Below are 55,329 nucleotides of genomic sequence, written 5' to 3'. Positions count from 1 at the left end.
GCCACGCAGACAACCACCGGCAGCACCAGCCACCAGGCCTTCTGGTTTACGGGTTTTATTGCGCTCACGGCACGAGCTCCTCGTTCTGATAGAAACAGGCATGGGTGCCCAGCACCTGCAGCCAGACGGTCTCGCCCAGCCGCGGCAGCGTGGCTTCCGGGTTCAATCGCGCCTTGAGGGCCCACTCGCCGCATTGGGCGGTCAACAGCGCATGAGTGCCGATGTCGAGCACCTGCGTCGCCGTCGCCGGCAGTGCTCCCGGGGCATCCGCCGACGCCAGCGCGACATATTCCGGGCGGATGCCAAGCTTGTACTCGCCCTCGGACAAGGCGAGCTCGGACGACAAAGGCAGCACGCGGCCTGCGACCTCCAGCGTTCGCCCCTGCACGCGCGCCGGCAGAAAGTTCATTCCCGGCGAGCCGATGAAGTGGCCGACGAAAGTGTGCTGCGGCCGCTCGAACAAGGCATCGGCGCTGCCCACCTGCACTGCCCGGCCGCGTGTCATCACCATCACCTGGTCGGCGAAGGTCAGCGCCTCCACCTGATCGTGGGTGACGTAGATCAGAGTCAGCTTCAGCTCGTGATGAATCTGCTTCAGCTTGCGCCGCAACTGCCATTTCAGATGCGGATCGATCACGGTCAATGGTTCGTCGAACAGCACCGCCGACACATCGGGTCGCACCAGGCCGCGACCGAGCGATATCTTCTGCTTGGCGTCGGCCGCGAGATCCGCGGCGCGCTGGTCGAGCTGGCCGCTCAACTCCAGCATCTCGGCGATTTCGCCGACGCGTTTCCTGACCTGGTCTTCCGGCATTTTGCGATTGCGCAAGGGAAAGGCCAGGTTGTCGGCCACGCTCATGGTGTCGTAGATCACCGGGAACTGGAACACCTGCGCGATGTTGCGTTCCTGGGGACTGAGGCGCGTCACGTCGCGATCGTCGAACCTGACGCTGCCGGTGGACGGCATCAGCAGGCCCGACATGATGTTGAGCATGGTCGTCTTGCCGCAGCCCGACGGCCCGAGCAAGGCATAGGCGCCGCCATCGGCGAAGCTCATTTTCAGCGGCAGCAGCGCGTAGTCGGAATCCTGCTTCGGATTGGGCCCATAGGCATGGGCCAGATCGAGATCGATGCGCGCCATCTCAGCCCCCTCCCTGTCGTTGCGGCGCCACCAACAGCGCGCCTTCCGCGTCGAAGACATAGACCTGCGCCGGACTGAGATGCAGCGTGAGCGATGCGCCCAGATCGAAGTAATGCACGCCGGTGAGCTGCGCCACCACTTCGCCCACGGCAGTGGACAGGTGCACATAGGTGTCGGAGCCGGAGATTTCGGCGAGTTCCACTACGCCGGGCAGGGCCACGTCGCCGTCGCGCGCTTGCAGACGCAGGGCGCTGGCACGCACGCCAACGGTCAACTCCGTCGCCGGGCTGGTCGCAGCCGCAGCCGGCAGCGGAATGACAAGTGCCGGGCCGGCATTCAGTTGCACCCCCAGCGTCATCGCAGCGGCAGCGATCAGGTTCATCGGCGGATCGCTGAAGGCGCGAGCCACGCGCAGCGACTTCGGCTCGCGGAACACCTCGGCGGTGGGACCGTACTGCAGCAGTTCACCGGCGTCCATCACTGCGGTGTAACCGCCCAGCAGCAAGGCTTCGCCGGGTTCGGTGGTGGCGTAGATCACGGTCGATTCGCCGGCGGCGAACAGTTGCGTCAGTTCCTCGCGCAGTTCCTCGCGCAGCTTGTAGTCGAGGTTGACCAGGGGTTCGTCGAGCAGCATCAGCGGCGCGCCCTTGGCCAGCGCTCGCGCCAGCGCCACGCGCTGTTGCTGGCCGCCCGAAAGTTCTGCCGGATAGCGGTCGAGGAACATCTCGATGTGCAGCTTGGCCGCGAGCGAGCGCACTCGCTCGGAGATGTTTTTTTCGCCGCGCAGCTTCAGCGGCGAGGCGATGTTGTCGGCGACCCGCAGCGAAGGGTAGTTGATGAACTGCTGATAGACCATTGCTATATTGCGTTCGCGCACCGGAACGCCGGTGACGTCCTTGCCATCGACCCGAACGGCACCCCGGGTGGGAGTGTCGAGGCCGGCCATGATGCGCATCAAGCTGGTTTTCCCGGCCTGGGTGGCGCCCAGCAGCACAGTCACCGCGTTGAGCCTCGGCGCAAGGCTTATGTCGTACAGCCACGACTGTGCCCCGACTTTTTTGCTGATTCCTTCCAGCGCTAATTCCATCGGAATTTTCTCCGGAATCCCAAGTTGCTCCGAAATCTGCACTTCATCAGGCGGCCTTTCTCCGTTCATCCACCGCATTCATCCAATCCGCGACTCTTTGACGCTCGGCTTCGGTCAAGTGCAGGCCCAGCCGAGTGCGGCGCCACAGCACGTCCTCGGCCGTGCACGCCCACTCCTCGCGCCGCAGGTAGCGTAGTTCCGCCTCGAACAGACCGGGAGCCACTTCCTCGCCAAGATCGGTGCGGCAGCCGGCGTCAATCAGCACGCGGTCGATGCGGCTGCCGTAGGCACGCGCAAAACGCCGCGCCAGTGACGCGTCGAGCCAGGGATAGCGCGCCCGCACCGCAATGACAAAGCGCTCGAAGTCGGTATCGGGCCGGCGCAGCGCGCCGATCCAGTCGCGGAGGTCGCCGCCGGGCAGACTGGCTCCCTTGGTCCACGCCTTGCGCGATGCAGGCTCTCCGAGCATGCGTCCTATCTCGTCGGCGGCTTCCTCGGCCAGCTTGCGGAAAGTGGTGATCTTGCCGCCCCACACGCTCAACAGCGGTGCTGCCTCGGTGTTGCTCTCCAACATGTAGTCGCGAGTGACGGCCGAGAGGTCGCCCGACGCATCGTCGAGCAGTGGACGCACGCCGGCATAGCTCCATACCACGTCGCTTGGCTTCACCGGACGGGTGAAATAGCGGCTCACCTGCCGGCAAAGATAAGCCACTTCGTCGTCGCCGATGCTGGTGTCCCCTGGATCGCCATGAAGCTCTACTTCGGTGGTTCCGATCAGCGTGAATTGCTCTTCATACGGGATGGCGAAAATAATGCGCCGGTCCGGGTTCTGGAAAATGTAGGCGTGGTCGTGCTCGAAGCAGCGCGGTACGACGATGTGGCTGCCTTTGACCAGCCGCAGGGTTTTGGTCACCAGCGCTTCGCCGTGGGCGGCTTTGGCTGCGTCGAGCAGAAATGATTCCGCCCACGGCCCGGCGGCATTGACCAGCGCTCGGGCGCAGATCGTGCGTTCGGGATCCCCCGGCGACTGCAGGGTGGCCATCCACTCCTGCCCGTTGCGCTGCGCGGCGGCGCAGCGGGTGCGGGTGATAATCTGCGCACCGCGGGCTTGCGCGTCCAGCGCATTGAGGACCACCAGACGCGCATCGTCCACCCATCCGTCGGAATACACAAAGCCGCGCGTGTATCGCTCCTGCAACGGCGCGCCGAGTGGATCGGTGCGCAGGTCCACCCCGGCGGAACCGGGCAGCACTTCGCGCCGCGCCAGGTGGTCATAGAGAAAAAGACCCAGCCGGATCATCCAGGCCGGCCGCATCGACGGGTCGTGCGGCATGACGAAGCGCAGTGGCCGAATGATGTGCGGCGCACTTCTGAGCAGCACTTCGCGTTCCAGCAACGACTTGCGCACCAGCGAAAACTCGTAGTACTCCAGATAGCGCAAGCCGCCGTGGATCAGCTTGGTCGAGGATGACGATGTATGGGCGCCCAAATCGTCTTGCTCGGCCAGTATCACCCGCATGCCGCGGCCGGCCAGGTCGCGCGCAATGCCGACACCGTTGATGCCGCCGCCAACCACAAGTACGTCGCAGGATTGCGCATTGGAAGCGTCAATGCTGCTCACCTGACCACCGGGGTGGGGCTCGGCCATGCGGTCTCCTCGTTCGATGCGCGCCGCATCCCGGTACAACCGGGAGGGCGTTTTGGATTATCTTCGCTAAAGTTCGTTATAGCGCGTTTATGTTCTTTTTACATAAGTTTTAAACAAATTGCAAGTTCCAATATGAGCTAATTGTTGTGTTGTGTTTCGTAAGCAGTTTGATTATTCTTACGGCGTTTCCCTTTTCGAGCCCCAGGCATGACCCCCAACCCGAGACAACTCAAGTTGCTGGAACAGGTTCAAGCGCGCGGTTCCGTATCGGTTGAAGAATTGGCGGCTTTGTTCGGCGTGACCCTGCAAACCGTGCGGCGCGACGTGAAACTCCTGTCGGATGCCGGCCTGCTGGCGCGTTTTCACGGAGGAGTGCGGGAGCCGAGTTCGACCACCGAGAACATCGCCTACCGGCAGCGCCAACTGCTAAACGAAGCAGCCAAGCAGCGCATCGCACGTGCAGTCGCCAAGGCGGTTCCGGACGGTTGTTCGCTGATCATCAACATCGGCACCACGACCGAAGCCATCGCGCGCGAACTGTTGCGCCACAAGGGCTTGCGCGTGATCACCAACAACCTGAACGTCGCCGCCATCCTCTCCGACAACACCGACTGCGAAGTCATCGTCACCGGCGGCGTCGTGCGTTCGCGCGACCGCGGCATAGTTGGCGAAGCCACGGTCGACTTCATCCGCCAGTTCAAGGCCGATATCGGACTGATCGGCATCTCAGGCATCGAGGCCGACGGCAGCCTGCGCGATTTCGACTACCGGGAGGTGAAAGTTGCGCAGACCATCATCCAGCAGTCGCGCGAAGTATGGCTGGCAGCCGACTGCAGCAAGTTCAATCGTCCCGCGATGGTCGAGGTGGCACGTTTGAATCAGGTCGACATCCTGTACACCGACGCGACTCCACCCAGTCCCTTCCCGGCCTTGATGTCCGATGCGGGCGTGACCTGCCTGGTGGCAGACTGACAGATCGGGCCGCGAACTTTCCCCGTCAAGCGAAACCAGTCCTCCGGAGAAACCGCCGATGAACCGCCCCCGCTTCCTTCTTGCGCTCGACCAGGGCACCTCCAGTTCGCGCAGCATCGTGTTCGATGTGCGGGGACAGATCGTTGCCAAGGCGCAACGCGAGTTCCGCCAGATCTACCCACAGCCCGGCTGGGTGGAACACGACCCGCATGAGATTTGGGCCAGCCAGATAGCCACCGCGCAGGAGGCGCTGGCCCAGGCGGGGATCGGTGCCGCCGACATTGCCTCGATCGGCATCACCAACCAGCGCGAAACCACCGTAGTATGGAACCGCGCCAGCGGCGAGCCGCTGTGCAATGCCATCGTCTGGCAGGACCGGCGTACCGAACCGATCTGCGCGAAGCTGCGCAAGGACGGCCTGGAAGCCGCCGTCCGGGAGAAGACGGGCCTGCTCATCGACCCCTATTTTTCAGCGACCAAGCTGAAATGGATTTTCGACACCGTTCCCGGCGCCCGCGCCGCCGCAGGCAAGGGCGAGTTGGCCTTCGGCACCGTCGACACCTGGCTACTGTGGCGCCTGACCGGCGGCGCGGTACATGCCACCGACGTCAGCAACGCGTCGCGGACGATGCTGTTCAATGTGCATGGCAACCGCTGGGATGACGATTTGCTGAAGGTGTTCGACATTCCCCGCGAAGTGCTGCCTGCCGTCCACCCGTCCAGCCATGTGTACGGGCACGCGCAGGCCGGGCTGCTCGGCGCTCCCGTCGCCATCGGCGGCATCGCCGGCGACCAGCAGAGCGCGCTGTTCGGACAGGCCTGCTTTCGTTCCGGCATGGCGAAGAACACCTACGGCACCGGCTGCTTCATGCTGATGCATACCGGGCCGCACTTCCATGCCAGCGCCAACGGACTCATCACCACCAGCGCCGCGCAACCCACCGCGACGCCGGAATTCGCGCTGGAGGGCAGCGTGTTCATCGGCGGTGCCGTGGTGCAGTGGCTGCGCGACGGCCTGCAGGCGATCAAGCAAAGCGACGCCGTCGAGAAACTTGCCGAAAGCGTGCCGGACAGCGGCGGCGTGATATTCGTGCCGGCCTTCACCGGCCTCGGAGCCCCCTACTGGAAGCCCGACGCGCGCGGTGCCATCGTCGGTCTGACCCGCGGCACGACAGTGGGGCACATCGCGCGCGCAGCGCTGGAAAGCATCGCGTTCCAGAATGCCGCGCTGCTGCAGGCCATGGGCCGTGATGCAGCGGCCACGGCCGCCGCGCCGGGCGACAGGCTGCCGCCGCTGGGCGGCGTCGAGGAGCTGCGCGTCGATGGCGGCGCCTGTGTCAATGACTTGCTGATGCAGTTTCAGGCCGACCTGCTCGGCATCCCTGTGGTGCGACCGAAGGTGATCGAAACCACCGCGCTCGGCGCCGCCTATCTGGCCGGCCTGTCCTGCGGCGTCTACCGCAACCTCGATGAACTCGCCGCGCAATGGCAGGTGGACCGGACTTTTCATCCGACCATGTCGCGGGCGCGGGCCGGTGAATTGATGCAGAACTGGGAACACGCGGTCGCCCAGACTACCCTCTGATTCGCAGCGTGGCGCCTAGCAGCCTGTTGAAACCGATGGATGTAGGAGCGAGCTTGCTCGCGACAACGGCTTATCGCGAGCAAGCTCGCTCCTACAGGGAATGCGCCTTTTCCTTGTCGACTGACTACTAGAGCCTAGCTGCCAGCACCCCGACAAGCTCCTCGTCGGTGAGCACGATCGGGTTGGTCTTCATGCTGCTGCCGCGGCAATTCGCCACGATGCGCGGAAAGTCGGCGCTGGCGACACGCCAATGCGACAGACGGGGCAAGGCCAGCGTCTGCTCCCACTGCCGCAAGGTGCTGACGAGGAAGCTGCGCGCGTCGCGCCCGTTCAAGCCTTTCTGCATGGCGAAACGACGGCCTATCTCGGCGTATTTCGGCAGCGCAGGATTGTCGGGTTCGCGCCTTTCCAGCGCCTCGATGTTGGCGGCCGTCGCCGTTGCCACCAGCGTGCCACAGGCGGCGCCGTGGGGAATGGGGAAGAAGGCGCCGAGCGGCGCAGCAAGGCCATGCACCGAACCGAGGCCGGTCTGCGCCAGGCAGATGCCCGACAGCAGCGATGCGTAAGCCATCTTCTCGCGCGCCGCTGCGGACTGCGCCGCATACAGCGACAGCAGCCCGTCCTTGACGGCCATGATGCCGGAACGCGCCAGCGCATCGGTCATCGGATTGCTGCGCGTCGATACGAAGGATTCGAGCAACTGCGTGAAGGCATCCATGCCATCGGCGGCGACCAGCTGCGGTGGACAACCGGAGATCAGTTCGGGATCGACGATGGCCCATTCGGCCACCAGCTTTTCGTCGCGGAAGGATTTCTTGAATCGCCCTTCGATCGACAGCACCGCGTTCCTGGTGGCTTCCGAGCCTGTCCCGGCGGTGGTCGGAACGGCAATGAAGGGTGTCGCCGGACCGGCATAGGGCAGCTCGGGGCCGACACCTTCCAGGTGATCCATCACCGAATTGCCGGGTTTCAGCAATGCGGCGATGGCTTTCGCCGCATCGAGCGCGCTGCCGCCGCCGATGCCGATCACCGCGTCGAATGCTTCGACGCGCATCGCCGCGACGGTGGCGTCGATGAAAGTCGGCGCCGGCTCGACGGTGATCTTGACGATTTCCCAACTGCAACCGCGCTGGCGCAAGGCATCGAACAGCCGCACGGCATTGGCCGAGGCGAGAAAGCTGCGTGCGCCGGTGACCAGCAGCAGTCGTTTGCCATAGCCGGCGGCGATGTCGGGCAAGCGTTCCAGGGAACCCTGGCCGAACTCGATCCGCGGCAGGCGGGAAATGGAAAAGGGAGCAAAGCCCATGGGTGGAGCTTCGCTCAGGAAATCAGCAGCCTTTCCACTCCGGCTTGCGTTTCTGCATGAAGGCGTCGATGCCTTCCGCCGCGTCGTCGGCCATCATGTTGCAGGCCATGGTTTCCGAGGCGAGCTGGTAGGCGCCGTCGAGGCCCATTTCGAGTTGCTTGTAGAACATCTGCTTGCCCATGCCGACGGCCACGGCCGACTTGGCGCAGATCGAATCGGTCAGCTTTTTCACTTCGGCATCGAGCTGGTCGAGCGGCACCACGCGGTTGATCAGGCCGCGCCGCTGCGCCTCCGCGGCGTCGATGAAATCCCCGGTCAGCAGCATTTCCATGGCCTGCTTGCGGCCCATGGCGCGCCCCAGCGCGACCGAGGGCGTCGAGCAGAAGAGGCCGACGTTGATGCCGGATACGGCGAACTTCGCGCCTTCGGCGGCCACCGCCAGATCGCACATGGCCACCAGTTGGCAGCCTGCCGCCGTGGCGATGCCGTGGATGCGCGCGATCACCGGCTGCGGCATTTCGGTGATGGACATCATGACCTTGCCGCATTGCTTGAACAGCTTCTGCATGTAGGCCTTGCTGTGATTGGCGCGCATCTGCTTGAGGTCGTGGCCGGCGCAGAAGGCCTTGCCGGCGCCGGCAATCACCACGGCGCGCACCGAGACGTCCTTGGCGATGGCATCGAGCGCCGCCTGCAGCTCGGCCAGCATTTCCTCCGACAGCGAGTTGAACTGGGTCGGCCGGTTCAGCGTCAGGGTCGCGACGCCATCCTTGTCTTCGCGCATCAGGATGGGCAATGTGGATTGTTCGGGTGCATTCATGGTGCGGCCTCCTTGGTGTTCTTCGGTAAAGGATTCATTTTGCCGCAGGGCGGCCCTGCAGCACCAGTTTCTTGCCGCCGCCGCCCCACAGCGGCAGATCGCGCACCGCCTGCCAGGGTTCGAGCAGACGCCTGAAATCGGGCGAGAGCACCAGGCCGGACTGTCCGCTCGAATGCATCACGCCGGAGTTCGTGGGGTTGCCCAGGTCATAGATGGCGCGCAGGCTGGCGGCATGCTCGTTGAGATAGGGTTCGTCGCCTTTGAGGTGATAGCGGCCGACATTCACCGTGTAGTTGTCGCCGCCGGTGGCGACGCGCAGTTCGAACCACGGCGCCAGCGCCCTGACCTTGGAGAACGGCCGGTGCTCGGCGCGTGCCAGATGCACCACGCCCCAGTGCCAGCGCGCCATGTCCGGCCCCAGGCGTTGCTGCAACTCGTCGAGGGCGCGGTCGAGCGAACGGTTGACCAGCGCGGCGCAGGTTTCCGCGGCCGGCGTCGATTTGTCGTCGCACCACCAGGCATCGTCGCGGTCAAGCACGCCTTCCAGCGCGGCACGGAAATCGGCGCGGCCGACCTGGCGCAAATACATCTCGTCGCCGCCCATTTCGTCGGCGAACACCGCGCGCGTCAGCTCGCGCGCCCAGGCGGCGAAGATGGTCGGCGCGACGTCGAGCGCGCGCATTTCGCCCTCGAAGCCGGCCAGGCGCTGCGTCGCGGCCGCTCCCAGCGCATGCGTCGGCTGCGCCTTCTTCAGCCAGGGCAGCAGGCGCTGCGCCGCTGGTGAAAGGACATCGGCCTGGATGCGGCGCAGGCTTTCTTTGTCGTGTTTCGGCTGCGCTGCGAGCAGGGTCTCGATACGCTGCTGGCGGTAGGGCAAGGCCCATTCGCTGGTGATGTAATGCGGATAGTTGGCGCTGGCGACACGGTGATTGGCGGTGGCGATCCAGCCGCGCGGCGGGTCGATCTCGCGCGGCGTCTGGCCCGGATCGACGAAGCCGATCCAGTCGTAGCGCGCCTCCCAGCCCGGCGCCGGCGCCTGGCCTTGCAGATCGTTGTCGGCGCCGCGCAGCGGCACGCGCCCGGCGGCGATGAAGCCGATGCTGCCGGCGACGTCCGCCACCACCATGTTCTGCATCGGCGCCTTGTACTTCTCCGCCGCCGCGACGAACTCGGCCACCGATCCGGCAGCGCCGATCGCCAGCCCGCCATCGATGCTGGCGGCATCGGCATCCAGCGCCGTCCAGCGCAGGGCCAGGGCATAGCCCGGGCCGCCCGGCTTTCCCGTGAGGCCGGCGACGACCGGCGTGCCGGCATCCGAAATCACCGGCCCGTGGCGTGTCGCCCGCGTGACCAGGGTGACGTCGGCCCCGCCCTTGACGCGGATGGTCTCGGTGTAGGACTGGAACGCTGCCCAGCCGTCGGGCGTGCGATAGCGCGTCGCATCGTCGGGCTTGATCTGTTCGAGGTAGACGTCCTGGACGTCGGGATTGGTGTTGGTGAAGCCCCAGGCGATGCGTTCGTTCTGGCCCAGCACCAGCAGCGGCAGGCCGGGCATGGTGGCGCCCGCCATCTTGAGGCCGGGCGCTTCGAGGCGCGCGAAATACCACAGGGCCGGCGTCGTCAGCTTGAGATGCGGATCGTTGGCCAGCAGTGGCTTGCCCGATGCACTGCGCGAACCGGCCACCACCCAGTTGTTCGAACCGACGCCTTCGACGCCGGATTCGGGTGCGTCGAGCAGGGCCTGCTGGCCGAGATCGCCGCTGAGTTTCAGCTCGCGATACAGCGCCGCATAGTCGCGCACGGGCAGCGGCTTCTGGCCGGGATAGGGCGGCAACAACTGGTCGATGCGCGCCACCGGCAGGCTCAGGGCGAGGCGCATGCGCAGCAGTTCATTGGTCCAGTTGGCGCCGAGATCCCAGGCCATCATGATGCCCCAGGCCAGCGTGTCCTCCGGCGTCCAGGGTTCCGGCTGCAGGCCGAGGATCAGGAATTCCGGCGGACGGGCGCGCAAATGATCGGCGATGTAGGCGTTGATGCCGGCGGTATAGGCCAGAACCGCGGCGCGCGCGTCGGCGCCCAGCGCGACCCATTGTGCGGTCGCGGCATGCCGCACGCCGAGGGCGCGCAGAAACCTGTCGTTGTCCAGCGCGGCCGGGCCGAAGGCTTCCGCCAGCCGCCCGGAGCCGATGCGGCGATGCGTTTCGAGCTGCCACAGGCGATCCTGCGCATGGACGAAGCCGAGGCCGAACAGCACGGCATCGCGACTGGCGCCGCGCAGCGTCGGAATGCCGTTGTCGTCGCGCTCGATGCTGACTTCACCCGCGAGTCCGGCGACCTCCAGCCGCCCTTCGCTGACCGGCGTCACGCGCTGCCACCAGATCACGGCGAGCGCGACGGCGGTGACGAACAGCGCCAGCAGCGCGGCGCCCAGGCGCGGCAGCCAGATCACTTATTCGATCGCGGCGGCCGACTTGGCCTTCTCGCGCAGCACGTACTTCTGGATCTTGCCGGTCGAGGTCTTGGGCAGCGCCTCGAAGATGAACTTCTTCGGCACCTTGAAGCGCGCCATGCGCTCGCGGCAGAACTCGGTCAGTTCCTCGGCCGTGACGGTCGAACCTTCGCGCAGTTCGATGAAGGCGCAGGGCACCTCGCCCCACTTCTCGTCGGGGGTGGCGACCACGGCGGCGCCCATCACCGCCGGATGGCGATACAGCGTGTCCTCGACCTCGATCGAGGAGATGTTCTCGCCGCCCGAAATGATTACGTCCTTGCTGCGGTCCTTGATCTTGACGTAGCCGTCGGGCTGCATCACGGCCAGGTCGCCGGTGTGATACCAGCCGCCGCGGAAGGCCTCTTCGGTGGCCTTCGGATTCTTCAGGTAGCCCTTCATCACGATGTTGCCGCGGAACATGATCTCGCCCATGGTCTGGTCGTCCCAGGGCACCGGCAGCATGGTTTCCGGGTCCATCACCGTGATGCCTTCCTGGCAGTGGTAGCGCACGCCCTGGCGGCCGTTCAGGCGCACCTGTTCGTCGAGCGGCAGTTCCAGCCATTCCTCGTGCTTGGCGCAGACCGCGGCCGGGCCATAGGTTTCGGTGAGGCCATAGACATGGGTGATGTTGAAGCCGATCGTGTTCATGCCTTCGATCACCGCGGCCGGCGGCGGCGCGGCGGCGACCAGCGCCGAAACCTTGTGCTCGATGCCCTCGCGCCAGGCCGCCGGGGCGCTGATCAGCATCGAATGCACGATCGGCGCGCCGCAATAATGGCTGACCTTGTGCTCGCGGATGGCATCGAGAATCAGCTTGGGATCGACGCGGCGCAGGCAGACATTGGTGCCGGAATTGGCCGCCACGGTCCAGGGGAAGCACCAGCCGTTGCAATGGAACATCGGCAGGGTCCACAGGTAGATCGACTGCGGCGGCATGCCCCAGGAGACGATGTTGGACAGCGCGTTGAGATAAGCGCCGCGGTGGTGATAGACCACGCCCTTGGGGTTGCCGGTGGTGCCCGAGGTGTAGTTGAGCGAGATCGCTTCCCACTCGTCGGCCGGCGTCTTCCAGGCGTAGGCGGGATTGCCGGTGGCGAGGAAGCTCTCATAGTCGAGCGTGCCCAGGCGCTCGCCGGGGCCGGTGTATTCGGGATCGTCGACATCGACGACGAGGATGCTGCGCCCCAGTTCGGCCAGGGCCTTTCTGACCATCGTCGAATACTCGCGGTCGGTGATCAGCACCTTGGCCTCGCCGTGGTTGAGCATGAAGGCGATCGATTCGGCGTCGAGGCGCGTGTTCAGGGTATTCAGCACGGCGCCGCACATCGGCACGCCGAAATGGCATTCGAACATCTCGGGCGTGTTGTTGAGCATCGCCGCCACCGTGTCGCCAGCGCCAACTCCTTGCGCCGCCAGCGCCGAGGCCAGGCGCCGGCTGCGCTCGTAGGCCTGGGCCCAGGTGTAGCGGCGCGCGCCGTGGATGCTCGCCACGCGCTCGGAATAGATGTAGGCGGAACGTTCGATGAAGGTCAGCGGCGTCAGCGGCACATAATTGGCCGGATTCTTCTCCAGGCCGGCGGCGTAGGGATTGCTCATCGGATTCACCTTTCTAGCTTCGACAACGTTCGACAATCGCCGGTTTCTCGCGGGCCAGCTGCCCCAGCCAGTTGCCAAGATCGGCCGCCAGTGCCTGTACGGCCGCACGCGCGGCGGCGGCACCGGCGCCGGCATCGGCCGTGGCCGCCGGCTGCGTGATGAGGAACACCCGCCGGGAGAGTATCTCCGATCCGTGCAGCGGTGTCAGCACGGCACGCGCTTCGAGCACCAAACGGCTTCTTTGCGGATCGTCGAAGCGCTGCTCCAGTTCGTCCAGCACCAGTTGCAGACGGCAGCCGGTGCCGCTGGAACCGGACGGGGTCAGCGCCAGGCGCCGCTTGAGGAACACCTCCAGCAGCTCGGCCGGCGGCGCCGCCCAGCGGCTCTCGCCATAGCTCTGGCGCCGCAGGGGTTCGGCATAGGCGAGCCGGAAATGCATGGCCGTACCGGCGAGCCACGACGCCGTCCGCACCTCGATCGCCGCCAGCGGCAGCGGCGCAGCCGCCTCGGCGATCGACGCGCCCGAACTGCCGAAGTCGTATCGCACCGGCTCGGCCGTGCGCACATTGCCGCCGCATGCCGCCAGCAGGCTTCCTGCAAGAATCATGGCCAGCCACTTGCTCATCGCACCTCTCCCTGTTTGGCCGGGGCGGAAAAGCCCGCTTCTCCGGGGCCGGAACCTGTCTTGCCGCGACCGAACAACAGCATCTGCGGATTGTTTTCGAGGCTGTCGAGCACGCGCGAAAGCTGCCGCGAACTGGTCGCCAGTTCCTGCATCAGGGCGTTGGCGCGCGGCAGGGTGTTGGTCGTCAGCTCGTTTCCGGCACCGGCTGCCAGTTGCTCGAAGCGCTGCGACAGGACGCCCATCGACTTCACCAGCTCGCGCATTTCAGCCGTCAGCGGTGCCGTCTCGCCCGCCGTCTTTTCGACATGCACCAGGATCTGCCGCAGGCTGCGCAAATTGCTTTCCGACAGCGCCTCGCGCACTGCGGCGAGAATTTTCGGCATCTCGCGCAGGCCGTCGGAAGCCTCGGCCAGATTCTCCAGCGTGCGCGCGAGGTTCTGCGCATTCTTCTCGTCGAGCAGCTTGCCCAGGCGCAGCGATACGACGCTGATCTGCTCGACGATGTCGCCGGCCTTGTCGCCCAGCGTCTCGAACAGGGTCGGCTTCAGCGCAATGCGCGGCACCGCGCCGTCCGGCCCGACCAGCGGCTCGATCGACGATCCGTCATCCTCGATCTGCACATAGGCCAGGCCGGTGACCCCCTGATAGCCAAGCGAGGCCGTGCTGCCGCGGGTCAGCTTGAAGCGGTTGTCGACATTGATGCGCACCAGGATCACGCGCGGGTCCGCCTCGTCGGGCTCGATGGCCTCCACCTTGCCGGCGCGAATGCCACGATAGCGGACCTGGGCCTGGACGTTGAGCCCGGTCACGTTGCGCCGCGTTTCCAGCAGGTAGGTCGTGGTCGATTCGTCGCTCTGCCCCAGCCACCAGATGGCAATTGCCGAGGCAATGCCCAGCAGCAGGGTGAAAATGCCGGCAGCCAGCGCGTGAGATCGATTTTCCATGGTCTTTTAACGTGAAATACGTCGCCAAGCGCGCTGTGTAAGGTTCGAGCGCAGCGAGCCGATCAATAGCCTCCCCGTGAGGGGAGGATGGGAGGGGCGGGCCCATTTGCCAGCTTGGGGCCCATCGAAGGTGCGAGATTTCATATTGCAGGGTGGTCCATCGAAGCCATGAGCGTTAGTGTGGCGCCGCCAGCCCGGAATTCTGCAGGGCCCGCACGCTGCGCTCGGAAAGGAAAAAGTTGCGGATGAAGGGATGATCGACTTGAATGATTTCGTCCGTCGTGCCGTAGGCGAGGATGCGCTGCTCGCCGAGTACCGCAACGCGCGTGGAAAGCGCAGCCAGCGTGTCGAGGTCGTGCGTGACCAGCATGACCGTGAGCCCGAGTTCTTCGCCGAGCATGCGGATCAGGCGCACAAAACTGTCGGAGCGGTCGGGGTCGAGCCCGGCGGTCGGCTCGTCGAGCAGCAGCAGCTCGGGTTCCAGCGCCAAAGCGCGCGCCAGCGCGACGCGCTTGACCATGCCGCCGGAAAGCTCGGACGGCATCAGCCGGCCATGGCGCGGCAGCAGTTCCACCATCGACAGCTTGAGCATGACCAGGTCGTGAATCGCATCCTCGTCGTAGCGCTTCAGTTCGCGCAGGGGAAAGGCGATATTGTCGAACACGTTGAAGGCTGAAAACAGCGCCCCGTGCTGGAACAGCACGCCGAAACGCTGGCGCAGCGCTCGCTCGCGCGCCACGCCGCCGCCGAACAGCGGCTCGCCGAAGAGTTCGATGCTGCCCTTGGTCGGCAGCAGCAAGCCGACCACCATGCGCAGCAGCGTGGTCTTGCCGCTGCCGGAACCGCCCACCAGCGAAACCAGCTCGCCGCGCTCGATGTCGAGGTTCAGACCCTGGTGGATCCAGACCTCGCCGAAGCGGGTGGACAAGTCGCGAATGCGGATCACCGGGGCGGTCATGGGCTCAGCCGGGCAGTCCGATGCTGCGCGTGGCGATGGCAAACGCGGCATCGATGATGATGACGATGGTGATCGCCGACACCACCGAGGCCGTCGTGTTGGCCGACAGGCTCTCGGTGTTGGGACGCACGCGCAGGCCGAAGTGGCAGGCCACCAGGGCGACGAACATGCCGAACACCGCCCCCTTGGCCAGGCCGATCCACAGATTGGCCGCCGGCACGACGCGCGGCAGGGTCTGAAAGAAGAAGCCGTAGGAGATATCGAGTTGCAACTGGGCCGAAACCATGCCGCCGATCATCGCGATCGAGGTGCTCCACAGCACCAGCAGGGGCATGGCGATGGTCAGCGCCACCACCTTGGGAAAGATCAGGCGCTGCCCGCGCGGCACGCCCATCGTCGACAGGGCATCGATTTCCTCGGTGACCCGCATCACGCCGAGTTGCGCGGTCATCGCCGAGCCGGAGCGCCCGGCCACCAGAATCGCCACCAGCACCGGCCCGAGTTCCCGCACCAGTCCGAGGCCGATGATATTGACGATGAAGATGTCGGCGCCGAACTGCTTGAGCTGCAAGGCCGACAGGTAGGAAAGCACCACGCCGATCAGGAAGCCCACCAGCGCCGTGACCGGCATCGCGCGCACCCCGCTCTTGTACAGGTTGGCCGAAATCTCGCGGCGCGGCAGGTCGGCGGGATTGCGCAGCACATGCACCAGGTCCAGTCCGAACTGACCGATCAGGGCCACGAAGTCCACCAGATGGCGGCCGATGCCGATCACCGCGGTGCCGACCACCATCGCGCCATGCAGGGGCGACAGCGGTACCTCGGCCGCCCGCGGCTCCTGATCGGCGGCGTCGATGCGTTCGAACACCCGCCGATGTTCGGGCTTGATCAACAGCAGCAGCGGCCAGGCGCGGCCCCAGGCGCGCCACAGCATCATCGCGCCGGCGCTGTCGATCGCCTCAAGGCCCAGGCAGTCCCAACTGCTGTCGGGATCGGCGGCAGCGCCCAGCTCTGCCGACAAAGCGACTGCGCGCAAAGAAGTCGTCGCCAGCGTCCAGCGTCCGGAAAGCCTGACAACGCGTTCGCCATCGCGAACGATTACTTCAATGCGCGCGACGGACATCAGTCAGATGCTTGCGTTGGCAGGTTGATGGAGCCTTGATTATAGTCACGCCTGATTCCGACGACATCAGGGATCGCGCTCGATGCGCAGCTCGCCGCCGATCCCGGTCCATTGCTGCGCCTCGTCGGCCAGGGCCGCCGAGGTCAGCGGCAGGACATTCAGCCCTTCGGCGCCGAGCCGCAGCTGGAAGCCGTTGCGCGTGAATCCCGCGGCGCGCCGCGGCAGCGGTTGATCGTCGCGCGAGCGATGCAGCAGCACCGCGATGCGCAGGCAGAAGATCAGCGTCCATTCCGAGGCCTCGCCGCGCAAGGGCTGGGCGCGCTCCAGCTTGCCGCGGTGCGCCAGCACCAGGCGCGACAGGCGCGCCTGGTCGCGTCGGGAGAATCCCGGCATGTCGGCATTGCCGAGGATATAGGCGCTGTGCTTGTGGTAGCTCGAATGCGCCACGGATATCCCCACCTCATGCAGGCGGGCGGCCCAGACCATGAATTGCGCATCGGGATGCCCGGCCTCCCGGCTCGCGGGAACCAGTTGGTTGAGCAGATCGACGGCGGTATGCGCGACCCGCGCCGCCTGCCGCCGGTCCACCTCGTAGCGCTGCATGAAGCGATTCACCGTCGCTTCGCGCAAATCGTCATGGTGGTAGCGGCCGAGTTGGTCGTAGAGCACGCCGAGCCGCAGCGCACCCTCGGAAAAAGCCATGCGCTCCAGGCCGAACTCCTTGAAGATGGCCGACATGATCGCCAGCCCGCCGGGCAGCACCGGCATCCGGTCGGCCCGCAAGCCCTGCAGGCGCAGGCGCGAAACCTCGCCGGCACGCAGCAGTTCGCCGCGCAGCAGCTCCAGTCCGTCGCGCGTCAGGCCGTGATCGGAAAAGCCGTTCATTTCCAGCAGATCGACAATCGCCTTGGCCGTACCCGAGGAACCGATGGCTTCGTCCCACCCCGTCTCGCGGAAGGCATGGACGATGGTCTGCAGTTCGCGCCGCGCCGCGAGCTCAGCTTCCTTGAAGGAGCGCTTGTCGACCCGCCCTTCCGGAAAAAACCGCAGGCTGAAGACGACGCAGCCCATGTAAAGAGATTCCAGCCGGATCGGATCGATGTTCTGGCCGATGATGAATTCGGTCGAGCCGCCGCCGATATCGACCACCAGTTGGCGCGTCTTCGGATTGGCGAGGGTGTGTGCAACGCCGAGATAGATCAGGCGCGCCTCTTCGCGGCCGGCGATCACCTCGATCGGGAATCCCAGCGCCGCCTCGGCCTTTTCCAGGAAAGCTTCGGCGTTCTTCGCCACCCGCAAGGTGTTGGTGGCCACCGCGCGCACGGCCCCCGGGGCGAAATCGCGCAGGCGCTCGGCGAAGCGCGACAACGCCTCGATGCCACGCTGCTGGGACGTCGTGTCGAGTCGCTTGTCGGCCGTCAGGCCCGCCGCGAGCCGAACCGACTCCTTGAGCCCATCGAGGGGATAAATCTGGCTGGCCACGACTCGCCCCACTTGCAGCCGAAAGCTGTTGGAGCCGAGATCCACCGCGGCGATCAGTTCGTAGGCCATGCCGCGATTCTACCTCGCGCCAAAAGTTTGGCTCCTGTCATCCTGCGGTCACAAAACTGACACATAATTATCCGCTTCGAATTATCCGGAAGCCCCCATGCCGACCCCGCGTCGATTTCCCGCAGAGCAGTTCCTCAACCGCGAACTGTCCCTGCTCGCCTTCAACCAACGCGTGATCGCCCAGGCGGCCGACAACCGGGTGCCCCTGCTGGAGCGGCTGCGATTTCTGTGCATCGTCTCGTCGAATCTCGACGAATTTTTCGAAATCCGCGTCGCCGGCCTCAAGGAACAGCTCAAGCTCGGCAGCCATGCCGCGGGCGCCGACGGCATGCCCCCGCTCGAGGTCTTCCGCCGCGTCACGGAACAGGCGCATCAACTGATCGGCGAACAGTACGCGCTGCTCAATGACGAGATACTTCCCGCGCTGGAAAAAGAAGGCATTGCGTTTTTCCGCCGCAGCCTGTGGACCAACGAACAGCGCGCCTGGATCCGCGATTACTTCCACAAGGAAGTCATGCCGGTGCTGACCCCGATCGGGCTCGATCCCTCGCATCCCTTCCCGCGCGTGCTGAACAAGAGCCTCAACTTCGCCGTCGAACTGGAGGGCACCGACGCCTTCGGCCGCAGTTCGGGCGCTGCCATCGTCCAGGCGCCGCGAGCCTTGCCGCGGGTAATCCGGCTGCCGAAGGAACTTTGCGGCGTCGATTACGGTTTTGTGTTCCTTTCCTCGGTGCTCCATGAATATGTCGATGAGTTGTTCACCGGCATGCACGTGCTCGGCTGCTACCAGTTTCGCGTCACGCGCAATTCCGACCTGTTCGTCGACGACGAGGAAGTCAAGAACCTGCGCATCGCGTTGCAGGGCGAACTGCCGCAGCGTCACTTCGGCGATGCGGTGCGCCTCGAAGTGGCCGACAACTGTTCGGAGATCATGACCGACTTTCTGCTGCAGCAGTTCGGCCTGGAACGCAGCGACCTGTATCGCGTGCCGGGCATCGTCAATCTGGTGCGGCTGATGTCTATACCCGACCGGGTGGATCGCCCCGACCTGATGTATGCGCCCTTCCAGCCGGGCCTGCCCAAGGTGCTGACCAAGCGCTACGACATTTTCGCCAGCATCCGCAAGCATGACATCCTGATGCATCACCCGTTCCAGTCCTTCACCCCGGTGATCCAGCTGCTGCAGCAGGCTGCGGACGACCCGCTGGTGGTGGCGATCAAGATGACCGTGTATCGCACCGGCACCGACTCGGTGCTGATGGAGCATCTGCTGCGCGCCGCGGAAAAGGGCAAGGAAGTGACGGTGGTGGTGGAGCTGATGGCGCGTTTCGACGAGGAGGCGAATCTGTCGATCGCCGCCCGCCTGGAGGAAGTCGGCGCCCATGTGGTGTACGGCGTGGTCGGCTACAAGACCCACGCCAAGATGCTGATGGTCTTGCGCCGCGAGGATCACGGCTATCGCCGCTACATCCATCTCGGCACCGGCAACTACCACCCGCGCACCACGCGCTTCTACACGGATTTCGGCCTGCTCACGTCCAATCCGGAAATCGGCGAGGATGTCAATGAGGTGTTCAAGCAGCTAACCGGCCTGGGCAAGGCCGGCGCACTGAAGCACTTGTGGCAGGCCCCTTTCTCGCTCCACTCGAAAATGCTGGGCGCGATTCAGGCCGAGATCGAGGCCGCCCGCGCCGGCAAGTCGGCGCGCATCATCGCCAAGATGAACTCCCTGCTTGAACCGGAAATCATTACGGCCCTGTACGAAGCCGGCCAGGCCGGCGTCAAGGTCGATCTGATCGTGCGCGGCGTCTGTTCGCTGCGTCCCGGCGTCAAAGGCCTGTCCGAGAACATCCGTGTGCGTTCGGTGATCGGGCGTTTCCTCGAACATCACCGGATTTTCTATTTCCACGCTGGCGGCCAGCAGAATATCTACCTGTCCAGCGCCGACTGGATGGAGCGAAATTTCTTTCGCCGCATCGAGATCTGTTTTCCGGTGCTGGAGCCCAAGCTCAAGCAGCGCGTGCTCAAGGAAGGGCTCAAGCCCTACCTGGCCGACAACTGTCAGGCCTGGGAAATGGACAGCAGCGGCGAATACCGCATCAAGCCGACCAAACGCCCCCGCATGAGCGCCCAGGAACGCCTGTTGAAGGACATGGGGGTCAGTGCCGTCAGCGTAACGTGACGCGCGTCATCACGTTCGCCATGCCCTCGGCCATGTCGGCGCCGAACTGCTTGGCGAATTTCTCGGCGAAGTTCTGCTTGACGCTGAAATCGCGTATTTCGCTGGCCTTGAACACATCGCGTGCAACGCTGTCGACCGTGCCGTAACCATCGGCCAGCCCGAGTTCGATGCTCTTGGCGCCGCTCCACATGAGGCCGGAGAACATCTCGGGGGTTTCCTTGAGGCGCTTGCCGCGGCCTTTTCTGACCACATCGATGAACTGCTGGTGAATTTCACCCAGCATCTGCTTGGCATGATCCTTGTGACTTTCGTTTTGCGGCGAGAAAGGATCGAGAAAACCCTTGCTCTCGCCGGCGGTCAGCAGGCGGCGCTCGACACCGAGCTTTTCCATGGTGCCGGTAAAACCGAAGCCATCCATCAGCACACCGATCGAGCCGACGATGCTGGCCTTGTCCACGAAGATCTTGTCGGCCGCCGCCGCCACGTAGTAGCCGCCTGAGGCGCAGACGTCCTCGACCACGACATGCAGGGGAATCTCCGGATGCGCGGCACGCAGGCGGCGCATTTCGTCGTTGATGATCCCGGACTGGACCGGGCTGCCGCCCGGGCTGTTGATGCGCAGGATCACGCCGACAGTATGCTTGTCGTCGAAAGCCGCCTGCAGGGCGGTGATGATATTCTCGGCGTTGGCATCGCCCTTGGCCTTGATGACCCCGTTCAGATCGACCAGTGCCGTGAACTTGGCGCCATCGGCGAACTTCTCGGTTTGTCCCCATTCCAGTGCCAGACCAAGAATGACCACCAGGTAGCCAAAGCCGAGCAATTTGAAAAAGATACCCCAACGGCGACCGCGACGCTGCTCGGCGAGCGCCTCCATGGCCAGTTTTTCCAGCACCTTGCGTTCCCACTGCTGATCATTGCTATCCGACACTTTGCCTGCCTTCCTCAATCAAGAATATTTGCCCCCCGTCCTCAAGCACCGACAAGGCGACCAGCCCTTTGCCATTGCAGCGTCCGCCCATGCAATGCCCGGAATCCGGGGCGTAGAGCGCGCCATGCGTGGCGCAAATCAAGTATAAGCCTGAATGATCGAAGAACTCTCCTTGCTGCCAGTCCAGTTCGACCGGAATATGGCCGCAACGGTTCAGAAATGCGTGGACCTGCCCGCGATAGCGCACGGCGAAAGCCGGCTCCGCAATCCCCGATCGATCGACCGTGAAGCGCAGGCCATGGCCGCCGTCGACCAGTGCATCGCTGTCGCAGATCAGGCGCCGGTTCAGGCCTGCTGTCGCAGCCACGCCGCCAGTTCGGCCACATTGGCCGCACAGTAAAGTGGGGTTTCCGCCTCCAGGCTTTCACGCGGATGCGCACCATAGGCCACGCCGAGCGCCGCAACCCCCGCATTCCTCGCCATCAGCAGATCGTGCGTGGTGTCGCCGATCATCAGGGTGGCCTCCGGCTCGACGCCGAATTCGGCCATCAATTCCTCCAGCATCTGCGGATGCGGCTTCGAATGGCATTCGTCGGCGCAGCGCGAGGCCTGGAAACGCGGACCCAGCCCGCTGACCTCGAAAGCCCGATCCAGCCCCTTGCGCGTCTTGCCCGTGGCAACCGCAAGCATGTGTCCTGCCGCGGTCAGTTCGTCGATCAGCTCCACTGCGCCATCGAACAGCAGCAGATCCTGATCCTGCGCCAGATAGTGATGCCGATAACGCTCCGCGACCGCCTGGTAGCGTTCCGTCGGCAAATCCGGCAGGGCGTGGCGCAAGGCGTCGATCAGTCCCAGCCCGATGATGTGGCTGGCGCGTTCGTCGCTGGGCGGAGGAATGTCGAGATCCCGCGCCGCAGCCTGGATGCTGGCAACGATGGCGCCGGTGGAATCCATCAGGGTACCGTCCCAGTCGAAGACGATCAGTTCAAAACGTTTGGCCATAAGTCCTGGTTTCGTTCTTGTCGAGTTTTTCGGTGAAGCTGCGCAATTCGTCCGGCAGGGGCGCTGCGAGTTCCACCGGCGCACCCGAAAGTGGATGCGGCAGTGCCAACTTGGCGGCATGCAGGAACATGCGGCCGAGCCCGGTTTTCTGCAAGGTCTTGTTCAGGGAAAAATCGCCGTATTTGTCGTCGCCGGCGATCGGAAAGCCCAGATGCGCGAGGTGCACCCGGATCTGGTGGGTACGCCCGGTCTTGAGTTCGACCTCGACCAGACTGAAGTTCTCCCAGCGGGCGACCAGCCGCATGATCGAATGCGCGGCCTTGCCCTCGGGATTCACGCTGACCCGCCGCTCGCCCTCGGCCGTCAGATACTTGAGCAAAGGCAGGCGCACATGCTGCAGTTCGTTGCGCCAGCGCCCCTTGACCAGGGCCAGATAGCGTTTGGCTATTGCACCGTCGCGGAACATGTCATGCAGCCTGGTCAGCGCGGCGCGCTTCTTGGCCACCACCAGCAGGCCCGAAGTGTCGCGGTCGAGCCGGTGGGCCAGTTCGAGAAACTTCGCCTGCGGCCGGGCCCGGCGCAGCTGTTCGATCACACCGAAGGACACGCCGCTGCCGCCATGGACCGCGACGCCGGCCGGCTTGTCGATCACGATGAGCGCCTCATCCTCGTAGGCAATTTCAAAATCGCGTGCCGGAACAGCGGCTTGCGACGGCCGCTCGGCGGTTCGCATGGGCGGCACGCGCAAGCGGTCGCCGATCTTGAGCCGGTATTCCGCCGGCACCCTGCCCTTGTTCACCCGTACTTCGCCGCTGTGCACGATGCGATAGATATGGCTCTTCGGTACGCCTTTGGCGATACGCAGCAGAAAATTGTCGATACGCTGGCCTTCGGCCTCCTCGCCGACCTCAAGCCACGTAACCGAATCTTTGCTTAAGTCCTTCATTTGCAATATACTGCTCGCTTGGTTAGCCGTCCCGTGACGGTGTGCCCGGCGGCCCGAAGTGGCGTCGGTGGCACGGCTCCCGGGGGGTTGTTGCCGTCAGTGCAGCGTCGCTTGTCAGCGATCAAGTGCATAGCGGCGACAAGGGCGCGAAAGCAACAGGAAACAACCGCCGGAACTCACAACTCCGACCGGTAACGCGACCAGCTGACCTCAGGGTGTTTCGCTCGCCCGAAAGAGCGATACTACTAGATTGCGCGCTACACACGCACAGATTTGGGCACAGATTGCCGGACGCTGACTGCTAGTCAGCGCCCGCCTTACCGAAGACAAGTCATCAACCCCGTTTGCCACGCTAAACCTTAGGCACCATGAAACTGCCAAACCAACCGCAAACCCGAGTCACACCGCCCGCATCCTGACGCCCGCGGTGTGCGACTTGTCGTGCCCTCCTGCAGTGAATGCGCGCGGGAGCACACATGAAACGCATGCTTTTCAATGCGACGCAGGCTGAGGAACTCCGCGTCGCGATCGTCGATGGTCAGAAGCTGATTGACCTCGACATCGAATCAGCCAACAAAGAGCAGCGCAAGAGCAACATCTACAAGGCCGTCATCACGCGCATCGAGCCCAGCCTCGAAGCCGCCTTCGTGGACTATGGCGCCGAACGTCACGGCTTCCTGCCGTTCAAGGAAATTTCCCGCACCTATTTCAAGCCCGGCGTCGACGCCGGCAAGGCGCGCATCCAGGACGTGCTCAGCAACGGCCAGGAACTCATCGTCCAGGTCGAAAAGGACGAGCGCGGCAACAAGGGCGCGGCGCTGACCACCTATGTCTCGCTGGCCGGCCGCTACCTGGTGCTGATGCCGAACAATCCCCGTGGCGGCGGCGTTTCGCGCCGTGTCGAGGGCGACGACCGCCAGGAATTGCGCGAAATCATGGACCAGCTCGTGGTTCCCAGCGGCACCAGCCTGATCGCCCGCACCGCCGGCATCGGCCGCAGCCTCGAAGAACTGCAGTGGGACTTGAACTACCTGCTGCAACTGTGGACCGCCATCGACGGCGCGGCCAAGGCCCAGAGCGGCGCCTTCCTGATCTACCAGGAATCCAGCCTGGTGATCCGCGCCATCCGCGACTACTTCCACTCCGAAATCGGCGAGATCCTGATCGACACCGACGACATCTTCGAACAGGCGCAGCAGTTCATGGCGCACGTGATGCCGGGCACCGTGAATCGCGTCAAGCGCTACCACGACGACGTGCCGCTGTTCTCGCGCTTCCAGATCGAACATCAGATCGAATCGGCCTACTCGCGCCAGGTCACGCTGCCTTCGGGCGGCGCCATCGTCATCGACCATACCGAAGCCCTGGTCTCGGTCGACGTCAACTCGGGCCGCGCCACCAAAGGCAGCGACATCGAGGAAACGGCGCTGCGCACCAACTGCGAAGCCGCCGACGAAATCGCCCGCCAGTTGCGCCTGCGCGACCTCGGCGGCCTGATCGTGATCGACTTCATCGACATGGAATCGACCAAGAACCAGCGTGAAGTCGAGAACCGCCTGCGCGACGCCCTGCACTTCGACCGCGCCCGGGTCCAGACCGGCAAGATCAGCCGCTTCGGCCTGCTCGAACTGTCGCGCCAGCGCCTGCGTCCGGCGCTTGCCGAAACCAGCTACATCACCTGCCCGCGCTGCACCGGCACCGGCCACATCCGCAGCACCGAATCGGCCGCGCTGCACATCCTGCGCATCCTCGAAGAGGAATCGATGAAGGAAAACACCGGCGCCCTGCATTGCCAGGTCCCGGTGGATGTCGCCACCTTCCTGCTCAACGAAAAGCGCGTCGACATCTCGCGCATCGAGATGCGCCACCGCGTCAATCTGGTGATCGTGCCCAACCGCCACCTGGAGACGCCGGCCCATGAAATCGTCCGCCTGCGCCACGATCAGCTGAATGCCGAGGGCGTCGTCCTCGCCAGCTACCAGATGGCGGAAAAGCCGATCGAGGAAGCCTATCAGCCGCCCTCGGCCAACGCCGAAGCCAAGCCGGTCAAGATCGAAGCCGCGGTCAAGGGCATCACGCCCGACCAGCCGGCGCCGATCGTCGAGCCGAAGGCCGTTGCGCCCGTCGCCCAGCCCGTGGCGGCCCGCGAAGCCGGTTTCTTCAGCAAGCTGGTGTCCTTCTTCACCGGCGGCGCGACGCCCGCGGCACCGGCACCTGCCGAAGCCAAGGCCGACCGGCCGCCGCGCCGTGAAGGCTCGCGCGACCGCAATCGCGATGGCAATCGCGAAGGTGGCCGTGGCGGCCGCGATCGCAATGGTCGTCGCGACGGTCGCGACAACCGCGAAGGCGGCGAGCGCAAGGAACGCGGCGAGCAGACTCCGCGCCCGCAAGGCAAGCGCGACGAGACCCAAGGCGAAACGGGCAACCGCAAACCGCGCGAGCCGCGTGAGCCACGCGAGCCGAGGGAACCCAAGGAGGCCCGCGAACCCAGGGAAGCCCGGGAGCCGAAGGAAGTCCGCGAACCGCGTCCGCCACGCGAGCCGCGCGAACCGCGTCCGCCGCGTGGCGAGGCCGCCCAGAATGGCGTGTCGCCAGCGCCAACTCCCGGCAACGAAGGCGCCGGCCAGGAAGGCGAAGCCCGCAGCGGACGCCGCAGTCGCGGCCGCGGTCGTGGCCGTGGGCGCAGCGAGGAAGGCAGCACGACGGAAGCCGCAGCTGAAGGATTCGTTGCCGTTCAGGCCACCGCGCCCGTCACCGACGAAGCCGGCATCGCCGTGGCTATGCCTGCGGCAGCAATCGAGCCGGTAAGGGCTCCGATAGCCGAAGCGGTCCCCACAGCAGTCCAGGAGCAGGTCGCGACGCCAGTTGTTGCAGCCGAAGTCCCGGCCGAAGCCGCGGCGCCTGCCGCGCCTGAAGTCGAGATGTCGGTGGCTGCCGTCGTGGCGGAGCCTGTCGCACCGGTGGCACCTGTCACCGCGCCGGCACCTGTGGCGCCAGCGCCGCAGCCCATCGTGGAAGCCGCACCGCAAGCCGCGGCGGCCCCTGAGCCCGTGGCGGCTGCCGATCCGATCATCGTGCCGCCGGCACCGCAGCCCGCCCCGGTCGATGTCAAGGAATCCCTGCAGCAGGTCGGCCTGGTGATGATCGAAACCAGCCATGCGGCACCGGTCGCGAACACCTTCGCCCCGACACAGCCTCTTGGCCGCAAGCCGAAGGCGGCGCCGGTGATCCCCAACGAGCCGCTGCAACTGGTGGAAACCAAGCACGACTGAGGCGTTTTCAAGGTGGGGTGTGGGCTGGAGGGCGGACCGGGCGGGCTGTAGGGCGGACTTCAGTCCGCCATCCACCCTGGCCGGTTGAAACCGGCCCTACACCGCCATCCACCGCTGGCCGACTGAAGTCGGCCCTACAACGCCATCCGCCCCTGGCCGACTGAAGTCGGCCCTACAAGGCCTGTTCAACGGGCGCCCTCGGGCGCCCGTTGTTGCGTTCACCTGGCGGCGAACTGGCGGATCAATTGGCTTGCCGCATCCTCCACCAGGTCGAGCACATGCTCGAAGCCCTCGGCGCCGCCGTAGTAGGGATCGGGCACCTCGGTCAGGTCGAAGCGTTCGCTGAAATCGAGCATCAGTCCCAGCTTGTTCCGGTGCTGCGGCGGACAGGCGCGCAGCAACGCTGCCAGATGGTCGGGGCCCATTGCCAGCACGCGGTCGAAGCGAATGAAATCGAACTCCGTCACACGGCGTGCGCGCAGAGACGCCAGATCGTAGCCGCGACGCCGCGCCGCGGCGATGCTGCGCGGATCGGGCGGCTCGCCGACATGGTAGCCATGGGTGCCGGCCGAATCGAATTCGAACAGCTGCGCCACACCCTGTTCTACCGCCAGGCCGCGCGCCACGCCTTCCGCGGTCGGCGAACGACAGATATTGCCGGTGCAGACGAACAGTATCTTGTGCAGCATCAGGCGGCGTCTCCGGGCGCATCGTGCGCCTCGCCGCCGAAGGCCAGGCGCTGGATACGGAACAATTCGTCGCGCGCCGCCGCGGCTTCCTCGAATTCCAGGTTCTTCGCGTGTTCCTGCATGGCCTTCTCCAGTCTGCGGATCTCGCGCGCCAGATCCTTTTCGCTCATCACCTCGTAGCGCGCCGCCTCCTGCGCCGCCTTGAGATCGCGCACCGCCGTGTCGGCATCGTACACGCCGTCGATCATGTCCTTGATGCGCTTCCTGACACCGACCGGCGTGATGCCCTCGGCCTCGTTGTGCGCCAGTTGCTTGGCCCGGCGCCGTGCGGTTTCGCCCATCGCGCGCTGCATCGAGTCGGTGATCCGATCGGCATAGAGCACCGCGGTGCCGTTGAGGTGGCGCGCGGCGCGGCCCATGGTCTGGATCAGCGAGCGCGTCGAACGCAGGAAGCCTTCCTTGTCGGCATCGAGGATCGCCACCAGCGACACCTCGGGAATGTCCAGGCCCTCACGCAAGAGGTTGATGCCGACCAGCACGTCGAACTCGCCCAGGCGCAGGTCGCGGATGATCTCGACGCGCTCGACGGTGTCGATGTCGGAATGCAGATATCTGACCTTGATCCCGTTGTCACCCATGTACTCGGTGAGTTGCTCGGCCAGGCGCTTGGTCAGCGTCGTCACCAGCACCCGCTCGCCGGCGGCGATGCGCTTCTTGCATTCGCTGAGCAGGTCGTCGACCTGGGTGCTGGCCGGGCGCACCTCGACCACCGGATCGACCAGCCCGGTCGGCCGCACCAGCTGCTCGACCACCTGGCCCTGATGCTTTTCCTCGTAGTCGGCCGGCGTCGCCGAGACGAACACCGTCTGCGGCATCAGGCGCTCGAATTCCTCGAACTTCAGCGGCCGGTTGTCCAGCGCCGACGGCAGGCGAAAGCCGTAGTCGACCAGGTTTTCCTTGCGCGAGCGGTCGCCCTTGTACATGCCGCCGACCTGCGGGACGGTCACATGCGATTCGTCGACGAACATGATCGCGTCATTGGGCAGATAGTCGTAGAGCGTCGGCGGCGGCTCGCCGGCCTGGCGCCCGGAGAGGTGCCGCGAGTAGTTCTCGATGCCCTTGCAAAAGCCCAATTGATCCAGCATTTCGAGGTCGAAGCGGGTGCGCTGTTCGATGCGCTGGCATTCGACCAGTTTCTGGTTGGCCTGGAAGAACTCGATGCGCTGGCGCAGTTCCTCCTTGATCGCCTCGACCGCTTTGAGCACCGTCGCGCGCGGCGTCACGTAATGGCTGGACGGAAAGACCGTGAAGCGGCCCAGCTTCTGCCGCGTGTGGCCGGTCAGCGGATCGAACAGCGTCAGCGATTCCAGCTCGTCGTCGAACAGCGTGATGCGCACTGCGCTCTCGGCGTTCTCCGCCGGAAAGACGTCGATCACGTCGCCGCGCACGCGATACACGCCGCGCTTGAAGTCCATCTCGTTGCGCTCGTACTGCATCTCGGTGAGCCGCCGGATGATCTCGCGCTGGCCGATCTTCTCGCCGACCCGCAGGTGCAGGATCATGCTGTGGTAATCGACCGGATCGCCGATGCCGTAGATCGCCGACACAGTGCACACGATCACCACGTCGCGCCGCTCCAGCAGGCTCTTGGTCGCCGACAAACGCATCTGCTCGATGTGCTCGTTGATCGACGAATCCTTCTCGATAAACAGGTCGCGCGAGGGCACGTAGGCCTCGGGCTGGTAGTAGTCGTAATAGGAAACAAAGTACTCGACCGCGTTCTCCGGAAAGAACTCGCGGAACTCCGAATACAACTGCGCCGCCAGCGTCTTGTTCGGCGCCAGCACCAGTGCCGGCCGGCCCAGCCGGGCGATGACGTTGGCCATGGTGTAGGTCTTGCCCGAACCCGTGACGCCGAGCAGGGTCTGGAAGGACAGGCCGTCGTTGAGGCCCTCGGTCAGCAGGCGGATCGCCTCGGGCTGGTCGCCCGCCGGCGGGAAGGGCTGGTGCAAACGCCAGGGGCTGCCCGGAAACTCGACCACGCGCCCCTTCAACTCATGAATTTCAGCCATAACCTGTTTATTTACTTATGGAAACCCGGGAAAAACCTGATCGAAAGCGCTGCGCCGATCGGGTATTATTGCGCGCTTCGCACGGCAGCAGAAATTCGCCGTAGCGCCAGCGCCAACTTTCCAATTTTCCCGCATCCGGAGCATTCATGAGTTCTATCTTCGCCGCCGTCGAAATGGCCCCCCGCGACCCCATCCTGGGCCTCAACGAAGCCTTCAATGCCGACACCAACCCGAACAAGGTGAACCTCGGCGTCGGCGTCTATTTCGGCGACGACGGCAAGATCCCGCTGCTGGCCGCGGTCAAGACCGCCGAGAAGGCCCGCCTGGAAACCCAGCCGGCACGCGGCTACCAGCCGATCGAGGGCATTCCCGCTTACAACAACGCGGTGCAGGGCCTGCTCTTCGGCAAGGATTCCGCACTGCTCGCCGCCGGCCGCGCCATCACCTGCGAATGCCTCGGCGGTACCGGCGCGCTGAAGGTCGGCGCCGACTACCTGAAGCGCCTGCTGCCCGACGCCAAGGTCTATATCAGCGACCCGAGCTGGGAAAACCACCGCGCGCTGTTCGAATCCGCCGGCTTCACGGTCGAAAACTACGCCTACTACGACGCGGCCACGCGCGGCGTCGATTTTGCCGGCATGAAGGCCGCGCTGGCGGCGATGCCGGCCAAGTCCGTCGTCGTGCTGCACGCCTGCTGCCACAACCCCACAGGCGCCGATCTGAGCGCCTCGCAGTGGGCCGAAGTGGTCGAAGCAGTCAAGGCGCGCGATCTGGTCGCCTTCATCGACATGGCTTATCAGGGCTTCGCCGACGGCATCAAGCCCGACGCCATCGCGCTCGACCTGTTCGCCGCCTCCGGCCTGCAGTTCGTGGTTTCCAGCAGCTTCAGCAAGTCCTTCTCGCTCTACGGCGAGCGCGTCGGCGCGCTGACCATCGTCACCGCCGGCAAGGACGAATCGGCGCGCGTACTCTCGCAGGTCAAGCGCGTGATCCGCACCAACTATTCCAACCCGCCGACCCATGGCGGCGCCGTCGTCGCTGCCGTGCTCTCCAGCCCGGAACTGCGCCAGCAATGGGAAGACGAGCTGGCCGGCATGCGCGAGCGCATCCGTACCATGCGCAACAGTCTAGTGGACAAGCTCAGCGCGGCCGGCGCCACCGGTTTCGAGTTCATCAAGGTGCAGCGCGGCATGTTCAGCTACACCGGACTGACCGCCGAACAGGTCGAAAGGCTGCGCGCCGAATTCGGCATCTACGCCGTCAGCACCGGCCGCATCTGCGTCGCCGCGCTCAACACGCGCAACATCGACTACGTCGCCAAGGCCATCGCCACGGTGCTGAAGAAGTAACAAAGCTATTGCGAGCAAAAACGGGCGCGGCTATAATCCGCGCCTCTTGAATGTTCCTCGATAGCTCAGTTGGTAGAGCGCCGGACTGTTAATCCGTAGGTCCCTGGTTCGAGCCCAGGTCGAGGAGCCATAAATACAAGCACTTAGCCAATCCCTCGGGGTTGGCTTTTTGCTTTACTGAGATACGCTCGCGAAGAGAGGAAGCAAGCCATGAGCACCCTGCCCCAATGTCCGCAATGCAGTTCGGAATTCACCTACGAAGACGGCGAGAACTACGTCTGCCCGGAATGCGCCCACGAATGGCCCAAGCTGGCTGCGGCCGGCGGCGACGAGAAGCGCGTCGTCAAGGACTCCAACGGCAACGTGCTGCAGGACGGCGACACCGTGACCGTGATCAAGGATCTCAAGATCAAGGGCTCGTCGTCGGTGGTCAAGGTCGGCACCAAGGTCAAGAACATCCGCTTGGTCGAAGGCGATCACGACATCGACTGCAAGATCGACGGCATCGGCGCGATGCAGCTGAAATCGGAGTTCGTGAAGAAGGCTTAGCGTTCGAAGCCTGCATCGTTGCAGGACCGCCGTGGCGCCAGCGCCAACTCTTTCCTGCGCGTTTGCGCCGAAGCATCCTCCATCAAACCCTTATCCAAGCTCTCCCAACTTTTTCCTGACACGCTCAACCATGAAAATTTCCGACCCCAGTGCCGAGCTGCTTTGCGACGAGTACGAACTGATCGCCGCCGAACTGCCGCTGGAGCATGCGCAAGTGCTTGAACTCGGTTGCGGCAAGGCCGAGAAGACCCGCGCCATTGCGCAGAAGGTCGCCGCCATCGTGGCACTGGAAGTGGATGCGATACAGCATGCCCTGAACTTGCGCATTACCGACCTGCCGAACGTCAGTTTTCGCCAGGGGGCCGCGGAGGAGATTCCGGCGGCAGATTGCTCGTTCGACATCGTCATGATGTTCAAGTCGCTGCACCATGTGCCGACCAGCAAGATGGATCGCGCGCTCAGCGAGATTCGCAGAGTTCTGAAGCCGGGCGGCCTGGCCTGGATTTCCGAGCCGGTGTATGCCGGAGAATTCAACGAAATCCTGCGCCTGTTCCACGACGAGAAGGAGGTTCGCGAAGCCGCCTTTGGCGCCGTCCGCCGGGCCGTCGACGACGCTCGCTTGATGCTCGTCGGGCAGCGCTTCTTCGCCACCCCGGGCCACTTCGACAGCTTCGCGCAGTTCGAGGAACGGGTCATCCGGGTCACCCATACCGACCACCGGCTCGCGCCGGAACTGCACGCTGCCGTCCGCAGAAAATTCGAGACGCATCTGACGGCCACCGGCGCCGATTTCCGCAACCCGCTGCGCGTCGACATCCTGCGCAAGCCGCCCGATGGCCACGGCTGACCGCGATTCGACGGCCTCTATGCGCTAGCCAATATCCCGACATTGTCACTTTTTCAAACCTTCACATTCGAGACTCTGCCATGCCCTCTACCGAGACCATTTACTGCTATCACTGCACCCGGCATCATCCCCGTGCCGAAATGCGCCAGATCGAAACCAAGGGCGGCAAGAGGTGGCGCTGCATCAAGTCGATCGAGGCCACCAAGAAAAGCAGCAGCCAGCGCGATGAATTCGGCAAGACCGTCACCACCATCAACCGGGCGGAACAGCAGGCGCGCGTCAAGGCCAGGCTGAATGCCGAACGATTGCTGGCCGCGGGATAACGAGTCGCCGATCGGTCCCAAGTACAATACCGGCATCGTCACCTGAACGAGGCTAGCCGATCATGACCAACAGGATTGCCGACCTGCTCGATGGCCTGGAGTTCTTCAAGGAATTCTCCTATCGGGAACTGGAAACCATCAGCCCCCATTTGATGTCCATGAGGTCGAGCAAGGGCGAGGTCATTTTTCATGAAGGCGATCCCGGCAGCTACATGCTCATCCTCGTGCGCGGGCGCATTGCCATCAGCAAGGGTGGCGACGATGCCGGCCGCCTGCTCTGTTACGAAAGAGAGGGCCGCATCATCGGCGAGATGGCCTTGCTCGACCGGGAGCGGCGCTCGGCTACCTGCGTGGCGGAATCGGATTGCGAACTGCTGACCCTCAGTCATGAAGGTCTCGAGCGGATGACGACGGAACACCCCTATCTCGCCTATCGCTTCATGTTCTACCTGGCACGGCTGCTATCGCGCCGGCTGCGGCGGACCTCGGGTGTTCTGGTCGAATATCTGGTCACTTAGCGCGCCGCTTCGCAATTGCTGCGGCCAAGTTTGGGCCGGCTTCGGCCGGGCGAGGCGGTGGATGCCCTTGTAGGGCCGACTTCAGTCGGCCAGAATACGATGGCGGACTGAAGTCCGCCCTACATCCGCCCTACATCCGCCCTACATCCGCCCTACATCCGCCCTACAGTCCGCCCTACCGACACCAGAAGGAACACGCAATGAGTCATGCAAAGTCTCGCGAAGTGGTTCTCGCGATCACCGTCACGGCGGATTTGGTCAGGGGTCTCGACGCCATGCGCGATGCCTGGCGTCAGGATCCGCATTCGGTGCCGCGGGGGCTGACCTGTTCGGAATCGAAGGAAGGCCATTTCGCCATTGTCGCGGCCGAATCGGTGTTCACGGTGATCCCGGGCGCATGCGTGATCAAGGGCATCGGCGCCGTGGAACTGCCGGGATCGGAACCCGTCTTCGAGCCCGGTGCCAGCTCGAAGACCCTGTTGCTGCGCGATACGCCGGAGGGCTGGCGCTTTTCGGTCAAATATGTGCCGCCGATCGTGCGCGAAAGAAACACCCGATGAGCGGCAGTACGAACATGACTTACGAGGAATACCTCGACGAGGTCACCACGCTGATCACCGAGAAATATGCCGTCGCCGACGAAGCCGCGATCGGCATGGTGATGCGCGCCCAGGCGGACGACTTCTTCGTCGGGCACGACGACGATCCATCGATGCGCAACCTGGATCGCGCGCATCAGGACGCAAAGACCGTTTTCGGCAAATACAAGTAGCCGGGCGCCGGCGCGCTCAGGGTTCCCGCAACAGGCGGCGCAGGTCGGCCGCGATCTCCGCGGCGGAGAGCGTGTCCCGCAGCAGCAGGCGCAGCCTGCCGCCCGGGTCGTAGGCATAGCTGAACACGGCATGGTCGATGTAATAGCTGTTCGCCGTGGCGCCTGCCACCTTGCGGTAATAGATGCGGAAGCCGAGCGCCAGCTCGGGAGTGGCCGCGGGCGTGTCGTAGAGACCGAGGAAAGCCGGATCAAAAGCCGTGACGTATTCCCTGAGCGCCGCCGGAACATCGCGCTGCGGGTCGAGGGTGACGAACAGCACCTGCACCCTTGTGGCATCCGCGCCCAGCAAGCGCATGGTTTGCGCCATGCGCTGCAGCGTCAGGGGGCAATAGTTGGGGCATTGCAGGTAGCCGAAGAACAGCACCACGGCCTTGCCGCGAAAATCCGCCAGGCGGCGTGGGCGCCCGTCGTGGTCGGTGAGGCGGAAGTCCTGCGCGTAACTCCGCGTATGGCCGATGTCCACGCCATTGAAACGGCTCGCCGCGGCCGCGCCCAGGGCGGCGAGCAGCACGGCGGCCAGCAGCAGGCGGATCAAGGCGGCGGGAATTCTCATCGGCCGAGCTTAGCCGATGTTTCGCCGCAACAAGCGGTCCCATCCAGCGCCTCGCCGTGCCGCCAGCGCCAACTTTCTGTGGCGCGGCGAATTGCTGGCAAAATGCCGACGAAGCCATCGGGATACGGGGAGAGACAGGAAAGTGATGCGACGATCGATCGGCGGACTGATTCTGGCATCCTGCCTGCTGGCCCTGCCGGCCGCGGCGCAGACGGCGCCCGACCCGGATCAGCAGCGACGGCTCGCGGAGCAGAAGCTCAAGCTGGTCGAAATGCTGGTCGCATCGCCGGCCGCGCAGGCAGCAGCCGCCAGCGGAGATGGCGAGAAGGCGGCGCTGATCGAACGCAGCCGGGGCTTGCTCAAGGAAGCCCGGGAGGCGCTCACGGCACAACGCCACGCCGACGCCGCAAAGGCGCTCGACGAGGCCTTGCGCAACGTCTCCAGGGCCAATAGCCGCAATGCCGGGGGGCTTGCCGACAGCGTGCAGAAGCAGCGCCTGCAGGACATGGGCGAGCAGGTGGCGACCTACCGCGCCTCGCTGGTCGATCTGGGCAACAAGCCGTCCGTCAGCGCGGCCGCGCAGTTGGCACTGCAGCGCGTCGATGCGCTGGCCGACGAAGGGAGCAAGCTGGCCGCGGCCGGGCGATTGGGCGACGCCAACCGGAAGATGGCCGAAGCCTACAAGCTCGAAGTGGAGGAAATCTCGCGCCTGCGCGCCGGCGAGGTGGTGACGATGTCCCTCAAGTTCAATTCGCCGGCCGACGAGTATGTATATGAACAGAAGCGCTTCCAGTCCAACGAAATCCTGGTCGGCATGATGATCGCGGAGGGACGCGCCGCAGGCGACAAGCGCCGCATGGTCGATGACTTCGTTCAGGAAGCCGGCCGCCTCAAGGAGGAAGCCGCCGGCCAGGCACGCACCAACAATCACACGGAAGCCGTGGCGGCCATGGAAAAGGCCTTTGTCCAGCTCAATCGCGCATTGCAGGCGATGGGCGTGCCGGCGTTCTAGGAGAAGCAGACAATGTTGCAAGCCTTACTCCGTCTCTGGCTGATCCTGGCGCTGGGCTGCGCGGCGCAGCTGGCGCAGGCGACCGACGCCGATGCCATCAATCTTGCCGGCCAGCAGCGCATGCTGTCGCAGCGCATCGTCAAATCCTGGTGCCAGATCGGCCTCAACGTGCAGCCGGCGCTGTCCAAGCGCCAGCTCGATGAAGCCATCCGCCGCTTCGAGGACAACCTGAAGGCGCTCGATCCCGTGGCGGCCAGCCCGCCGGCGCGCACCGCGCTGGCCGGCCTGCGCGCCGCCTGGTCGCCGCTGCGCACGACGGCGCTCGGCGTGATCCGCCAGGCCGATGCCGAACTGATCGACGCCCGCGCCGAAGACGTGCTGATGGCGGCGGAACGGCTGACGCGCGCACTGCAGGACCAGAGCAGCGCACCGGTCAGCCGCTGGGTCAATCTGGCCGGCCGCCAGCGCATGCTCTCGCAGCGCCTGGTGAAGACCTACATGCTGCGCCAGTGGGGCGTCGACAATGCCCGCCTGCGCGACGAGATGGAATCGGTGCAGAACGAGTTTTCCGGTGCGCTGACCGCCATGCAGCAACGCGCCGACAACAGTGCCGCGACCCGCGGCGAAATCGAGAACCTCGCGCTGCAATGGGAATGGCTGCGCACGGCGCTGGCCACCGAAGGCGCCGAATCCTTCCGGCTGATCCTGGCCGAAGGCGGCGACGCCGTGCTGGAACTGGCCGACCAGGTGACCCGCCTCTATCAGCAGTCCGCGCCCTGATCCCCAGGAGAACCACCGATGCCATTGCGCCGCCGCCAGTTTCTCCAGACCACCGCCGCCCTCGGCGCCGCGCTGGCGCTGCCGCTGCGCGCGGCCCCGCGCAGCGAGCGCCGCATCGAGCTGATCGCGGCCGAATTCAAGGTGGCGCTCGATCCGGACGGCACCGGCCAGACCCGCGTCTGGAGCTACAACAAACAGTTTCCCGGCCCCTTGCTGCGCTTTCGCCGCGGCGACCATGCCCATCTCGCGCTGAGCAATCAACTGCCCCAGGAAACCACCGTGCATTGGCATGGCGTGCGCGTGCCCAATGCCATGGACGGCGTGCCGAGCGTGACGCAACTGCCCATCCCCGTCGGCGGCCGCTTCGACTACCGTTTCGAGCTGCGCGATTCCGGAACCTACTGGTACCACCCGCACCAGTCCAGCTTCGAGCAGGTGCCGCGCGGCCTGTACGGCGCGCTGATCGTCGAGGAAGAGCGGCCGCCGCAGGTGGACCGCGAGGAGGTCTGGCTGCTCTCCGACATCAAGCTCGACGAACAGCGCCAGCAGGTCGAGGATTACGGCCGGATACTCGACATCGCCAACCAGGGACGGCTCGGCAGCCAGTTGCTGGTCAATGGCCTGGTCGCCGGCGCCGAGCGCAAGATCGAGGTGCGCGCCGGCGAACGCCTGCGCCTGCGCCTGATCAACGGCGCCTCGGCGCGGTTTTTCCGCCTGGCCATCGAAGGCCATGCCGCGCGCATCATCGCCTGGGACGGCCAGGGCGTGACACCGCATCCCGTCCCGGCCGACGGCCTGCCGCTGGGGCCCGGCATGCGCGCCGACCTGATCATCGACTGTATGGAAAAACCCGGCCAGAGCTTCGCCCTGCGCGACCTGGGTCGCCCGCCGGCCGGCGCCACCGTGCTCGGCGCGCTGGCCTATTCGAGCCAGGCGGCGGTGCGCAGCGCGCCGCTGAAGGCGCCGATCGCCCTGGCGCCGAACCGCATCGCCGAGCCGAACCTGGACAAGGCCACGGACCACTACATCGTCTTCCAGGGCGGCATGCGCGGCACGCCGGTGATCGGCATGGTCGACGGCAAGCCGGCGCGCATCCAGGACATCATGGCCAAGCAGGGACTGGCCTGGACCATGAACTACAACGCGCAGCACGAGCACGCGCTGATGCACGAGCCGCTGCTGCATCTGGCCAAGGGCGAGCATGTGATCCTGCACATGATCAACGAAACCGACTTCGCGCACCCGATGCATCTGCATGGCCATTTTTTCCGCGTGCTGGCCATCGACGGCGTCGCGACGCCGCACCGCGAATGGCGCGATACCGTGATCATGGCGCCGCGCCAGGCCGTCGATGTCGCCTTCGTCGCCGACAATCCGGGGGAATGGATGTACCACTGCCATATCCTCGACCATGCCGCCGGCGGCATGATGGGCACCGTGGTGGTCGAGTAGCCGGAAAGTTGCCGCTGGCGCCACGGCGCCGCACTGCCACGAACCCACGCGAAGACGACGTATGCACCAGCCCGATCATGCCGACATTTGAAATCCTCAGCCTGGCGGCCCTCGCTGCCCTGGCCTGGCTCTGGTACGACAGCATCCAGGTGCGCGGCATCGGCATCGCTGCGGCGAAAGCCGCCTGTGCCGCCGAAGGCCTGCAACTGCTCGACGACACCGTCGCCATCGCCAGCCTCAGGCTGGCCCGCGACGACGACGGCCGCCTGCTGCTGCGCCGCGTCTATGGCTTCGATTTCAGCGACACCGGGGACAACCGCCGCAGCGGCAGCGTCGTCATGCTCGGCCAGCATGTGCTGATCGTCAATGTCGGCCTGCGCCTGGTGGCGTCGAACCCGACCTTGCATTGAACCGGCCGCCAGCCTTGAACAACAAGGTTTCCCGGCTGTTGTTCGCTACATGCGGGCGCGGCGCCCGCCTCTACCATCAGCCTCCGCGGGCGTCCGCCCTGCCCTGAAACATTCACCACTGCCCAAGAAGAACCGGAATCATGAACATCGTCCAGCTCACACCCACGCCCCAGCCCGTTTCCGACCCCGATCCCATCGTCGGCGGCCGCGTCGAACTGCAACTGCTGACCACGCTCAAGTGCAACCTCAAATGCACCTATTGTTCGCTGGGCGTCGGCGACATGCTGGGCTCGCAGACCGAACTCAAGTACGACATCGAGCAGCTCGCGGCCTTCGTCGCGCGGCATTTGCAGGGCAAGGAAATCTACGTCACCTTCTATGGCGGCGAGCCGACGCTCAACCTGCCCATGATGCAGGCCGTGATGCGGCGCTTCCCCGAGTTCCGCTACCAGTTGCAGACCAACGGCACGCTGCTCGACAACCTGCCCGACTGGATGCTGGGCCGCTTCTCCAACATCCTGGTATCGATCGACGGCGGCGAGCAGATCACCGACGGCTACCGCGGCCGCGGCATCTGGCGCCAGGTGATCAAGAACCTCAACCACGTCCATCAGCGCGTCGGCGGCAGCATCACGGCGCGCGTGACCTGGGGCAACCCCGACACCGGCTTCGAGGAACTCGACGAGCTGGCCACCGCGGTCGAAGCCATCGACTACCTGTACTGGCAGTTCGTTGCCGACGAGATGTATGCCGGCGATTCGGTCGACCGCCGCAAGCTGGTGCTGGTGCGCCTGATCGACAAATTCTTCGCCAGCAGCGAGACGCTCTACCCGCTGGTGCCGCTGATGGGCATCGTGCGCAACAAGGTGCTGCCGACGCGCGGCCGGGAGCTGTATGCCGGGCGGACGCAATGCCGCGTCTCGACCCACCTGATCAACGTCATGCCCGACGGCAAGATATTTCCCTGTCCCGACATGATGTATGCCCCGGAAATGCAGATGGGCGAGATCCAGGGCAACTGGCTGCGGAAAAGTCCGCTGCAGCCCAGCCCGGAAATGCCCTGCGACAATTGCGAGGCCTTCCCCTGGTGCCGCGGCAACTGCATGAAGAACCTCTACCTGGGCTATGTGAAGAAGGACGAACGCTATCGCCGCAACGTCGTCGAACCGATCTGCGAACTGGTGAGATTCATCGGCCGCGAGATCGACAGGCACGACCCGCATGCCTGGTTCGCCAGGCTGCCATTGCCCCTGCGCAAACGCCTGGTCGATGCCGAAGTCTACGAATACGTCGAGATCATGCCCTAGTACGCAGACATGTTGAAACCGATGGATGTAGGAGCGAGCTTGCTCGCGACAACGGCTTATCGCGAGCAAGCTCGCTCCTACAGGGAATGCGCCATTTCCTTGTTGACTGGCTACTAGGCGGCCGGGCCGCGAAACGGCGTCAGAAGTGCTCGAACATGTTGTGCGGCGCCTGGGTGCCCATCCGGGTATGGATTTCGAGCGCCATCTTGCGATCGGTAAGCAGGATGTGCTGCACCAGCCAGTTGGTCAGGAAGGCCAGCATCTCCTCCGCCACCCATTCGCTGTCTTCGCCGCGGGCCTGCCAGAGTTGATCCAGGCGCGCCACGAAGCCCGCATGCGCGGCCCGGTGCTGGGCGTAATGTTCGGCGTCGATCTGTGCCTCGGCCATCAACTGCTCTTCCAGCCCGAAATGCTCGCGCACGTAGTCGCGCAATTCGGCGAACGCCTGGTCGAGCGCTTCCGGCGAGCACGATTTCGCGGCGTTGAGCCGGTTGATCAGGGCAAACAACTCCTGATGCTGCCGGTCCACCTCGGGCAAGCCGGTGTAATAGTCCAACCCCCATTGAACGGTCTTCATGCGTTTAATCCTCCTCCGCCGAATCGATCCGATCGGCCCGCCGCCGCATTGCGCCGCGGCGGATGGCGACCGGATATCCAACAGCTTGGTATCGTGCTGCGCTCAATCGCAGTCTAATCCGCATTTTATGCCCAATGGCCGTGCGCGCCGCCAGTGGCAAGGTGCGGACCGGCAGTGGCGGGCCGGGTTTGGTAGCATGGGTGATCGCCTTTGCGCGCAAACGCCAAGAGGGAATTCATCGACCATGGATTTTCCCGTCTCCGGAAGTCTTCGCCGTCTGGCCCGCTGCCTGGCCCTGGGCTGCCTGCTGACCCCGCCCGCGGCCCGCTGCGAGAGCCTGCAGGCAACGGTGCTGGAGGTTGCCGAGGGCGACGTCATCATCGTGATGGACAGCCGCAAAACCCGCTACAAGATCCGCCTCGCCGGCATCGACGCGCCGGAACCCAGACAGGCCTTCGGCCGGGAGTCGCGCAAGAATCTGGCAGACCTGTTGCTGGGCAGGAAGGTCAGCGTCGAACGGCGCAAGGAAGACGACTACGGGCGCATCGTCGCGCGCGTCATGGTGCAGCCGCCCGACTGTCCAGGCTGTGCCCGCACGCGCGACGCCGCGCTGGCGCAGTTGGAGGCCGGGCTGGCCTGGTGGTATCGCGAACTCCGCCGCGAGCAGTCGCTGGAAGAACAGGGCTATTACGAGTACGCCGAGTTCGATGCACGCGCCCGGCGCATCGGCCTGTGGCAGGACGTGGCACCGTTTCCGCCATGGGAGTGGCGCAAGCGGGAAAGCAAAGCCTACTTCACGCGGCTGACGCCACACTAGCTTCAGGGTTGATATTGGCCCGGGGCGCGGGTACAAACGCCGTATCGCCATCCGCTACGGCGAGGAGAGCGTAGTTTGCTCGACCGCCTTGTAGCGCAGTTGCTTCATCAGCGCCAACTCCCTGCCGGCATCACTCCCACCTGCCATGAACGACATCCTGCGCAATCTTCCCGGCGTTGCCGCGCCGCTCGACCTCTGCGACCCCTTGCTGGCGAGCCGTTTCGACAACAGCTTCGTCCGCGAGCTGCCTGCCGACCCCTTGCCGCGGGACGTCCCGCGGCCGGTGCGCAAGGCCTGCTACAGCCGGGTCAGCCCGACCCCCGTCGCGGCGCCGCGCCTGCTGGCCTGGAGCGACGACGTCAGCGCCCTGCTCGGCATCGCGCGCCCGCAAGCGCCGGATGGCGCCGCGGCCGAGGTGCTCGCCGGCAATCGCGTGTTGCCGGGAATGCAGCCTTACGCGGCGCGCTATGGCGGCCACCAGTTCGGCCACTGGGCCGGCCAGCTGGGCGACGGCCGGGCGCTGACGCTGGTGGAGATGATCGGTGCCGACGGCCAGCGCCGCGAACTGCAGCTCAAGGGCGCCGGCCGCACGCCCTACTCGCGCCACGCCGACGGTCGCGCGGTGCTGCGCTCCTCGCTGCGCGAGTTCCTCTGCAGCGAAGCCATGCATCATCTCGGCGTGCCGACGACGCGGGCGCTCTCCCTGGTCGCCACCGGCGAGCCGGTCGAGCGCGACATGTTCTACGACGGCAATGCGCAGGACGAACCGGGCGCCGTGGTCTGCCGCGTCGCCTCCTCCTTCGTGCGCTTCGGCAACTTCGAAATCCTCGCCGCACATGAAGAGCTGGACGAACTCCGGCGCCTCGCCGATTACGTGATCGCCACCCACCATCCCGAACTCGGCCCGCCCTCGCCCGCGGTGTATGCAAAATGGTTCGACGAAATCTGCCGCCGCACCGCGCTGATGGTGGCGGAATGGATGCGCGTCGGCTTCGTCCATGGCGTGATGAATACCGACAACATGTCCATCCTCGGCCTCACCATCGATTACGGCCCTTACGGCTGGCTGGAGGGCTACGACCTGGGCTGGACGCCGAACACCACCGACGCGCAGGGCCGCCGCTACTGCTACGGCCGGCAGCCTGAAATCGCGCAGTGGAACCTGCTGCGCCTGGCCACCGCCCTGTCGCCGCTGATCCCCGCGGTCACGGATCTGGAAGCCGGCATCGCCGGCTACGGCCGCACCTTTGCCGCCGCCTCGCGCCGCATCATGGCCGACAAGCTCGGCCTGCTGGCGCTCGACGAGAACGACGCCACGCTGCTGACCGAACTCGACGACTTGCTGCACGCGGTCGAGACCGACATGACCCTGTTCTATCGCCGGCTGGCCGAGGTGCCGATCGGGCTGGCCGCGGCGGAATTGGCCGACGACGAACTGCTCGCCCCGCTGCGGCCTGCCTTCTATGTCGAAGACGGCGACAGCGGCCGCCACCTGCTGCCCTGGCTGCAGCGCTACGTCGACCGCGTGCGCCGCGACCGCCAGGACCCCGCCGCGCGCCGGGCGCGGATGAACCGCTGCAACCCAAAATACGTCGCGCGCAACTATCTGGCGCAGCTGGCGATCGACGCGCTGGAACAGGGCGATGCATCGGTCATCGAGCGCCTGCTGGCGGTGCTGCAACGCCCCTACGACGAGCAGCCCGAGAATGCGGACCTAGCCGCGCGCCGGCCCGAATGGGCGCGGCACAAGGCCGGCTGCTCGGCGCTGTCCTGCAGTTCCTGAACTTGTCGTGGCAATCTGTCGCGCTTATTTGTCGCGCTAATTTATCCCGGTAAACGGCAAAAGGCCCATTGCGGCATTTCACCGGAACGGACCTTTTGCTTGCCTCTTTAGCTGTACTTGTAATGCGCCCGCAAGCTGTTGCACAAATCGGCGCTGCCCATCAGGGCTGGAGCCTGGATGACTCCTGATCACAGGGTGGAACGGTAGGTCGCGGACGTTTTTTCAGCGCTAGATTCCTCCTGAAACTGCCCTCAAGTCGAACGCAAATTCACTGTATGCCTCGTCGCGCGCAAAGTCAAATCGGTGTGCGAATATTCACGGCCGCGCCGGCTACGGCCCGCGCCGTTTGGGAGTACCATCCACAACAGCCCGCCGGCCCCCACCGCAGGATTGCAGATCACCGGCCCGGCAATTCTTCCGCCCGGTCGGTACTGCATACCCGGCCCCACGCAATGCATTATTCATACTTTCAGGAGAATCAAATGGCCAAGGGACAAATGCGCAGCAATCGCGAGCAGAAAAAGCCCAAGCAGGACAAGACCAAACCCGCCACGCCGGCACTGCCTTTCGGCGGCGCCCAGGGCAAGTCGTCGATACCGACCCCGATCAAGAAGTAGCGGCAGGCCCGGCCGGCCGCCGCTAGGGGATCAGCGACCGGCACAGGTCGTGGATGGCGCGGGCGGTGACGAAGTGCTCGTCGCGATAGGGGTTGTATTCGACGATTTCCACTGCCAGCAAGCGCTCATCGCCCTGTGCCAGCGCCAGGGCATCGGTCATGTCGGCCCGCAGCAGGCCGCCGGGAACCGGGGTGCCGACGCCCGGCCCCTCAGCCGGATCGAGCGCATCCAGATCGATGCTGATGCCATAGCCCCGGGTGTGCGCGGCGACCCGGCACAAGGCCTCGGCGAACACCTCGGACAAGCCTCGACGCCGCACCTCGTGCATGAAATAGACGCGCACGCCGAGTTGCCGCAGCAGGATCACCTCCTCCGCTTCGAAGCTGCGCACGCCGATCAGGCAGACATCTTCGGGCAACAGCTTCGCGCCTGCGCCGGCCACTCCGCTCAGGCGCGGATCGCCCTGGCCCAGCAGGCTGGCCAGCGGCATGCCGTGTATATGCCGGGTCGCGCTGGTCGCCATGGTGTGGCTGTCCATGTGGGCGTCGATCCAGATCAGGCCGAGCCGTGCCGACGCGCCCAGTGCGCGCTTGACGCCCGACCAGGTGCCGATGGCGCAGGAATGGTCGCCGCCGATCACCAGCGGGAAATCGCCCTGCTCCAGGTGTTGCCCGACGCGATCCGCGAGCTGGCCGGCAATGTTTTCCACGGCATCCAGCGCGTCGGCAGGACCTGGCAGCGCCAGCCGGATCGGCTCGTCCCAGTACAGCCCGGCGTCGACCGCTTCGAGATCGGACAGGAAGCGCAGCGCGCGGATCACCTCCGATCCGTCCTGGCAAGCCGGATCGCCGGCGCCGTAGCCGCTGGCAACACCGATCACCGCTACCCTGCGTGCCACCATTTTCTTGCCTCCATGCCGACCGTTCTGTAGTTTAATGTGGCGCCGTTTCAGCAGCGCGCCATGGCCCTCAAATCCACCATCTTCAAGGTCGAACTGCAGATCGCCGATCTCGACCGCAACTATTACCAGAACCACACGCTGACCGTCGCCCGCCATCCGTCGGAAACCGACGAAAGGATGATGGTGCGGGTGCTGGCCTTCGCCCTGCACGCCGATCCGGCGCTGGTTTTCGGCAAGGGCCTGTCGTCCGAGGACGAGCCCGACTTGTGGCGCAAGGACCTGACCGGCGCCATCGAACTCTGGATCGACGTCGGCCTGCCCGACGAAAAGCGCGTCCGCCGTGCCTGCGGGCGCTCGCAGCAGGTGGTGGTGCTGACTTACGGCGGGCGCGTCGCCGATATGTGGTGGCAGCAGAACCAGGCCGCCCTGCAACGCCAGGACAAGCTCACGGTGATCAATCTTTCGACCGAGGACAGCCGCGCGCTGGCGGCCCTGGCCGAGCGCGGCATGCAGCTGCAATGCACGCTGCAGGAAGCCGAACTCTGGCTGATCGTCGATGGCGAAAACACCCGCATCGTGCCGGAAATCCGCATGGCGCCGAAGACCCGCTAGTACGCAGACATGTTGAAACCGATGGATGCAGGAGCGAGCTTGCTCGCGACAACGGCTTATCGCTGTAGGGCCGACTTCAGTCGGCCAAGGGTGGATGGCGGGCTGAAGCCCGCCCTACAGCCCGCCCTACGGTTCGCGCTCCACGGTTTCGCGCAGCGTCGCCAGCGCCGCTTCCAGCCCGCCCTGCACCAACTGCACCGGCACCGCCAGCATCAGGTTGAGCGGCAGGCCGAAATTCTCCACGGCCCAGCCGGCGGCATCGCGGTAGTCGCTGTCCGCGCCAACTGCCTGCAGCCGCTCGCGCAGCGGAACCAGCGCATCCAGGTAGCCGATCACCGGCTTGCCCAGCGCCAGCGCATAGCCGATTTCGACGCAGGTGCCGGAATCCGGCTCGGCGCCGCGAAACGGATTGAGGTTGGCCAGCACCGCATCAGCCGCGACTATCTGCCGCAGGTTGCTGCGATAGATGTCGAGCGCCGTGCCACGCGCTTCGTCCAGCGGCACCAGGGCTTCGTGACCTTGCTCGCGGCACAGCGCGCGCACCTGCGCGGCCCAGGCCACTGCGTCAGGCCGGAACACGTCCGGCCCCGCCAGGTAGAGCTTCATGCCGGAGCCTTGCGCTTCAGATCTCCTCCTGGCCGAGCATGATCAACTCGTAGATGACTTTCGGCGTGCCCGGCAGTTGCGCCATGTGGATCGCGGTGAGGCCGTCGAGCCGCGCGATCTCGATATCGGCGCCGACCGCCAGCAGCAATTCGACCGGCGCGGCATGACCATTGAGTATCGCCGTGATCAGCGGCGTGTTGCCGTCCTCGTCCTGGGCATCGACATCACAGCCGGCGCTGACCAGGGTCGCCGCGATGCTCTCGTGGCCGCCGGCCGCCGCCGCGTGCAGCGGGCGCTGCTTGTTCGGACCGAGCACCTCGACGTTGGTGCCGGCCTCGCACATCACTTTCACCGCGGCAAGGCAGCCGAGCTTGGCGGCGACGTAGAGCGGCGGACCGTCGCGCGCCAGCAAGGCCTCGGTGAGGCTGATATTCACCCAGTCGGCGGGTGTCAGTTCGGGTGTCGGCATGGATCAGCCCAGGGCCCCGGCCAGGAAGGCCAGCGTGCGACTCCAGGCCTGGTTGGCGCAGGCCGCGTCGTAGACCTCGCCGCGCCGCTCGTTGAAGAAGGCATGGTCGGCTTCGTAGCGATACAGGTCCGGCATCGCGCCCCTGGCGCGCATCGCGGCCTCCAGCGCACCGACGGCGGCCGGGGTGCACCAGTCGTCCTTGCTGGCGAAATGCCCCTGGAACGGAATGCGGATATCCGCCGCATCGGCGAATTCCTTGGGCGGGATGCCGTAGAAGCACACGGCGGCCGAAACATTCGGCACATGCACGGCCGCCGCGATGGTCAGCGCGCCGCCCATGCAGAAGCCCATCACGGCGACCTTGGCGTTGCCGTCCATGCCGCGCAGATGGTCCACCGCACCGCGGATGTCCTGATGCGTGGCGCCGGGAAAATCCAGGCCGCTCATCAGGTGGCTGGCCTCGTCGGGCTCCTGGGTGACGCGGCCCTTGAACAAGTCGGGCGCCAGCGCGTTGTAACCGGCACGCGCGAAGCGGTCGGCAACGCCGCAGATCTGGTCATTGAGTCCCCACCATTCCTGGATCACCACCACCCCGGGGCGACCCTGGCCGGCGCCGGCCAGGTAGCCGCCGCAGACGCTGCCGTCCGGCCGCTTGAATTCGATCATCTGTCCCATGCTTGTCTCCTCAGGCGCTGCAGAAATGCGAATGTACCGGAAATCTGCCGGCATCGACCAGCCGTCCCGGCCCGTCGCCCGACTATGGGCTCTCGTATAATGCCGTCCTTTCCGTCCCTCCCGCGCCGCTCCGTGAATCCCGATCTCGCCCGCCTGCAGCCCTATCCCTTCGAAAAGCTGCGCCAGCTGTTTGCCGGCGTGTCGCCAGCGCCAACTCTCGGCGAGATCAAGCTGTCGATCGGCGAGCCGCAGCATCCGACGCCGCCTTTCATCCAGCGCGCGCTGGCGGACAACCTCGCCGGGCTCGCCAACTATCCGACTACGCAGGGTTCGGAGGCGCTGCGCCAGGCCATCGCCGGCTGGATCGCACGCCGCTACGGCGTGCCGGCACCCGATGCGGCGACCCAGGTGGTGCCGGTGAATGGCTCGCGCGAAGCGTTGTTTGCCTTCGCCCAGACCGTCATCGACCGCAGCCGCCATCGTGGCAACGGCGGCGCCAAGGTGGTCTGCCCCAATCCCTTCTACCAGATCTACGAAGGCGCCGCGCTGCTCGCCGGCGCCGAGCCCATCTACCTCAACACCTTGCCGCACAATGATTTCGACATGGACTGGGCCTCGCTGCCGCAGAGCACCTGGCGCGAGGTGCAACTGGTCTATGTCTGTTCGCCGGCCAACCCAACCGGCAAGGTGATGGACCTGGCCGCCTGGAAAGCCCTGTTCGAGCTGTCCGACCGTCATGGCTTCGTCATCGCCTCGGACGAGTGCTACTCGGAAATCTATTTCGACGAAAGCCGGCCGCCCCTGGGCAGCCTCACCGCCGCCGCGCAACTGGGCCGCGCCGACTACCGCAACCTCGTCGCCTTCTCCAGCCTTTCCAAGCGTTCCAACGTGCCGGGACTGCGCTCGGGCTTCGTCGCCGGCGATGCCGCCGTGCTCAAGCAGTTCCTGCTCTATCGCACTTACCACGGCGGCGCCATGAACCCGGCGGTCCAGGCCGCCAGCATCGCCGCCTGGGGCGACGAGGCCCACGTGCGCGACAACCGCCGCATGTATGCCGAAAAATTCCATGAAGTCACGCCGCTGATCGCCCGCCACCTGGATTGCCGCGTGCCGGATGCCGGCTTCTACCTCTGGGCCAGGACTCCGATCGCCGACACCGAATTCGCCCGCGAACTGCTGCGCCAGAAGAACGTCGTGGTGCTGCCGGGCAGCTACCTCGCGCGCGAAGCGAACGGCATCAATCCGGGCGCCGACTTCATCCGCATCGCGCTGGTCGCACCGCACCAGGAATGCCTCGAAGCCGCGCGCCGCATCAACGATTTTTGTCTATCTCTCTGAAAGAAGCCGCCATGACCGAACTTCAGCAAATCATCGAACAGGCGTGGGAAGACCGCGCCAGCCTGAGCCCCGGCGCCGCTCCGGCGCGCATCGGCGACGCCGTCGCCCACGTCATCGGCGAGCTCGACTCAGGCTCCCTGCGCGTCGCCGAAAAGATCGACGGCCAATGGACCACCCACCAGTGGATCAAGAAGGCCGTGCTGCTCTCCTTCCGCCTCGAAGACAATGCCGTGACCGAAGCCGGCCCGATGCGCTATTACGACAAGGTGCCGAACAAGTTCAGCAACTACGCGGCCCACGACTTCGCCAACGGCGGCTTCCGCGTCGTGCCCGGCGCCATCGCGCGGCGCGGCAGTTTCATCGGCAAGAACGTGGTGCTGATGCCGAGCTTCGTGAACATCGGCGCCTATGTCGGCGAAGGCACCATGGTCGACGGCTGGTCCACCGTCGGCTCCTGCGCGCAGATCGGCAAGAACGTGCATCTGTCGGGCGGCGTCGGCATCGGCGGCGTGCTGGAACCGCTGCAGGCCAACCCGACCATCATCGGCGACAACTGCTTCATCGGCGCCCGCTCGGAAGTCGTCGAAGGCGTCATCGTCGAGGACAACTGCGTAATCTCGATGGGCGTGTATATTGGCCAGAGCACCAAGATCTACGATCGCGCCAGCGGCGAAGTGATCTACGGCCGCATTCCGGAAGGCTCCGTGGTGGTCAGCGGCAACCTGCCCTCGGCCGACGGCAAGTACAGCCTGTATTGCGCCGTCATCGTCAAGCGGGTCGATGCGCAGACACGGGCCAAGACCGGCATCAACGAACTGCTGCGCGACTGACGCAGGCAATCCCCGGAGGAGACCAGCATGGGCACGATGCAGAGACTGTTCCAGTTGATGGCGGAGAAGAAGGCTTCGGACCTGTTCGTCTCCGTCGGTTCGCCGATCCACATCAAGATCAACGGCAATTCGGTGCCGATCAACCAGACGATCATGGATGCGGCGACCATCATGACGCTGTTCGGCGAGGTTCTGACCGAGAAGCAGATGAACGAGTTTCTCGAGGAACTGGAATTCAACGGCGCCTACAACATGCCCGGCACCGGCAACTTCCGTCTGTCCTGTTTCCGCCAGAAAGGTTCGCCGGCCATCGTGGTGCGCTACATCCCCGGCGACATTCCGGATTTCGACTCGCTCCAGCTGCCCGAAGTGCTCAAGGAAGTCATCATGGAAAAGCGCGGCCTGATCCTGATGGTCGGCGCCACCGGCTCGGGCAAGTCGACCACCCTGACCTCGATGATCGACTACCGCAACGCGCGCAAGTCGGGCCACATCCTGACGCTGGAAGACCCGGTCGAGTTCATCTTCCAGAACAAGAAATCCATCGTCAATCAGCGCGAGGTCGGCTCCGACACCAAGGCCTTCCACATCGCGCTGAAGAACGCGCTGCGCCAGGCGCCCGACGTCATTTTCATCGGCGAGATCCGCGACAAGGACACCATGAGCCAGGCCATCGCCTACGCCCAATCCGGCCACCTGTGCATGGCCACGCTGCACGCCAACAACAGCTACCACGCGATGAGCCGCATCATCAGCTTCTATCCGCTGGAAAACCGCCCGGCCCTGCTCTCCGACCTCGGCGTCACGCTGAAATGCGTGATCTCGCAGCGCCTGGTGAAGAAGCCCGACGGCGGCCGCGCGCCGGCCGTCGAAGTGCTGCTCAATTCGCGCTACATCGCCGAACTGATCGAAAAGGGCGACCTCGGCGAAATCAAGGACGCCATGGAAAAGTCCATGGTGCCCGGCAGCCAGACCTTCGAGCAGTGCCTGTTCACGCTCTACAGCACCGGCGTCATCACGCTCGAAGAAGCGCTGAACAACGCCGATTCGGCCAACAACCTGCAGCAGGTGATCAACAACGCCGCAGCCCCGGCGGCGGCCGGCGCCGCTGCAGCCGCGGCCCCGGCGGCGCAGCCCGACCCGTCCGCGGCCCCCGATTACACCAAGTCCGTCGCGCCCGGATCCTTCAGCGACTTCAAGCTGAACATGGACGCCTGATGCCGGTCCTGGAAAAAGCCAGGGCGCTGATCGCGCGCCCGTCGGTGACGCCCGACGATGCCGGCTGCCTCGACCTGATCGCCTCCTGGCTGATCCGGCTGGGTTTTCACATCGAACGCATCGATGCCGGCGGCGTCTCTAACCTCTGGGCGCGGCGCGACGCGGGTGGCAAACCCGGTGGCAAACCCGCCGGCCGCCTGATCTGCTTTGCCGGCCACACCGACGTGGTGCCCACCGGCCCGCTGGAACAATGGACCTCGCCGCCTTTCGAGCCGACCGTGCGCGACGGCTGGCTCTACGGTCGCGGCGCGGCCGACATGAAAAGCTCGATCGCCGCCGCCATCGTCGCCATGGAACGCCTGATTGCGCGCCGTGGCGTCAGCGCCAACTCCCTGGCGCTGTTGCTGACCTCCGACGAGGAAGGCGATGCGGTCGACGGCACGGTGCGCGTGGTCGAAGCGCTCAAGGCGCGCAACGAAATCATCGACTTCTGCATCGTCGGCGAGCCGACCTGCGTCGACCGCCTCGGCGACACCATGAAGAACGGCCGCCGCGGCTCGCTCTCGGCCACGCTGCGCGTCAAGGGCGTGCAGGGCCATGTCGCCTATCCGCATCTGGTGAAGAATCCGGTGCATCTCGCCGCACCGGCGCTGGCCGAACTCGCGGCAACTACCTGGGACGCCGGCAACGACTATTTCCCGCCCACCAGCTTCCAGATTTCCAACGCCCACGCCGGCACGGGCGCCGGCAATGTCGTGCCCGGCAGTTTCGAGATCATGTTCAACTTCCGCTTTTCCACGGCCAGCACCGTGGACAGCCTGCAATCCCGCGTGCATGCCCTGCTCGACCGCCACGGGCTCGAATACGAGATCGCCTGGACGCTGGGCGCCAAACCCTTCCTGACGCCGCGCGGCGAACTCTGCGACGCCTTGAGCGCGGCGGCGGCGGCCGTGACCGGCGGCGCCATCGAACTATCGACCACCGGCGGCACTTCCGACGGCCGCTTCATCGCCGACATCTGCCCGCAACTGGTCGAGTTCGGCCCGACCAACGCCAGCATCCACAAGGTGGACGAACGCATCGCGGTGGCCGATCTCGAACCGCTGGCGCGCATCTACGAACTCACTTTCGAAGGCCTCCTGTCCGAATGATCGACGGCGCCACCGACGAACTGGTCACGATCCGCGACTGGCTGCGCTGGGCGGTCAGCCGCTTCAACGAAACCGGCCTGTGCTACGGCCACGGCACCACCAACGCCTGGGACGAGGCGGTCTGGCTGGTGCTGGCCACCCTGCACCTGCCGCACGACAGGCTGGAACCCTGGCTCGACGCCCACCTCACGCGCAGCGAGCGCCTGGCCCTGCTCGACAACCTGCAGCGGCGCGTGGTGCACCGCCTGCCCACCGCCTATCTGGTGCAGGAAGCCTGGCTCGGACAGTTCCGCTTCTACGTCGACCAGCGCGTCATCGTGCCGCGTTCCTACTTCGCCGAACTGCTCGAAAGCGGTTTTGCGCCCTGGATCGACGATCCCGAAGGCGTCGCATCCGCGCTCGACTTGTGCACCGGTTCCGGCTGCCTGGCGATCCTGATGGCCCACAGCTTCCCCAATGCCGCCGTCGATGCCATCGACATTTCGGCGGACGCCCTGGTGGTGGCCTGCCGCAACATCGCCGACTACCATCTGGAAGACCGCGTCAAGGCCATCGAGTCCGACCTGTTCGCGGCGGTCAAGGGCAAGCGCTACGACCTGATCCTCAGCAATCCGCCCTACGTCACGACCGAGGCCATGGCGGCGCTGCCGCCCGAGTACCGCCACGAGCCCGCGCTGGCGCTGGCCGCCGGCCCGGACGGGCTCGACATCGTGCGCCGCATCCTCGCCGAGGCGCGCGCGCACCTGAATCCGCGCGGCGTGCTGGCGGTCGAAGTCGGCCACAACCAGGACCTGGTCACCGCGGCCTTTCCCGATCTGCCGGCAGTCTGGCTGGATACCGAAGATGCCGAAGGCAAGGTATTCCTGGTCACGCGCGAAGACCTGCCGGCCTGATCCGATCCGGTGTAAATTCCCGGCCTGCAGCAAGCGACCCATCGCCCCGCGATCGACCAACCATGACAACTCTTGAGGACACCCGGCTGTCCATGCTCGACCTCGTCGCCGTGCGCGAGGGCGGCAGCGTGGCAGAGGCGCTGGCGATCGCGCTGCGCACCGCGCAGCATGCCGAGTCGCTCGGCTTCACGCGCTACTGGCTGGCCGAGCATCACAACATGCCGGGCATCGCCAGTTCCGCCACCGCGGTGCTGGTCGGCTACATCGCCGGCGGCACCCGCCGCATGCGCGTCGGCTCGGGCGGCGTCATGCTGCCCAACCATGCGCCGCTGGTGGTGGCCGAGGCCTTCGGCACCCTGGCCGAAATCTACCCGAATCGCATAGACCTGGGCCTCGGCCGCGCCCCCGGCACCGACCGCACCACCATGCGCGCACTGCGCCGCGACCGGGTCGAAAGCGAAGCCGACTTCCCGCGCGAAGTGGCCGAGCTGCAGCAACTGCTGGCGGCCCCGCAAGCCGGCCAGAGCGTCGTCGCGATGCCCGGCGCCGGCACCGACGTGCCGATCTGGCTGCTCGGTTCCAGCCTGTTTTCCGCAAAACTGGCGGCCGAGCGCGGCCTGCCCTACGCCTTCGCCTCGCATTTCGCGCCGGGCCTGCTGCACCAGGCCATCGCCCTCTACCGCAGCGAGTTCCGGCCCTCGGCCAGCCTCGCACTACCCTATGTGATCATCGGCGTGCCGCTGATCGCCGCGGCCACCGATGCCGAAGCCGACTTCCTCGCCAGCAGCGTCCATCAGCGCGTGCTGGGCATACTGCATGGCGACCGGCGCTGCCTGCCGCCGCCGGTGAAGGATTTCATCGCGACCTTGCACCCGCAGGAACGGGCCGCGATCGGCCAGTTCCTCGCCGCCGCGGTGATCGGCGGCCCGTCGACGGTGCGCGCCGGCCTGGCGGCGCTGAAGCAGGCAACGGCCGCCGACGAATTCATGCTGGTATGCGATATCTTCGATCCGGATCTTCGCTTACGCTCGCTCGACATCGCCGCGGCAGCCTGCAAAGCGTAAATGACATCAATGATAAAGTTTGCCTGACAGCGCCATGCAACCCGGAGAATCCAGCCTGCTGACCCGTATCCTCGCCGCCTTGGCCGGCGTGGTCCTGCTCGTCGTCGGCTTCATGTTTTCTTTGGTGCTGCTTGCCGTGCTTGCCGTGCTTGCCGTCGCGGGCCTCGTCGGCCTCGGCTGGTTCTGGTGGAAAACCCGCGCACTGCGCAAGACCATGAAACAACGCCCGGCCGATGGCCATGTCATCGAAGGCGAAGCCATCGTGGTCGAGGACATCCATTCGATCCGCGTCGTCGAAGCAATCGACCATCACGACAAACGCGACAAACCCGACAAGCCCGACAAACCCCACTGAGCCCGGCCCGACCGACGCTCCATTCAACTCATCACATCGGCCTGACAACCGGACTCCAGGTATGACCTCCACACCCGCAAAATCCTCGCCGCGCAACGCGCTGCTCGAAACCCTCTGCGCGAATTTCGCGGTCTTTCGCGAGGGCAAGCCCCTCGCCCTGGGCATCCACAAGGCCGTCATCGAAAGAATGCCGGAAGTCGAAACCGCCCAGCTGCGCCTGGCGATGCGCAGCCACACCGCATCGACGCGCTACCTGAAGGCGCTGCTCGCCGGCAAGGAGCGCTTCGATCTCGACGGCAAGCCGGCCGGCGAAGTCACCGGCGAACATCGCGAAGTCGCCAACACGACCCTGCGCGAGCGCTTCAAGAAAGCCGCCGACCGCCGCAAGGCCGAGGAACAGGCGCAAAAGGAAGCGCAACGGCAAAAGGAAGCCGAGCAGAAGCGTCAGGAAAAGCTGGCCCAGCTCGCTGCGCGATTCAATAGCCGCTGAGATACTGCGGCGCTGCATCGCCGCAATTCGTCCAAGCGGCGCCGTGTCGCCAGCGCCAACTCTTGCGCAGGGTAGAGTCGAACAATCTCGATGCTATGTTGGTGAGTAAGCGCATTTTGACCTTTGCTGCCATCGATGACCGATCTCTCTATGTCTCAGTGCGGCCACAAGAAGTCGCTGGGCATCAGTCTCCAATCTGAAACCATTGTACGGCGATTGAACACACGATATACTGTGCTTCAGTTAACTTCAGAGGTGACGTCATGCTGGCTTCCTCGAAGACCCAACGGGTCGATTTGCGTATCTCGCCTGCCGCCAAGGAGATGATCCAGGCCGCGGCCCAAGCCCAAGACAAAACAGTCAGCGAATTTCTACTGGACAGTGGCTTGACGTCTGCCGCCGAAACCTTGGCGGACCGGCGTTTGTTCATTCTCGATGACGCCCAATGGCAGGCATTTCAGGCCGCGCTTGACGCGCCGCCTCGCGCACGGCCACGTCTTTCCCGCCTGATGAAAACAGGCAAGTAGTGGTGGCAAGGAATGCCGGTTGGCTTATTCGGAAGCTTGATCGCATTCACATAGTCGATGATTTTGACTGCGGCCATGATGCACTCAATCGTTTCATTTCCCGTTTTGCCCTGCACAGCCAGTCGGCCGGCAGCACGCGGACCTATGTGGCGCTGGCTGACGAAAAGGTCGTCGGCTATTACAGCCTGGCAGTGGGAGCCGTTGCCCACGCTCAGGCGCCCACCCGAATGGTTAAAGGTTTGGCTCGCCACCCTGTTCCGGTGATGTTGCTCGCCAGACTCGCTGTCGACAACGGGGCCAAACGGAAAGGATTGGGAGCGGCCCTGCTGCATGATGCTCTTGCCAGGACTCTTCAGGCTGCCGATATTGCCGGTATCCGCGCGGTCATTGTTCATGCCAAGGACAACGACGCTCGACGGTTCTATGAGCATTTCGATTTTGATCCAAGCCCGACCGACCCGTATCACCTTCACTTGTTGATCAAAGATCTGCGAAAAGCAACTAAAGGGACGTGATATCCAGTTCCACGACAGCGTGAATCGCCGTGCCGCCAGCGCCGACTTTCTGGAAACGACCCATGCCGCACAAACTAATCCGAACCCGCCCCCTTGCTGCAATGTCTCAGTGCGGCCAGGAGCGGCCGGTGGGAAAGTTTCCGCGAAGCAGACGTGCGAGCCCTGTCCATATGATTGTTGATTGATAAGAAGATGGGGATCAGATAATCTCCACGTCATTCAATATTATTAAGGCATTTGAACCGTGTCCGTATTATCAGCAATAACCCGGACGCTTCTGCGTCTGAATAGCTGTTAGGCATCGGAATGCCAGACAGCCCTTCCCTCGGAGACGGTCTCATTCGATCTCACGAGCTCTTCCACGCGCTCACAGATGATGTGCACGCTGCCTACGAACTTCTGGAGCAAGACCGTCAGTCGCAGCTACTTCGACGGTCTGTCGCACGAGCCATCTTCGCGTACATCGAGGCGGCGCTGGAGTGCATACGGATCGAGGTCCGCTCGTCGGTCCGGCGCGGTGAGCATCCAGAGCCGCTCTCCGAACGAGAACTGAAGACCCTCGGCTCGCTGTCGCTCTTCCAATCAGATGCGGGCAAGTTCCTCCCCCTTGATCAGAGCCTCAAGCGAACCTTCAAACTCGCCATCTGCATATGGCGCCTCAACCATCGGTTTGGCGCTGCAGGAGAGGGCTACAGGGCATTTGTTGCGGCAAAGTCGTCGCGCAATCGCCTGACCCATCCGAAGACCTTCTACGACATAGAGGTGACCGACCGCGACATGCACTTCTACAGTGTCGCCTTCGTCTGGTTCCGCGCCGAATTCACCGCCTTGCTTCGCAAGCGGATTGAGTCGTTCCTGGTAGGGCTCGAACCGGAGGACCAAGAGGCACTTCGGCAACTCACATCCAGCGTCCAGAACGCGGCCGATGCCTAACCCTACGGTCGACCCCGTTCCCTTCGGTCACTGGACGCTGCGCGATGAAGCCGCGCAGCGCCGGTCACCTGCACGTGTGCGCCAG

General features: G+C 65.0%; 56 protein-coding genes and 1 tRNA gene (1 of these 57 only partly in view). 32 read left to right on the top strand and 25 right to left on the bottom strand.

Going from position 1 to position 55,329, the window contains the following annotated elements:
- The 4 genes in view from RMO95_RS07945 to glpD are tightly spaced (at most 46 nt apart) and all read right to left on the bottom strand, a layout consistent with a single transcriptional unit that may run on beyond the window.
- Positions 1-68, bottom strand: the 5' portion of a protein-coding gene (locus RMO95_RS07945; protein WP_310450074.1) for a sugar ABC transporter permease. The gene continues 826 nt to the left of window position 1, outside the view; 68 of the gene's 894 nt are visible here — the first part of the coding sequence; the start codon lies at positions 66-68; its stop codon lies off the left edge, out of view.
- Positions 65-1,141, bottom strand: a complete 1,077-nt coding sequence (locus RMO95_RS07940) for an ABC transporter ATP-binding protein (protein WP_310450073.1) — start codon at positions 1,139-1,141, stop codon at positions 65-67. The genes RMO95_RS07945 and RMO95_RS07940 overlap by 4 nt, the downstream gene beginning before the upstream one ends.
- A 1-nt stretch (position 1,142) precedes the next feature.
- Complete coding sequence (locus tag RMO95_RS07935; RefSeq protein WP_310450072.1) at positions 1,143-2,228, bottom strand: ABC transporter ATP-binding protein; 1,086 nt, start codon at positions 2,226-2,228, stop codon at positions 1,143-1,145.
- A gap of 46 nt (positions 2,229-2,274) precedes the next feature.
- Positions 2,275-3,876, bottom strand: a complete 1,602-nt coding sequence (gene glpD, locus RMO95_RS07930; protein WP_310450071.1) for a glycerol-3-phosphate dehydrogenase — start codon at positions 3,874-3,876, stop codon at positions 2,275-2,277.
- Positions 3,877-4,083: 207 nt separating this feature from the next.
- On the opposite strand from glpD, the gene RMO95_RS07925 reads away from it, so the two are divergent.
- Complete coding sequence (locus RMO95_RS07925) at positions 4,084-4,848, top strand: DeoR/GlpR family DNA-binding transcription regulator (RefSeq protein ID WP_310450070.1); 765 nt, start codon at positions 4,084-4,086, stop codon at positions 4,846-4,848.
- A 58-nt stretch (positions 4,849-4,906) separates the two neighbouring features.
- A complete protein-coding gene (gene glpK / locus RMO95_RS07920) occupies positions 4,907-6,433 on the top strand; it encodes a glycerol kinase GlpK (protein ID WP_310450069.1) in 1,527 nt (508 codons plus the stop codon).
- A 127-nt stretch (positions 6,434-6,560) separates the two neighbouring features.
- Here glpK and RMO95_RS07915 read toward each other — a convergent pair whose 3' ends face one another.
- The 9 genes from RMO95_RS07915 to ppx all read right to left on the bottom strand — a co-directional run bounded on the left by RMO95_RS07915 (position 6,561) and on the right by ppx (position 17,847).
- Complete coding sequence (locus RMO95_RS07915) at positions 6,561-7,739, bottom strand: iron-containing alcohol dehydrogenase (RefSeq protein WP_310450068.1); 1,179 nt, start codon at positions 7,737-7,739, stop codon at positions 6,561-6,563.
- Positions 7,740-7,761: 22 nt separating this feature from the next.
- Positions 7,762-8,559: an enoyl-CoA hydratase gene (locus RMO95_RS07910; RefSeq protein WP_310450067.1), complete on the bottom strand. Its 798-nt coding sequence runs from the start codon at positions 8,557-8,559 to the stop codon at positions 7,762-7,764.
- A 34-nt stretch (positions 8,560-8,593) separates the two neighbouring features.
- Entirely contained in the window at positions 8,594-11,008 is a 2,415-nt protein-coding gene (locus tag RMO95_RS07905) for a penicillin acylase family protein (protein WP_310450066.1), read from the bottom strand.
- Positions 11,009-12,646: an acyl-CoA synthetase gene (locus RMO95_RS07900; protein WP_310450065.1), complete on the bottom strand. Its 1,638-nt coding sequence runs from the start codon at positions 12,644-12,646 to the stop codon at positions 11,009-11,011.
- Positions 12,647-12,659: 13 nt separating this feature from the next.
- Complete coding sequence (locus RMO95_RS07895) at positions 12,660-13,271, bottom strand: ABC-type transport auxiliary lipoprotein family protein (protein ID WP_310450064.1); 612 nt, start codon at positions 13,269-13,271, stop codon at positions 12,660-12,662.
- Positions 13,268-14,215 carry an MlaD family protein gene (locus RMO95_RS07890; RefSeq protein ID WP_310450063.1) on the bottom strand — a complete coding sequence of 316 codons (948 nt, stop codon included), beginning with the start codon at positions 14,213-14,215 and terminating at the stop codon, positions 13,268-13,270. Before RMO95_RS07890 ends, RMO95_RS07895 begins: the two co-directional genes overlap by 4 nt.
- A gap of 175 nt (positions 14,216-14,390) precedes the next feature.
- Positions 14,391-15,173: an ABC transporter ATP-binding protein gene (locus RMO95_RS07885; protein WP_310450062.1), complete on the bottom strand. Its 783-nt coding sequence runs from the start codon at positions 15,171-15,173 to the stop codon at positions 14,391-14,393.
- Positions 15,174-15,177: 4 nt separating this feature from the next.
- Positions 15,178-16,296 carry an ABC transporter permease gene (locus RMO95_RS07880; protein ID WP_310450061.1) on the bottom strand — a complete coding sequence of 373 codons (1,119 nt, stop codon included), beginning with the start codon at positions 16,294-16,296 and terminating at the stop codon, positions 15,178-15,180.
- Positions 16,297-16,362: 66 nt separating this feature from the next.
- Positions 16,363-17,847 carry an exopolyphosphatase gene (ppx, locus tag RMO95_RS07875; RefSeq protein WP_310450060.1) on the bottom strand — a complete coding sequence of 495 codons (1,485 nt, stop codon included), beginning with the start codon at positions 17,845-17,847 and terminating at the stop codon, positions 16,363-16,365.
- A 97-nt stretch (positions 17,848-17,944) separates the two neighbouring features.
- On the opposite strand from ppx, the gene ppk1 reads away from it, so the two are divergent.
- The gene (ppk1, locus tag RMO95_RS07870; protein ID WP_310450059.1) at positions 17,945-20,029 is read left to right on the top strand and encodes a polyphosphate kinase 1; all 2,085 of its coding nucleotides are present in this window, start codon (positions 17,945-17,947) and stop codon (positions 20,027-20,029) included.
- On the opposite strand, the gene RMO95_RS07865 is transcribed toward ppk1, so the two are convergent.
- Genes RMO95_RS07865 through RMO95_RS07850 form a run of 4 tightly spaced genes read right to left on the bottom strand, consistent with a single transcriptional unit; the run spans position 20,016 to position 22,908 of the window.
- Positions 20,016-20,906: a S49 family peptidase gene (locus RMO95_RS07865; protein ID WP_310450148.1), complete on the bottom strand. Its 891-nt coding sequence runs from the start codon at positions 20,904-20,906 to the stop codon at positions 20,016-20,018. The two genes, ppk1 and RMO95_RS07865, sit on opposite strands and share 14 nt — an antisense overlap.
- A gap of 43 nt (positions 20,907-20,949) precedes the next feature.
- Entirely contained in the window at positions 20,950-21,327 is a 378-nt protein-coding gene (locus RMO95_RS07860) for a Rieske (2Fe-2S) protein (protein ID WP_310450058.1), read from the bottom strand.
- On the bottom strand, positions 21,306-21,962 hold the full coding sequence (locus RMO95_RS07855; RefSeq protein ID WP_310450057.1) for an HAD-IA family hydrolase: 657 nt from the start codon (positions 21,960-21,962) through the stop codon (positions 21,306-21,308). The genes RMO95_RS07860 and RMO95_RS07855 overlap by 22 nt, the downstream gene beginning before the upstream one ends.
- Positions 21,946-22,908, bottom strand: coding sequence for an RluA family pseudouridine synthase (locus tag RMO95_RS07850; protein WP_310450056.1), 963 nt, complete (start codon positions 22,906-22,908; stop codon positions 21,946-21,948). The genes RMO95_RS07855 and RMO95_RS07850 overlap by 17 nt, the downstream gene beginning before the upstream one ends.
- Positions 22,909-23,384: 476 nt before the next feature.
- Here RMO95_RS07850 and RMO95_RS07845 point away from each other — a divergent pair, with 476 nt between their 5' ends.
- Positions 23,385-26,180, top strand: a complete 2,796-nt coding sequence (locus RMO95_RS07845) for an Rne/Rng family ribonuclease (RefSeq protein ID WP_310450055.1) — start codon at positions 23,385-23,387, stop codon at positions 26,178-26,180.
- Between the two features lie 218 nt (positions 26,181-26,398).
- On the opposite strand, the gene RMO95_RS07840 is transcribed toward RMO95_RS07845, so the two are convergent.
- Entirely contained in the window at positions 26,399-26,869 is a 471-nt protein-coding gene (locus tag RMO95_RS07840) for a low molecular weight protein-tyrosine-phosphatase (RefSeq protein ID WP_310450054.1), read from the bottom strand.
- Positions 26,869-28,941: an excinuclease ABC subunit UvrB gene (gene uvrB / locus RMO95_RS07835; RefSeq protein ID WP_310450053.1), complete on the bottom strand. Its 2,073-nt coding sequence runs from the start codon at positions 28,939-28,941 to the stop codon at positions 26,869-26,871. The genes RMO95_RS07840 and uvrB overlap by 1 nt, the downstream gene beginning before the upstream one ends.
- Positions 28,942-29,087: 146 nt before the next feature.
- On the opposite strand from uvrB, the gene RMO95_RS07830 reads away from it, so the two are divergent.
- The 8 genes from RMO95_RS07830 (at position 29,088) to RMO95_RS07795 (ending at position 33,299) form a co-directional block, all read left to right on the top strand.
- The gene (locus tag RMO95_RS07830; RefSeq protein ID WP_310450052.1) at positions 29,088-30,290 is read left to right on the top strand and encodes an amino acid aminotransferase; all 1,203 of its coding nucleotides are present in this window, start codon (positions 29,088-29,090) and stop codon (positions 30,288-30,290) included.
- 54 nt (positions 30,291-30,344) lie between these two features.
- Positions 30,345-30,420 (top strand) — tRNA-Asn (locus tag RMO95_RS07825).
- Positions 30,421-30,500: 80 nt separating this feature from the next.
- On the top strand, positions 30,501-30,839 hold the full coding sequence (locus RMO95_RS07820) for a zinc ribbon domain-containing protein YjdM (protein ID WP_310450051.1): 339 nt from the start codon (positions 30,501-30,503) through the stop codon (positions 30,837-30,839).
- Between the two features lie 130 nt (positions 30,840-30,969).
- Positions 30,970-31,686 carry a class I SAM-dependent methyltransferase gene (locus RMO95_RS07815; protein ID WP_310450050.1) on the top strand — a complete coding sequence of 239 codons (717 nt, stop codon included), beginning with the start codon at positions 30,970-30,972 and terminating at the stop codon, positions 31,684-31,686.
- A gap of 80 nt (positions 31,687-31,766) precedes the next feature.
- Positions 31,767-32,009, top strand: a complete 243-nt coding sequence (locus RMO95_RS07810; protein ID WP_310450049.1) for a hypothetical protein — start codon at positions 31,767-31,769, stop codon at positions 32,007-32,009.
- Positions 32,010-32,071: 62 nt separating this feature from the next.
- A complete protein-coding gene (locus tag RMO95_RS07805; RefSeq protein ID WP_310450048.1) occupies positions 32,072-32,527 on the top strand; it encodes a cyclic nucleotide-binding domain-containing protein in 456 nt (151 codons plus the stop codon).
- A 200-nt stretch (positions 32,528-32,727) separates the two neighbouring features.
- Positions 32,728-33,087: a hypothetical protein gene (locus RMO95_RS07800; RefSeq protein ID WP_310450047.1), complete on the top strand. Its 360-nt coding sequence runs from the start codon at positions 32,728-32,730 to the stop codon at positions 33,085-33,087.
- Positions 33,084-33,299: a hypothetical protein gene (locus tag RMO95_RS07795; RefSeq protein WP_310450046.1), complete on the top strand. Its 216-nt coding sequence runs from the start codon at positions 33,084-33,086 to the stop codon at positions 33,297-33,299. The genes RMO95_RS07800 and RMO95_RS07795 overlap by 4 nt, the downstream gene beginning before the upstream one ends.
- Positions 33,300-33,315: 16 nt before the next feature.
- Here RMO95_RS07795 and RMO95_RS07790 read toward each other — a convergent pair whose 3' ends face one another.
- Entirely contained in the window at positions 33,316-33,912 is a 597-nt protein-coding gene (locus RMO95_RS07790) for an SCO family protein (RefSeq protein WP_310450045.1), read from the bottom strand.
- A 145-nt stretch (positions 33,913-34,057) separates the two neighbouring features.
- Between RMO95_RS07790 and RMO95_RS07785 the strand changes: the two genes are divergently transcribed.
- The 5 genes from RMO95_RS07785 to RMO95_RS07765 all read left to right on the top strand — a co-directional run bounded on the left by RMO95_RS07785 (position 34,058) and on the right by RMO95_RS07765 (position 38,873).
- Positions 34,058-34,924 (top strand): hypothetical protein, encoded by an 867-nt coding sequence (locus RMO95_RS07785; RefSeq protein WP_310450044.1) that lies wholly within the window; start codon positions 34,058-34,060, stop codon positions 34,922-34,924.
- Between the two features lie 12 nt (positions 34,925-34,936).
- Positions 34,937-35,704, top strand: coding sequence for a type IV pili methyl-accepting chemotaxis transducer N-terminal domain-containing protein (locus RMO95_RS07780; RefSeq protein ID WP_310450043.1), 768 nt, complete (start codon positions 34,937-34,939; stop codon positions 35,702-35,704).
- Positions 35,705-35,722: 18 nt separating this feature from the next.
- Entirely contained in the window at positions 35,723-37,156 is a 1,434-nt protein-coding gene (locus RMO95_RS07775; protein ID WP_310450042.1) for a multicopper oxidase family protein, read from the top strand.
- 77 nt (positions 37,157-37,233) lie between these two features.
- Positions 37,234-37,566 carry a DUF3301 domain-containing protein gene (locus RMO95_RS07770; protein ID WP_310450041.1) on the top strand — a complete coding sequence of 111 codons (333 nt, stop codon included), beginning with the start codon at positions 37,234-37,236 and terminating at the stop codon, positions 37,564-37,566.
- A 140-nt stretch (positions 37,567-37,706) separates the two neighbouring features.
- Positions 37,707-38,873: a radical SAM/SPASM domain-containing protein gene (locus tag RMO95_RS07765; protein WP_310450040.1), complete on the top strand. Its 1,167-nt coding sequence runs from the start codon at positions 37,707-37,709 to the stop codon at positions 38,871-38,873.
- Between the two features lie 139 nt (positions 38,874-39,012).
- Here RMO95_RS07765 and RMO95_RS07760 read toward each other — a convergent pair whose 3' ends face one another.
- A complete protein-coding gene (locus RMO95_RS07760) occupies positions 39,013-39,450 on the bottom strand; it encodes a hemerythrin family protein (RefSeq protein WP_310450039.1) in 438 nt (145 codons plus the stop codon).
- Positions 39,451-39,694: 244 nt separating this feature from the next.
- Here RMO95_RS07760 and RMO95_RS07755 point away from each other — a divergent pair, with 244 nt between their 5' ends.
- The 3 genes from RMO95_RS07755 to RMO95_RS07745 all read left to right on the top strand — a co-directional run bounded on the left by RMO95_RS07755 (position 39,695) and on the right by RMO95_RS07745 (position 42,667).
- The gene (locus RMO95_RS07755; RefSeq protein ID WP_310450038.1) at positions 39,695-40,267 is read left to right on the top strand and encodes a thermonuclease family protein; all 573 of its coding nucleotides are present in this window, start codon (positions 39,695-39,697) and stop codon (positions 40,265-40,267) included.
- 145 nt (positions 40,268-40,412) lie between these two features.
- On the top strand, positions 40,413-42,050 hold the full coding sequence (locus RMO95_RS07750) for a protein adenylyltransferase SelO (protein ID WP_310450037.1): 1,638 nt from the start codon (positions 40,413-40,415) through the stop codon (positions 42,048-42,050).
- A gap of 482 nt (positions 42,051-42,532) precedes the next feature.
- Complete coding sequence (locus RMO95_RS07745) at positions 42,533-42,667, top strand: hypothetical protein (protein ID WP_310450036.1); 135 nt, start codon at positions 42,533-42,535, stop codon at positions 42,665-42,667.
- A 22-nt stretch (positions 42,668-42,689) separates the two neighbouring features.
- On the opposite strand, the gene RMO95_RS07740 is transcribed toward RMO95_RS07745, so the two are convergent.
- Positions 42,690-43,568, bottom strand: coding sequence for an arginase (locus RMO95_RS07740; RefSeq protein ID WP_310450035.1), 879 nt, complete (start codon positions 43,566-43,568; stop codon positions 42,690-42,692).
- Positions 43,569-43,628: 60 nt separating this feature from the next.
- Between RMO95_RS07740 and RMO95_RS07735 the strand changes: the two genes are divergently transcribed.
- Positions 43,629-44,180, top strand: a complete 552-nt coding sequence (locus RMO95_RS07735) for a YaeQ family protein (protein ID WP_310450034.1) — start codon at positions 43,629-43,631, stop codon at positions 44,178-44,180.
- A 126-nt stretch (positions 44,181-44,306) separates the two neighbouring features.
- On the opposite strand, the gene RMO95_RS07730 is transcribed toward RMO95_RS07735, so the two are convergent.
- From RMO95_RS07730 to RMO95_RS07720, 3 genes are read right to left on the bottom strand one after another with little or no spacing between them, the layout of a single operon-like run.
- The gene (locus RMO95_RS07730; RefSeq protein ID WP_310450033.1) at positions 44,307-44,786 is read right to left on the bottom strand and encodes a nucleoside 2-deoxyribosyltransferase; all 480 of its coding nucleotides are present in this window, start codon (positions 44,784-44,786) and stop codon (positions 44,307-44,309) included.
- A 16-nt stretch (positions 44,787-44,802) separates the two neighbouring features.
- On the bottom strand, positions 44,803-45,255 hold the full coding sequence (locus RMO95_RS07725; RefSeq protein WP_310450032.1) for an ankyrin repeat domain-containing protein: 453 nt from the start codon (positions 45,253-45,255) through the stop codon (positions 44,803-44,805).
- A 3-nt stretch (positions 45,256-45,258) separates the two neighbouring features.
- Entirely contained in the window at positions 45,259-45,930 is a 672-nt protein-coding gene (locus tag RMO95_RS07720) for a dienelactone hydrolase family protein (protein ID WP_310450031.1), read from the bottom strand.
- A gap of 132 nt (positions 45,931-46,062) precedes the next feature.
- Here RMO95_RS07720 and dapC point away from each other — a divergent pair, with 132 nt between their 5' ends.
- From dapC to RMO95_RS07665, 11 genes are all read left to right on the top strand, one after another.
- Positions 46,063-47,268, top strand: a complete 1,206-nt coding sequence (dapC, locus tag RMO95_RS07715; protein ID WP_310450030.1) for a succinyldiaminopimelate transaminase — start codon at positions 46,063-46,065, stop codon at positions 47,266-47,268.
- A gap of 11 nt (positions 47,269-47,279) precedes the next feature.
- Positions 47,280-48,098: a 2,3,4,5-tetrahydropyridine-2,6-dicarboxylate N-succinyltransferase gene (dapD, locus tag RMO95_RS07710; RefSeq protein ID WP_310450029.1), complete on the top strand. Its 819-nt coding sequence runs from the start codon at positions 47,280-47,282 to the stop codon at positions 48,096-48,098.
- Positions 48,099-48,125: 27 nt separating this feature from the next.
- Complete coding sequence (locus tag RMO95_RS07705) at positions 48,126-49,316, top strand: PilT/PilU family type 4a pilus ATPase (RefSeq protein ID WP_310450028.1); 1,191 nt, start codon at positions 48,126-48,128, stop codon at positions 49,314-49,316.
- On the top strand, positions 49,316-50,467 hold the full coding sequence (dapE, locus tag RMO95_RS07700) for a succinyl-diaminopimelate desuccinylase (RefSeq protein WP_310450027.1): 1,152 nt from the start codon (positions 49,316-49,318) through the stop codon (positions 50,465-50,467). Before RMO95_RS07705 ends, dapE begins: the two co-directional genes overlap by 1 nt.
- Positions 50,464-51,360, top strand: coding sequence for a 50S ribosomal protein L3 N(5)-glutamine methyltransferase (gene prmB, locus RMO95_RS07695; protein WP_310450026.1), 897 nt, complete (start codon positions 50,464-50,466; stop codon positions 51,358-51,360). The genes dapE and prmB overlap by 4 nt, the downstream gene beginning before the upstream one ends.
- A gap of 62 nt (positions 51,361-51,422) precedes the next feature.
- A complete protein-coding gene (locus tag RMO95_RS07690; RefSeq protein ID WP_310450025.1) occupies positions 51,423-52,424 on the top strand; it encodes an LLM class flavin-dependent oxidoreductase in 1,002 nt (333 codons plus the stop codon).
- A 34-nt stretch (positions 52,425-52,458) separates the two neighbouring features.
- Positions 52,459-52,779 (top strand): hypothetical protein, encoded by a 321-nt coding sequence (locus RMO95_RS07685; RefSeq protein WP_310450024.1) that lies wholly within the window; start codon positions 52,459-52,461, stop codon positions 52,777-52,779.
- A gap of 61 nt (positions 52,780-52,840) precedes the next feature.
- Positions 52,841-53,269, top strand: coding sequence for a ProQ/FINO family protein (locus RMO95_RS07680; RefSeq protein ID WP_310450023.1), 429 nt, complete (start codon positions 52,841-52,843; stop codon positions 53,267-53,269).
- Positions 53,270-53,532: 263 nt separating this feature from the next.
- Entirely contained in the window at positions 53,533-53,796 is a 264-nt protein-coding gene (locus tag RMO95_RS07675; RefSeq protein ID WP_310450022.1) for a DUF1778 domain-containing protein, read from the top strand.
- A 2-nt stretch (positions 53,797-53,798) separates the two neighbouring features.
- Positions 53,799-54,311: a GNAT family N-acetyltransferase gene (locus RMO95_RS07670; RefSeq protein ID WP_310450021.1), complete on the top strand. Its 513-nt coding sequence runs from the start codon at positions 53,799-53,801 to the stop codon at positions 54,309-54,311.
- Between the two features lie 306 nt (positions 54,312-54,617).
- Positions 54,618-55,244 (top strand): hypothetical protein, encoded by a 627-nt coding sequence (locus tag RMO95_RS07665; protein ID WP_310450020.1) that lies wholly within the window; start codon positions 54,618-54,620, stop codon positions 55,242-55,244.
- Positions 55,245-55,329: the final 85 nt, after the last annotated feature.

It is taken from the genome of Sulfuritalea sp. (genome assembly GCF_031426875.1).
Taxonomy (GTDB): domain Bacteria; phylum Pseudomonadota; class Gammaproteobacteria; order Burkholderiales; family Rhodocyclaceae; genus Sulfuritalea.
Note: the sequence above shows the minus strand (reverse complement) of the source record. Positions and strands in the feature narration are given on the sequence as shown.

Excerpts from the sequence above, each read along its gene's own strand:
- RMO95_RS07705 (WP_310450028.1), top strand. The coding sequence starts at position 48,126 with ATGGGCACGATGCAGAGACTGTTCCAGTTGATGGCGGAGAAGAAGGCT.
- RMO95_RS07940 (WP_310450073.1), bottom strand. The coding sequence starts at position 1,141 with ATGGCGCGCATCGATCTCGATCTGGCCCATGCCTATGGGCCCAATCCG.
- RMO95_RS07865 (WP_310450148.1), bottom strand. The coding sequence starts at position 20,906 with ATGGAGGCGCTCGCCGAGCAGCGTCGCGGTCGCCGTTGGGGTATCTTT.
- RMO95_RS07895 (WP_310450064.1), bottom strand. The coding sequence starts at position 13,271 with ATGAGCAAGTGGCTGGCCATGATTCTTGCAGGAAGCCTGCTGGCGGCA.
- RMO95_RS07665 (WP_310450020.1), top strand. The coding sequence starts at position 54,618 with ATGCCAGACAGCCCTTCCCTCGGAGACGGTCTCATTCGATCTCACGAG.
- RMO95_RS07890 (WP_310450063.1), bottom strand. The coding sequence starts at position 14,215 with ATGGAAAATCGATCTCACGCGCTGGCTGCCGGCATTTTCACCCTGCTG.
- RMO95_RS07735 (WP_310450034.1), top strand. The coding sequence starts at position 43,629 with ATGGCCCTCAAATCCACCATCTTCAAGGTCGAACTGCAGATCGCCGAT.
- RMO95_RS07770 (WP_310450041.1), top strand. The coding sequence starts at position 37,234 with ATGCCGACATTTGAAATCCTCAGCCTGGCGGCCCTCGCTGCCCTGGCC.
- dapE (WP_310450027.1), top strand. The coding sequence starts at position 49,316 with ATGCCGGTCCTGGAAAAAGCCAGGGCGCTGATCGCGCGCCCGTCGGTG.
- RMO95_RS07785 (WP_310450044.1), top strand. The coding sequence starts at position 34,058 with ATGCGACGATCGATCGGCGGACTGATTCTGGCATCCTGCCTGCTGGCC.
- RMO95_RS07915 (WP_310450068.1), bottom strand. The coding sequence starts at position 7,739 with ATGGGCTTTGCTCCCTTTTCCATTTCCCGCCTGCCGCGGATCGAGTTC.
- RMO95_RS07840 (WP_310450054.1), bottom strand. The coding sequence starts at position 26,869 with ATGCTGCACAAGATACTGTTCGTCTGCACCGGCAATATCTGTCGTTCG.
- RMO95_RS07725 (WP_310450032.1), bottom strand. The coding sequence starts at position 45,255 with ATGCCGACACCCGAACTGACACCCGCCGACTGGGTGAATATCAGCCTC.
- RMO95_RS07750 (WP_310450037.1), top strand. The coding sequence starts at position 40,413 with ATGAACGACATCCTGCGCAATCTTCCCGGCGTTGCCGCGCCGCTCGAC.
- RMO95_RS07790 (WP_310450045.1), bottom strand. The coding sequence starts at position 33,912 with ATGAGAATTCCCGCCGCCTTGATCCGCCTGCTGCTGGCCGCCGTGCTG.
- RMO95_RS07810 (WP_310450049.1), top strand. The coding sequence starts at position 31,767 with ATGCCCTCTACCGAGACCATTTACTGCTATCACTGCACCCGGCATCAT.
- ppx (WP_310450060.1), bottom strand. The coding sequence starts at position 17,847 with ATGGCCTACGAACTGATCGCCGCGGTGGATCTCGGCTCCAACAGCTTT.
- dapD (WP_310450029.1), top strand. The coding sequence starts at position 47,280 with ATGACCGAACTTCAGCAAATCATCGAACAGGCGTGGGAAGACCGCGCC.
- RMO95_RS07805 (WP_310450048.1), top strand. The coding sequence starts at position 32,072 with ATGACCAACAGGATTGCCGACCTGCTCGATGGCCTGGAGTTCTTCAAG.
- RMO95_RS07765 (WP_310450040.1), top strand. The coding sequence starts at position 37,707 with ATGAACATCGTCCAGCTCACACCCACGCCCCAGCCCGTTTCCGACCCC.
- RMO95_RS07780 (WP_310450043.1), top strand. The coding sequence starts at position 34,937 with ATGTTGCAAGCCTTACTCCGTCTCTGGCTGATCCTGGCGCTGGGCTGC.
- RMO95_RS07815 (WP_310450050.1), top strand. The coding sequence starts at position 30,970 with ATGAAAATTTCCGACCCCAGTGCCGAGCTGCTTTGCGACGAGTACGAA.
- RMO95_RS07755 (WP_310450038.1), top strand. The coding sequence starts at position 39,695 with ATGGATTTTCCCGTCTCCGGAAGTCTTCGCCGTCTGGCCCGCTGCCTG.
- RMO95_RS07925 (WP_310450070.1), top strand. The coding sequence starts at position 4,084 with ATGACCCCCAACCCGAGACAACTCAAGTTGCTGGAACAGGTTCAAGCG.
- RMO95_RS07730 (WP_310450033.1), bottom strand. The coding sequence starts at position 44,786 with ATGAAGCTCTACCTGGCGGGGCCGGACGTGTTCCGGCCTGACGCAGTG.
- RMO95_RS07885 (WP_310450062.1), bottom strand. The coding sequence starts at position 15,173 with ATGACCGCCCCGGTGATCCGCATTCGCGACTTGTCCACCCGCTTCGGC.
- RMO95_RS07910 (WP_310450067.1), bottom strand. The coding sequence starts at position 8,559 with ATGAATGCACCCGAACAATCCACATTGCCCATCCTGATGCGCGAAGAC.
- RMO95_RS07850 (WP_310450056.1), bottom strand. The coding sequence starts at position 22,908 with ATGAAGGACTTAAGCAAAGATTCGGTTACGTGGCTTGAGGTCGGCGAG.
- uvrB (WP_310450053.1), bottom strand. The coding sequence starts at position 28,941 with ATGGCTGAAATTCATGAGTTGAAGGGGCGCGTGGTCGAGTTTCCGGGC.
- RMO95_RS07775 (WP_310450042.1), top strand. The coding sequence starts at position 35,723 with ATGCCATTGCGCCGCCGCCAGTTTCTCCAGACCACCGCCGCCCTCGGC.
- RMO95_RS07720 (WP_310450031.1), bottom strand. The coding sequence starts at position 45,930 with ATGGGACAGATGATCGAATTCAAGCGGCCGGACGGCAGCGTCTGCGGC.
- RMO95_RS07680 (WP_310450023.1), top strand. The coding sequence starts at position 52,841 with ATGACCTCCACACCCGCAAAATCCTCGCCGCGCAACGCGCTGCTCGAA.
- RMO95_RS07690 (WP_310450025.1), top strand. The coding sequence starts at position 51,423 with ATGACAACTCTTGAGGACACCCGGCTGTCCATGCTCGACCTCGTCGCC.
- RMO95_RS07745 (WP_310450036.1), top strand. The coding sequence starts at position 42,533 with ATGGCCAAGGGACAAATGCGCAGCAATCGCGAGCAGAAAAAGCCCAAG.
- RMO95_RS07880 (WP_310450061.1), bottom strand. The coding sequence starts at position 16,296 with ATGTCCGTCGCGCGCATTGAAGTAATCGTTCGCGATGGCGAACGCGTT.
- RMO95_RS07820 (WP_310450051.1), top strand. The coding sequence starts at position 30,501 with ATGAGCACCCTGCCCCAATGTCCGCAATGCAGTTCGGAATTCACCTAC.
- RMO95_RS07740 (WP_310450035.1), bottom strand. The coding sequence starts at position 43,568 with ATGGTGGCACGCAGGGTAGCGGTGATCGGTGTTGCCAGCGGCTACGGC.
- RMO95_RS07675 (WP_310450022.1), top strand. The coding sequence starts at position 53,533 with ATGCTGGCTTCCTCGAAGACCCAACGGGTCGATTTGCGTATCTCGCCT.
- RMO95_RS07800 (WP_310450047.1), top strand. The coding sequence starts at position 32,728 with ATGAGTCATGCAAAGTCTCGCGAAGTGGTTCTCGCGATCACCGTCACG.
- RMO95_RS07760 (WP_310450039.1), bottom strand. The coding sequence starts at position 39,450 with ATGAAGACCGTTCAATGGGGGTTGGACTATTACACCGGCTTGCCCGAG.
- RMO95_RS07855 (WP_310450057.1), bottom strand. The coding sequence starts at position 21,962 with ATGGCCAAACGTTTTGAACTGATCGTCTTCGACTGGGACGGTACCCTG.
- RMO95_RS07685 (WP_310450024.1), top strand. The coding sequence starts at position 52,459 with ATGCAACCCGGAGAATCCAGCCTGCTGACCCGTATCCTCGCCGCCTTG.
- ppk1 (WP_310450059.1), top strand. The coding sequence starts at position 17,945 with ATGCCGACCCCGCGTCGATTTCCCGCAGAGCAGTTCCTCAACCGCGAA.
- RMO95_RS07830 (WP_310450052.1), top strand. The coding sequence starts at position 29,088 with ATGAGTTCTATCTTCGCCGCCGTCGAAATGGCCCCCCGCGACCCCATC.
- glpD (WP_310450071.1), bottom strand. The coding sequence starts at position 3,876 with ATGGCCGAGCCCCACCCCGGTGGTCAGGTGAGCAGCATTGACGCTTCC.
- RMO95_RS07845 (WP_310450055.1), top strand. The coding sequence starts at position 23,385 with ATGAAACGCATGCTTTTCAATGCGACGCAGGCTGAGGAACTCCGCGTC.
- RMO95_RS07900 (WP_310450065.1), bottom strand. The coding sequence starts at position 12,646 with ATGAGCAATCCCTACGCCGCCGGCCTGGAGAAGAATCCGGCCAATTAT.
- prmB (WP_310450026.1), top strand. The coding sequence starts at position 50,464 with ATGATCGACGGCGCCACCGACGAACTGGTCACGATCCGCGACTGGCTG.
- RMO95_RS07795 (WP_310450046.1), top strand. The coding sequence starts at position 33,084 with ATGAGCGGCAGTACGAACATGACTTACGAGGAATACCTCGACGAGGTC.
- glpK (WP_310450069.1), top strand. The coding sequence starts at position 4,907 with ATGAACCGCCCCCGCTTCCTTCTTGCGCTCGACCAGGGCACCTCCAGT.
- RMO95_RS07935 (WP_310450072.1), bottom strand. The coding sequence starts at position 2,228 with ATGGAATTAGCGCTGGAAGGAATCAGCAAAAAAGTCGGGGCACAGTCG.